Raw genomic sequence first — 56,694 nt, 5'->3', positions numbered from 1 at the left:
AGTTGCAAGGGCGATGAGATGTGATGGCGAACCGGTCATACCGGGAGCTGGGATAACCCGTGCGAATGTCGTGGGCATCATTGCCCGCAAAGCAGAGTGGGACCTGACTCGCGGATACCATCAAGGCCAGCGGTCAACATGAACGACTGCATCAACAGGCCGGACAGAAGACCGCACCTGACCCAATCGTCAGAAACGTCAAATCACCCCTTGCATCGCGGGAGCCATCCACAGAGGACATTCCCCCATGCCGCGCCCACCGACGGTTCCGGCCCATTGCCGACCGTCGGCGGCCGTGGCAAGCCGCATTGTGGCTTTTCCGTACCAGCCATTCTCGCCGGCCGCAGCATTTTCAGTTGGACAATGCCGCCGATGCTGACGTGTCGCTCAACCGTGCAAGCCGTCAGGCTCCAAGCGGGCGCGATCACACCTACCGGAGCATCAAACAGGACCGAAGGTCCTTTGCCGACTACTGGCCCGAAACATCGAAAAAAGACCGGTGCCAAGACCTCGGCCGTTGCCAGCTTTGGCTTCGTCCAGATATCACATGCTATGGTTCATTGTCGGATCGCCAGATGGACTGGCGGTCCGACGGATTTCTTCTATCTCAACCAACTTCACACGCTTTCAGCCGACCTTGATCAGGTTCTGGAAAATCAGGGCATTTCTGGCTTGGATCAGGCGCCCGCCTTCCGCGATCTTGCCCAATTCGATCGGTGCATAGCCAAGGTCGGAGACCAGTTTGGCGACCAAAGCGCTGGAGGCCTCGTCGTCGCTCGACACGAACACGACGCGGCGGCCATCCGGAATGACCGGGGCTACAAGTCCCTTCATCGGCAACTGGTTGAACGCCTTGACGAGATTCGCGCCGGGGACCCGATCTGCATTGACCTCGGACGACAAGCGGCCCTGAAGTTCGCGCTCCTGCACGTCGAGCGGCAGAAAGGCAGCGTTGGTGACGTCGATAACGATCTTGCCGGTCCAGTCCGACCGCGTGGCGGCAACATCCTTGAAGTTGAGGAAAGGGACGGCAAAGAAGATCACGTGGGCCTCGAGAGCCGCGTCCAGCGTGGCTGCCGTCACACTCTGGCCAAGCGATGCGATCAGGGGCTCGATCGTGGCTGGGCCGCGGGTGTTGGCAATAGCGACGTCGATGCCGGCGCGCGAGAATATCCCGGCGAGGGTCAGGCCGACGTTGCCGGTGCCGATGATGCTGTAGGTCATGGTCATTTTCCTTTTGGTTGCGCCACTGCTGTGGCTTGGCTGTTGGAGGCGAAGGTCCCGCGCGCAAAGTCCCGGCGGGCCTGACGTATTTCTTCGGCGGTGTTCATCACGAAAGGGCCGCCGAAGACGACAGGCTCGTGCATGGGTTTTCCCGCAAAGACGAGAAGGCTCACGGACGTATCGTCCGTGCGCAGTGTCAATTCTGTCGGCTCCGGCTGGTTCGGGCGCGTAAGCCAAGCGATTTGCCCGGCACTGACGCGGCTTTCACCCGGTCCGACAAGGACGCTGCCTTCCAGGAGGAAAAGGAAGGCGTTGTCTTCTCCGGCAAGGTCGATCGACGTAGCGTCGCGCGGACCCAGATCGACCTTGAGCATGGTCACCGGGACATGGTTCAGCGTAGTGGCCGAAATCCCATGACTTTGCCCCGAGAAGACGGAGATACGGGTGCCGCCCCGCTCCCACCGAGGCCGGTCCACCGCCCGCAGATGCTGATACCGTGGTTCGGTCATCTTGGCGGCGGCGGGCAGGTTGATCCAGAGTTGCAGCGTGTGGGCAATCGTGCCCGGAGGCGCGCTTTCCTCGTGCAGAACGCCGCGCCCCGCTGTCATCCACTGTGCATCACCGGACCCTAACCAGCCGAGATGACCGGCCGAGTCGTGATGATCGACCACCCCCTCGATGACGTAGGTCAGGGTTTCGATGCCGCGGTGCGGATGAACGGAATAGGCACCATGCGGCATCCAGTCCTCGCCCATCAGCAGAAAGGGATCGCTGAAGGCGGGATTGTCGCTGCCGATCAACCGCCGAACCCGATGGCCGGAAACGAAGCCCGCTGTGGTCACTGGATCGTCAATCCGGGCAACGCCGCGTTGGGCGACTTGCGGTTGAAAGATCATGGCGGCGATCCCCGGTGTCACATCGCTGCGGCACTGGCCGTCGCTCGGACGGCGGCGGCTTCGACCGTGGCGCCAAGGGCCTCGATCGCGGTTTCGCCGACGCCGCCCGCGACGCTCCGGCCGGCCAGCGTGATGTTGACGTCCGTGATCCCGATCCACCCCAGCACCTGGGTCAGATACCCGCTGGCAAGGTTGTAGCCCGCGACGCGCGAGCCTGGCGTGAAATCACCGCCGGTGGCCAGGATGATGTCGGCGCGCTTGCCGGTCAGAAGGCCCTTGTTGTCGGGGCCCACCGTCACCCCGACCCGCACGATCTGGTCGATCCAGGCCTTGAGCGCTGCCGGGATCGAGAAGTTGAACATCGGCGTCGCGATCAGCAGGTGGTCGGCGGACTTCAGTTCCGCGACCAGATCATCGGACACCCTGATGGCCGCCGTCATTTCGGCTGTGTGCGTGTCGGCCGGCATGAAGGCCCCGCCGATCCAGGCGAAATCCACCAGCGGAACCGGCGCCTTGGCCAGGTCACGGGTGATGACCCTGCCTTGCGGATTGGCAGCCATCCAGGCCGCAACGAAGCGTTCGGTCAGCTTGCGCGAGGTTGAAAAATCAAAACGCGGGCTGACTTCGATGACGAGAAGGGTGGGCATGAGGGGAGTCCTTTTTGAAAGGGGGAGGGGAGTCTGGGAAACGGGGCCGCCTGCGGTCGGGCGGAGCCGGTTGGCAATCCGCGCAATCCAGCTTCCCGACCCGGTTTTCGGTCTGTGAGGCATGGTCAATTCTTTCCTGATGACCGGCACCGACACGAGTGCACGGCCTGACGAGAGGCTTGATCGAAGGTTTGTTCTGTCCGGCTCAGGGCGGCTGCAATCTTGGGAAGGTCGCCATCGCCAACTGATGACCGATATTTAGTGCTCTTGATTGCATCAGTAAATTGACGTAATTTCGCTTCTATACATCTAATGATTGGATGGGAATTTGCTGGACAGCGTCACCATCAACCAGTTGCGCACCTTCGTGGCCGTTTGCGAAGAAGGCAGCTTTTCGGGTGCCGCCAAGAAACTTATGCGGGCGCAGTCCGCCGTCAGTCATGCCATCTCTGCGCTGGAGCAGGCGCTTGATGTCGCGCTTTTCGAGCGGGATGCGCGCCGCGCCGAACTCAGCGCTGCTGGGCGCAACCTTCTGCCCGACGCGCGATCGGTCATCGCCCGCACTGAAGAGATGAAGACCCGCGCCAGTGCCATCGCGCGGTTCGGCGCACCGCAGCTGTCGATTGCGGCGGACGTCTATTTTCCCCGGCCGCATCTGATTGCCTGCCTTCAGTCTTTGCAGACCCTCTCGCCCATGGTGGCAGTCAGCCTGCGGATGACGACGATGCAGGGCGGCGAGGCGCTGGTCCTCGACGGCGTCTGCTCCATGGCCATTTCCATCGCCGACGTGCCAGAGTTGAACCCTGACGCCATCGAACGGCACTGGCTGGGAGAGACGTCGATGGTCACAGTCTGCGCCCCGACCCACCCCCTGGCCGCAGCACGCTCACCAGTTCCAACCGACGAATTCAGCCGGCATGTGCAGCTTGTCGTCACCGACAACCGCCCGAACGCCGACAAGACCGAAGTGGCCGTGGTCGGAGAGCGCAAGTGGCATGTCAACGACCTGAGCGCCAAGCATGACTTTTTGACCGCGGGCCTCGGCTGGGGCCACATGCCGCGCGATCTGGTCACGGGCGATCTGGCGGCCGGCACCCTTGTCGCCATTCAGCGCCATGCCTGGCACATCCGTCCGTTGACCTTCATGCTCTCACAACGCCGGGGGCAACGGCTGCAGGACGCGGAGGCGACCTTGCGCGATCTACTTGCAGATTGGGAAATGGAGCAAAGACCCGGAAAACCCGATCACTTAGGCCCCGACGCCAGAAACTCCAGCACCTGATTCGCCCTTCTGCCGATGATTGCGTCATTCCTGACGGAATCCGTCGGCATGCTTTAACGCGGTGCAGCAAACCTAGCTCAAGCTTCAGGACCGTCCGGAACGGAGCTCACGTGAATGGATGAAAGTCCCGTGGCAGGTCACGCTCTATGTGTGAACGTCCGCTTTTTCAACCATGCTGCATCCGCTATACTGCACTATCGTGAGGCGGCTTTCCGCCCTCTTGACCGATTCTGCTCGCCGTGTTGAACGGCAGCTTCTGGGTGACTCAGCAAGCCGCCTGAACGACCGACTTGAGGCGCAAAGCTGCCGTCCACACTCGACGCATTCCCGCTTATCCATAAGCACCCGAAACTTGGGCCGAGGCACGACTCAGAAAGGTTGAAAGGATTCAAAGGAGCCCAGGGATATTGTCATCGCGCCCATTTGCGCTGTAGTCAGCCTTATGATGTGTCGAACCCGGTTGATGAACTCATGAAGCCGCTGGTCCTGATCTCCTCGAAGGACCCGGATTTTTTCCTGGTTTTCGGGCACATACTTTCGGTAGCTGGCTTCGAGATTCGACTGATCACGGGAGACCGGGAAATCGCACGCGCCATCGAGGCGGCAGCCCCGCTTGCCGTGATCATGGACTGCCATCCAGGCGACCGTGCAGTGGTCAAACAGTGCGCCTGGTTGAAGTCTGGCGCCGCAACCAAGGGGACGCCGGTCGTGAGCCTGGTTGCCCCGCGTTCCGGCAAGCTGCATCTGGACCTGATCAAGGCTGGCGTCGACGAGATATTTTCCCGGCCGTTCGCCCCCGAACAGCTTCTGGCCTGGCTGCATGGCAGAGCGGGCCTTGCGAAGCTTTCACGCGAAACGGACTCGGGCGAGTTGGTGCATGGCGATTTCCGGCTGGAGCGGCAGACCCACCGGACATTCTTCAGGCAAAAAGAAATCGTCATGCCGCCGATCGAGTTCAAGCTTTTGCGCAGCCTTTTGGCGCAGCCTGGCAAGGTCTTCAGCCGCGAGGAACTGGTCGCGACTGCGTGGCCTGAACATGCCGCCGCAACCGACGTGCGGGGCGTCGACGTTCATATAGCCAGGCTGCGCAAAAGGCTTCGGGCGTCCGTAGGAAGCGATGTGATCCGGACGGTCCGCTCGGCTGGCTACGCGTTCGCACCGGAGTGGTGACCTGCTCGGCGCTTCCGGCATGTGGCGCGCTTGCACACCGATCGCCGGCACGCCGGTTCACACGCGTCGGCTCTCAATGGCTCAGGATGGTATCCAGGAACAGCCGGGCGCGTGGGTGAGCGCCTGCTGAGAAAAAGTCTTTGGACGAGGCATGCTCGACGATGCGGCCTTCGTCCATGAAAACGATCTCATCGGCGACTTCGCGTGCGAAACCCATTTCATGGGTCACGCAGACCATGGTCATGCCGCTGCTCGCGAGCGCGATCATGACGTCGAGTACTTCCTTGATCATTTCCGGGTCGAGCGCCGAGGTGGGTTCGTCGAACAGCATGATGCGGGGATTGAGGCAAAGCGCGCGCGCGATCGCCACCCTTTGTTGTTGGCCGCCCGAGAGCTGGGCCGGGTAGGCCTGCGCCTTTTCGGGGATGCGCACTGCTGTCAGATGCTGCATGGCGATCTCTTCGGCCTCCCGTGCTGGTTTCAGGAGAACCCGGCGCAGCGCCAGCGTGCAGTTGGCGAGCACGGTGAGGTGTGGGAACAGGTTGAAGCTCTGAAACACCATGCCTGTCTGCCGGCGCGCCTTCGTGGTATCGTGGCCATCTTTTCTCAGAGTTGCCGCTTCGAACTCGATCGTTCCATTCTGGAAAGGCTCGAGACCGTTGATGCAGCGGATCAAGGTCGACTTGCCGGAGCCGGACGGTCCGCAAACCACGATGCGTGCGCCCGGCCGTACGGATAGATCGATGTTTTTCAAAACGTGCAGGACACCGAACCATTTGTTGAGGCCGTCGATCCGGACGTGAGGAATGGATTGAACGGCCGGGACGGGATGTGGGGCCTGAGCGATCATCAGTGGCGTCCAGCTGCAAGCAGGCGCTGCTCGACGCGCTTCACGCCATAAGAGATGAGCAAGGCCAGAGCGAGAAACAGTATGCCGGCAACGGTCAACGGCTCTGCGTATCGATAGGTTTCAGAAGCAATATCGAAGGCGCGTCCGAGCATTTCGGGCACGGCCAGGATCGCGAGATAGGGCGTCGCCTTGAGGATCGACACAAGATAGTTGCCCAACGGTGCGGCGACGTTGCGCAACATCTGCGGCGCGATGACGAAAACGACCGTGTCGCGGCGGGTGAGCGACAAGGCTCTGGCCGCTTCCTGCTGGCCTTTCGGGATCGCGTCGATGCCCGCTTTGAACACCTCCGCCAGATAGCCGCTGTAGTACAGGCTCAGCCCCAGTATGCCGACCGTCATGGCGCCAAGCCGGATCCCGTAGAAGGGCAGGACGAAATACAGGAAATAGAGCCAGGCCAGAACCGGCGTCGAGCGGATGAAGTCGATCAGGAAGCGGACGGCGAGGCCAGTCGCACCGCCCCCGCGGCGGATCATTTCGAAAGTGAAACCAAGCACTGAGGCGCCGAGGCAACTCAAGACGGTTGCGAGCAGGGTCGTTCCGATCGCTCCGATGATCGTTGGGACGGTCGATAGTGCGAAATCGAGGTTAAATCCCACGCGGCGTTCCTCTTTCAGGATTGACCCGCGCCTCGAGCCAGCGGCCGGCAAGTGCGATCGGATAACAGACGACGAAGAAGGCCAGCAGCAGCGCCGAATAGATCGCGACGGGGTCGTAGTCGGTCTGCGCGATTTCCTTGGCGCGGAAGGTCATGTCCGTCAGCGTGACCAGCGAGACGAGGGACGTCGCCTTGACGAGCTGGATAAGGTTGTTGACGAAGGTCGGGCTCATCGCGACCAGCGCCTGCGGCAGCTCGATCAGAAGCAGGATCGCCGGGCGCGAGAGGCCGAGCGCCATGCCCGCCTCGCGTTGGCCGGCGGGCAGGGACTGCAGCCCGGCGCGAACCGCCTGGCTGGCATAGCCGCCGGTGTTGAGACCGAGCACCAATGCACTGACGGTCAGCGCCGACAGAGTGACCCCCATCACCGGCAGCACGTAGTAAAAGAAGAAGAGCAGGACGACGACCGCTGAGCTGCGCCAGAATTCGATCACGGAGGTAACCAGAAAGCGCGTCATGCCGGTGGTCAGAAACTGCGCGACGCCGAAGACGAGCGCGAAGGGGACTGCAAAGACCAGGCCATAGGCCGTGACCTGTGCGGTGATACCCAGCCCTTGCAGAATGCCCAGCCAGATGTGGAGCATGTTCATGGGGTCCCACCACTCTTCGTCGAGGCGGGCGGCGACGATGTCAGTATCGTGTCGGCGTGCTTGAGGAGGGCGGTTTTGCGCCGAGACATCGCGCCCTCCGGACCGGACCTCATGACATCCTCCGCGCCGTGGAAAGAACGATGCCTGTAGGAGCAGGCCATCGGCGGCTCTCTCATAAACCCGGCCGGAGTCGACTGTCAATAAACATGTACAAATTATTGCGAAAGTTTACATTATGGCGCAACGGCCGTCGCCGCCGCCGTTGGCCGGTAATTGCACGCTACGCTACGATGACGGCTGAAACCCGTTGAATCGGATCGCTTCAGGGCTCTTTTGATCGTCCCCGACCGGGCGTTGTTTGACGCGTTCCCGGCTCAGACGGGGACAGGATGGCTATCTCGCACAACGATACCGAGGGACGCGCGCGCAGCTCGCGCATGCTGCGCACCGCGCTCGGACCGGCCATCGCCCGGTTTCTCGACGATCCCGCGATCGTTGAAATAATGCTGAACCCGGATGGCCGCATCTGGGTAGATCGGCTTTCGGAAGGTTTGGCCGATACAGGGGAAATGCTGGCGCCTGCCGCTGGCGAGCGGATTGTGCGCCTGGTCGCCCATCATGTCGGCGCCGAGGTCCATTCCCGTTCCCCGCGTGTCTCGGCCGAGTTGCCGCAGACCGGCGAGCGTTTCGAGGGCTTGTTGCCGCCCGTCGTCGCAGCACCGGCTTTCGCGATCCGCAAGCCCGCCGTAGCCGTGTTCACGCTCGATGACTACGTCGCGGCAGGCATAATGTCCGCCGGTCAGGCCGCGATATTGCGCGCCGCGGTTGCCGGTCGCGCGAACATCCTTGTCGCCGGCGGCACATCGACTGGCAAGACCACCCTCACCAACGCGCTGCTCGCCGAAGTGGCGAAAGGGATGGATCGGGTTGTCATCATCGAGGACACCCGCGAACTGCAGTGCGCCGCGCCCAACCTTGTCGCAATGCGCACCAAGGATGGCGTCGCCACGCTCGCCGACCTGGTTCGCTCTTCGCTGCGCCTGCGGCCCGATCGCATTCCCATCGGCGAGGTGCGTGGCTCCGAGGCCCTCGACCTGCTGAAGGCATGGGGAACCGGGCACCCCGGCGGCATCGGCACCCTTCATGCGGGCTCCGGCATCGGCGCCCTGCGCCGCCTTGAGCAGCTTATCCAGGAAGCCGTCGTCACTGTCCCGCGTGCGTTGATCGCCGACACGATCGGCCTCGTCGCCGTCCTGTCGGGACGTGGCACCGCGCGACGGCTTAGCGAACTCGTCCGGGTCGAGGGGCTCGGCCCTGACGGCGATTATCGCATTGCTCAAGCCACACCGATCAACCCAGGAGAAACCTCATGATCCGCCTCCTTGCACACTGCCACCGCCACCTGGCCGCGGGGGCCGCCGCCCTTGCCGTCAATCTCCTGGTCGCGTCGAGCGCCCATGCGTCAGGCTCCTCGATGCCGTGGGAACAGCCACTCGAAAAGATCCTGCAGTCGGTCGAGGGACCGGTTTCCAAGATCATGGCCGTCATCATCATCATCGTCACCGGCCTGACGCTGGCCTTCGGCGACAGTTCGGGCGGCTTCAGGCGGCTCATCCAAATCGTCTTTGGCCTTTCGATCGCCTTTGCGGCGTCGAGTTTCTTCCTGTCGTTCTTCTCGTTCGGCGGCGGAGCGTTGATCTGATGACAACCGCTCTCGAACAACTCGACGCCATACCGGGGTGGACGGTGCCCGTCCACCGGGCGCTGACCGAGCAGATCCTGCTCGGCGGCGCGCCGCGCGGGATCGCGATCCTGAATGGCACGCTGGCGGGCGCGGTCGGTCTTGGGCTGCGGCTGTGGCTGGTCGGTCTGCTCATCTGGGCAATCGGACATTTCACGGCGGTATGGGCCGCCAGGCGCGATCCGTTGTTTTTCGAGGTTGGGCGCCGGCACCTGCGGCTCCCCGGACATTTTTCGGTTTGAGGGCGCCGCTATGATGAGCCTTGCCGAATACCGCCGAACCGCTGCTCGCCTTGCCGACTATCTGCCTTGGGCAGCTCTCGTCGCGCCGGGCGTCGTGCTCAGCAAGGATGGAAGCTTTCAGCGCACCGCGAGGTTTCGCGGCCCCGATCTCGACTCCGCCGTCGCGGCAGAGCTGGTTGCGGTGGCGTCGCGCATCAACAATGCCTTTCGTCGCCTCGGCTCGGGCTGGAGTATCTTCGTTGAAGCGCAGCGGCACGAAGCGGCTCCTTATCCCGAGAGCCAGTTTCCCAATGCGGCCTCCAGCTTGCTCGATGCCGAGCGCAAAGCCGATTTCGACGAGGAGGGGGTTCATTTCGTATCGAGCTACTTTCTCACATTCCTGTTTTTGCCACCGCCCGAAGACGCCACGCGCGCCGAGGGGTGGCTTTATGAGGGGCGCGACCAGTCGGACGCGGATCCGGGCGAGATCGTGCGCGCCTTTGTCGATCGGACAGAGCGCGTGCTGTCCCTGCTCGACGGGTTCATGCCGGAATGCCATTGGCTCGATGACGGCGAAACGCTCACCTACCTGCATTCGACGATCTCGACCAAACGCCATAAGGTGCGCGTCCCCGAGACGCCGATCTATCTCGATGCGCTGCTGGCCGATGAACCGCTCGCCGGCGGGCTCGAGCCGCGACTTGGCGACAAGCACCTTCGCGTGCTCTCGGTTGTCGGCTTCCCGACCGCCACGACACCCGGCCTGCTCGATGACCTCAATCGGCTGGCCTTCCCTTACCGCTGGTCGACCCGCGCGATCCTGCTCGACAAGGTCGACGCTGTCCGCCTGTTGACCAGGATAAGGCGGCAATGGTTTGCGAAGCGCAAGAGCATCGCCTCGATCCTCAAGGAGGTGATGACCAACGAAGCGTCAGCCCTCCTCGACACCGACGCCGCCAACAAGGCGGCCGACGCCGACACTGCGTTGCAGGAGCTCGGCGCCGACATGGCGGGCATGGCCTATGTCACCGCGACCGTCGCTATATGGGATAGCGACCCGCGCGTGGCCGACGAGAAATTACGGCTTGTCGAGAAGGTCATCCAGGGCCGCGACTTCACGGCGATTGCCGAGACCGTCAACGCCGTCGACGCCTGGCTCGGTTCCTTGCCCGGGCACGCCTACGCCAATGTCCGTCAGCCGCCCATCTCAACGCTCAATCTCGCCCACATGATGCCGCTGTCTGCCGTGTGGGCGGGGCCGGAACGGGACGAGCATCTGGTCAGTCCTCCCTTGCTTTACGGCAAGACCGAAGGCTCGACCCCGTTCCGGTTGGTCCTTCATGTCGGCGATGTCGGTCATACGCTGGTCGTCGGCCCCACTGGCGCTGGGAAGTCGGTGCTGCTCGCGCTGATGGCGCTGCAGTTCTGCCGCTACCGCAACGCTCAGATATTCGCCTTCGATTTCGGCGGCTCTATCCGCGCCGCGGCACTCGCCATGGGTGGCGACTGGCACGATCTCGGCGGGCACCTCACCGAAGGCGTGGACGCGTCCGTTTCGCTGCAGCCGCTCGCCCGGGTTCATGACACATACGAGCGCGCCTGGGCGGCTGACTGGATCGTCGCGATCCTGATGCGCGAGGGCATCCAGATCACCCCGGACGCAAAGGAGCATATCTGGGCGGCGCTGACGTCGCTTGCCTCGGCTCCCGTCGAGGAGCGCACCATCACCGGGCTCAGTGTGCTCTTGCAAGCCAATGAGCTGAAACAGGCATTGCGCCCGTACTGTGTCGGAGGCGCTCACGGCCGATTGCTCGACGCCGAGGCTGAACACCTCGGCCAGGCATCCGTGCAGGCCTTCGAGATCGAAGGACTGGTGGGCACGCAAGCCGCGCCGGCTGTCCTGTCCTATCTGTTCCACCGCATCGGCGATCGGCTCGACGGGCGTCCAACGCTGCTCATCATCGACGAAGGCTGGCTTGCCCTCGATGACGAGGGGTTTGCCGGGCAGGTGCGCGAGTGGCTGAAGACGCTGCGCAAGAAGAACGCCAGCGTCGTCTTCGCCACCCAGTCACTTGCCGATATCGACAATTCGACCATTGCGCCGGCGATCATCGAAAGCTGTCCAACCCGGCTGCTGTTGCCCAATGAGCGCGCGGTTGAGCCGCAGATTACCGCCATCTATCGGCGCTTCGGCCTGAACGACCGCCAGATCGAAATCCTGGCACGAGCGACACCCAAGCGCGATTACTACTGCCAGTCCCGTCGCGGCAACCGTCTCTTCGAGCTCGGCCTGTCCGAGGTCGGGCTGGCACTTTGCGCCGCGTCCTCGAAGAGCGATCAGGCCCTGATCGGCAGCATCATCGCCGAGCATGGCCGCCACGGCTTCCTGGCGGCCTGGCTGCGTGCCCGCGACGTCGGCTGGGCCGCCGACCTCATTCCCAACCTGACCCTTCCCCAACCTGAAAAGGATCCCCAACCATGACTGTTCGTCAAAGCCGCCCGCGCGCCATCTTTCTGGTCGCGGCGATGCTCGCCGCGCCGCTCGCGATCTCGCCGATGGTGACTGCGCCAGCCTATGCCTTCATCGTGTTTGATCCATCGAACTATTCCCAGAATGTTCTGACGGCCGCGCGTTCGCTGCAGCAGATCACAAACCAGATCACCTCGCTGCAGAACCAGGCCCAGATGCTGATCAACCAGGCGCGCAACCTGGCGAGCCTGCCTTTGTCCTCGCTGCAGCAATTGCAACAGTCGGTGCAGCGCACCCAACAGCTTCTCGGGCAAGCACAAAACATCGCCTTCGACGTCCAGCAGGTCGACAAGGCCTTTCAGCAGCAATACGGCAGCGTCTCGCTCTCTGCATCCGACCAGGAGCTCGTCACGGACGCGCGCTCGCGCTGGCAAAACACGGTGGGCGGCCTTCAGGACGCCATGCGCGTCCAGGCGGGCGTCGTTGGAAACATCGAGACCGGCCGCGCGCAGATGTCGGCGCTGGTCGGCGCCAGCCAATCGGCGACCGGAGCGCTGCAGGCGACGCAGGCTGGCAATCAGCTTCTTGCGCTCCAGGGCCAGCAGCTCGCGGACCTGACCGCTGTGGTCGCCGCCAACGGCCGCGCCCAGGCTCTGACTGAGGCTGAGCGTGCCGCCGCGGTCGATCAGGGCCGCGAGCAACGCCGCCGCTTCCTGACGCCAGGCTCCGGCTACGAGGCCGGCTCGGTCCAGATGTTCAACCGCTGAGATCGAAGGCCATGGACGGAAAAACCCTCGCTCGCWTGGTGGCAGTCATCTTTGTCGCGGCCGCCGTCACGGCGGCCGCGCTCGGTATGAGCCGGAAGGAGAACAAGCCGGCGGGCGAGGGCGCGCACATAACCGCGGGCTTGATGCCGAATCCGCTGCGCGATGGTCTTCGCCGCTGCCAGGTCCTCGGCGTGGCTGCCCTGCGTGACGATGGATGCGCGCGGCTGTGGGCCGAACAGCGTGATCGCTTCCTCGGTCTCAAAAAGCCATCGGGGCATCCGATGGGCGAGCCGGAGGCGCCGGATGCTGCCCTGCACGAGGCCCGATAGATATGGGCAATACCGGTGTCATCGACCAATTCCTGGCCACCTTCACCCGCTACATCGACAGCGGTTTCGGCCTGCTCGGCGGCGAGGTCGCCTTCGTCGCCACCACGCTGATCATCATCGACGTGACGCTCGCCGCGCTCTTCTGGAGCTGGGGCGCTGATGACGACATTCTTGCGCGGCTCGTCAAGAAGACGCTCTTCGTCGGTGTCTTCGCCTATCTGATATCCAACTGGAACGGTCTCGCTCAAATCGTATTCGAGAGTTTCTCCGGTCTTGGTCTGAAGGCGAGTGGAACCGGTTTCTCGGCACAGGACCTGCTGCACCCCGGCAAGGTGGCGCAAACCGGTCTCGATGCGGGACGACCATTGCTTGAGGCGATCTCCGGTTTGATGGGCTACGTCTCCTTCTTTGAAAACTTCATCCAGATTGCTTGCCTGCTCTTTGCCTGGGCGCTTGTCCTGCTCGCCTTCTTCATTTTGGCGGTACAGCTCTTTGTGACGCTGATCGAGTTCAAGCTGGCGACGCTGGCCGGCTTCGTGCTGATCCCCTTCGGCCTCTTCGGCAAGACTGCCTTCATGGCCGAGCGCGTGCTCGGCAACGTCATCTCGTCCGGCATCAAGGTTCTGGTGCTTGCCGTCGTCATCGGCATCGGATCGACGCTCTTCGGCGAATTCACCCAAGGCTTCGGCGGTGAGAGCCCCACCATCGACCAGGCCATGGCGATCGTATTGGCGGCGCTGTCGCTGCTTGGCCTGGGCATCTTCGGTCCCGGCATCGCCAACGGCCTCGTCGCGGGTGGACCGCAGCTTGGCGCCGGTGCGGCCGTCGGCACTGGCCTTGCCGCGGGCGGCATGGCGGTTGCGGGCTATGGCGCAGCCGGCCTGGCGGCACGAGGTGGGACAGCCGCATTCTCGGGCGCAATGTCAGCCGCGCGTGGCGGGACGTCACTCGCTGGCGGCGCCTCGGCCGCTTATACGCTTGGCGCTGCCGGCCAGACTGGCGCGGCAGGCATCGCCTCCGGCTTGGGCGGCATTGCGCGTGCTGGCGCTGCGGCAGCCTCCTCCCCCCTCAAGCGCGCTGCCGCAAACACCGGTCAGTCGATTAAGTCCAGCTTCGCCTTCGGCGCCAGTTCGGCGGCTGAAATCACCGGCGGTTCGTCGACCACCATGGGAACGATCGGCGGCGCCGCGTTGTCAGCCGCAGCTCCTGCGTCCGGCGCGGGCAAGCCATCCGGCTCTCACGGACAGCCGGAATGGGCCAGACGCTTGCAGCGCTCTCAACGCCTCTCTCATGGCGCCCAGACCGCCGCCCACGCGGTACGCGGCGGCGACAGCCATGGCGGCGGAGCTTCGATTTCTCTTTCTGAAGGCAAATGACAAGATGAATATCTTTAGGCGCCCCGACGTCCACTACGGCAAGACCCCTCGACCGGAAACCCCCTATCAAAAGGCGGAGCAGATCTGGGATGAACGCATCGGCTCTGCTCGCGTGCAGGCACGCAACTGGCGCGCCATGGCGTTCGGGTCGCTCATCTTGTCGGCAGGCCTTTCCACGTCACTGGTCTGGCAATTGGGCCGCGGTACTGTCGTGCCCTGGGTCGTGCAGGTCGACAAGATGGGCCAGGTTCAAGCGACCGCGCCCGCCATCGCGGATTATAAGCCGACTGATCCTCAGATAGCGTGGCATCTCGCCCGCTTTGTCGAACAGGTGCGCTCCATCCCCGCCGATCCGATCATCCTGCGCCAGGACTGGCTGCGCGCCTATGATTGGACCACCGACCAGGGCGCCGCAGCGCTCAACGACTACGCCCGCGCCAACGACCCTTTCTCCAGGGTCGGCAAGCAGCAGGTCGCGGTGGATATTTCGTCGGTCATCAGGGCTTCACCGGGCTCCTTTCGTGTCGCCTGGATCGAGCACCACTACGAAAACGGCCAGCTTTCCGGCACCGAGCGCTGGACGGCGATCCTGACGATCGTGACACAGATGCCAAACGACGCCGAACGTCTTCGCGCCAATCCGCTCGGCATCTACGTCAACGCCATCAACTGGTCCCGGGAGATGAGCCAATGAACCTGCCATTGTCTGTCATCGCCACTCCGGCTTTGAAAAGGTCGGCGTTTGCCGTGGTGTTGCTGTCGGGCTCCATGCTTGCCGGTTGCGCCACACCGCAGAAACCACCTCAGGTCTCCTATGATGCCTACGTGCCGCCTTTGCCCGCCGCTCCGGCAGCCGCGCTCGATGAAAGGCCAAAACCGCTGCACGTTCCACCAGGGTGGGTCCCGGCCCGCGGCGGTGTCGCCGGCAGCACGCCGGTGGCGCGCGTCGAGAACGCCAACGCGGCGGCGCGAGTCCAGCCGCGTCGTGAGGGCTATTACAACGCCATCCAGATTTATCCTTGGAGTGAAGGAGCCCTTTATCAGGTCTATGCCGCTCCAGGACAGATAACGGACATCGCGCTTGAGCCTGGCGAAAGCCTGACCGGCGAAGGTCCGATCGCGGCGGGCGATACCGCGCGCTGGATCATCGGTGACACCGAAAGCGGAGCGGGCGTCACCAGGCGCGTCCATGTGCTGGTCAAGCCTTCGCGCTCGGACATCAACACCAATCTTGTCATCACCACCGACCGGCGCAGCTACATGATCGAGCTGCAATCGGGCGAGAAGCCGTACATGCCCGCCGTGTCATGGGCCTATCCCGCGCCGCCGGCCGGACAAGCGCGGGCGATCCCCGTGACACCGGTGATTCCCGCCATCACCGCACGCAACTACCGCTATGGTCTCACCGGCGACGCGCCCTCCTGGACGCCCGTCAGCGTCTATGACGACGGCAGGCGGGTCTATGTCGAGTTTCCACGCGGGATCGTGCAAGGCGAGATGCCGCCCATCTTCGTCATCGGCCCGGACGGAGAGGCCGAGATTGCCAACAGCCGCGTCTATCAGAACACCCTGATCGTCGACCGTCTCTTTGGCGCGGCGGAATTGCGGCTTGGCAGTGGCAAGCGACAGCAGACCGTCAGGATCGTCCGCACCGATGCCACGAGGAGAGGTCTGTGGATGTCAGGCACCAACGCGGCGCCGAATGCAAAGAACGCATTTCGTCAAAGGGGAGGGGAGCACTCGTGAACGAGAACGAAATCCCGGCTGCCCCCATGCAGCTTCGCGCCGATCCGCCGCGCGTCACGCGCCTGTCGCGCAAGGTGCTCGCCGGCATCGGCTTATGTGCATCGCTTGGCGTCGGCGGCGCGCTGATCTACGCGCTTCAGACGAGTGAAACCGGCAGGCATGGCGACGAGTTGTACTCGACGTCCAACAGGCAGCCCGCCGACGGACTGGCCAGCCTGCCGCGCGACTATACCGGCCCTGTTCTTGGGCCGCCGCTGCCTGGCGATCTTGGCCGGCCGATCCTTGATGCGCAGAACAAGGGACAGCCCGTCGTGCCGCCAACGATCGCGACACCCATGGTCGATGAGGCGGAACAGCGCCGGCGGGCGGAAGAGGAGGCGGCCCGAACCTCGCGTGTCTTCTTCCAGACAGGGCAGTCAACGGCGGCGATGGCCGAAACCCCGCCCGCAGGAACTTCCCCGCCGAACCTTGGCGGCCCTGACCTTGCCGGTCAGATCGGCCAGTCGACCACGCAAGACCGCCAGCTTGGCTTTTTGAATGCGGCCGCTGATCGGCGCACCGTGGCGCCGGATCGCGTCACGCCGCCGGTATCGCACTATGTGCTTCAGGCTGGGGCCTTCATCCCGGCGGCCCTCATCACCGGTATCCGTTCCGATCTGCCCGGTCAGATCACCGCCCAGGTGACCGAAAATGTCTATGACAGTCCCACGGGTCGCTCGCTGCTGATCCCGCAAGGTACGCGTGTCATTGGCCAGTACGACAATGGGGTCGGCTTCGGCCAGCGTCGCGTGCTGCTCGTCTGGAGCAGTCTGGTCTTTCCCAACGGACGCTCCATTGTTCTTGAACGCCAGCCTGGCACTGACGCCCAAGGCTATGCTGGCCTTGAGGACGGCGTCGACTACCATTGGGCCGAGCTGTTCAAGGCGGCCGCACTCACCACCATCCTTAGCGTTGGCGCTGAGGCCGGCTCGTCCGGCCAGGAAAGTGACATCGTGCGCGCCTTGCGCGGCGGCGCCTCCGACAGCCTCAGCCAGGTGGGCCAGCAGATCGTCCAGCGCCAACTCAACATCGCACCGACGCTGACGATACGGCCGGGCGTCAGTGTGCGTGTCGTCGTGACGCGCGATCTCGTGCTCGAACCCTACGGAGGCTGAAAATGGCCAAGCTGAAACTCGGTCCGATTGCAGACGACAAGCCGGTTAAGGTCACAGTGGAACTGCCGGCGCCGCTGCACCGCGATCTGTCCAGATATGCTGAGATCCTTGGCCGCGACGCGGGTCAGCCGCCCACTGATCCTGTTCGCCTGATTGTGCCCATGCTTGAGCGATTTATCGCGACGGATCGGGGCTTTGCCAGAGCCAAGCAGGAGCGGAAAGGTTGAGGGTCACCTCGCCGCAAGGCAAAACGAGCAATGCCAAAAGGCAGCACGGTCACTGCTCTGACCGGCAGTGATGAGTTTCTTGAGATCCATCAGTTCCTCCCATCAGCCCTCCAAAGTTCAAGCCACGCTTGGCGAGAACAACCCGCATTCTCATTTGATAGACGCAATGCGGGTTTCGACCTGTGCCGAGGCTGAGAAGTATCTGGGCACTCCTACCGGCTGAGTTTCCCGTTCGCCACCAGCCACTCGACGGACTCATACACTGCCTGAAGCGACGAATACCGCGGGTCGTAGCCCAGGAGGTTCCGCGCCTTGGCGATCGAATGGCTCGGGCTGCGTGCAATGTGCTCCCAGGTGGCGCGCCAGTTTTCTTCGGTCTGCTTGCCCTTCCACGTATCGAACGGCTCGTAGCTCAGCCGCGGGGCGTGGCCGAACCAGTTGTACAGGGCCTCGGCGTAGCCGCGCAGATTGATCGCCTGAGGCGAGACGGTGTTGAAGGCCTCGCCCACCGCGTTGCTCCAGCTCACAATGGCGCGCATCACCATCTGTGCTACGTCGTCGGCATGCACGTGGTGCACTGTCTCGTTGCCAAGATTGGGCAGCACCAGCGGCTCGCCACGGGCGATCTGGGAGAACACACCTACGTCGAAGTGCCCCGCCGGATTGAGCGGCTCCCAGCCAGGCCCCACGATATGGCCGGGACGAAACACCGTGGCTGGAAAACCGTTCCGCCTGGCTTCGTTGAGCAGCCAGCTCTCGATCTCGGCCTTTTGCGTGCCATAGCTGCCGAACGGATTTTTCGGCTGGTCCTCTGTCGCGGGGATTGCGGTATTGTGCCCATAGACCCAGATGGTGCCGCAATGGAGGAAGTGCTGCACCTCGCCTCGCAGCGCACCAACGATCTGCCTGGTGCTGTCGAGGGTGAAGGAAATCATGTCCACCACGATATCGGGCTTCAGCGCGCGGACCTTCTCGCCGAATGTGCCAGCCTTCTCCTCCGTGTCGCGATCGATCACTACGGGCTCGACCGATTTCCACGCCGCATTCAGCGTATAGGCTGCGCGCTGGCCGCGGCTGACATTGACCACTTCATATCCGGCCTCGACCAGCCGCGGCACTAGGTACGTGCCGACATGCCCGCTGCCGCCGATGATCACTACGCGTGTCATTTTCGCCTCGCCGATTGCTGGCGGATTGTGCCACTGGGAGTTGGCGAACGCCACTCGATTCCGCCGCGGGTCAACGCCCAGACCTGCCGATGGAGACAGAAGTGATCGACGCCATCGTTCTGAAACCGGGCGCGCGGTCGCCATCGGCACCAGGTAGCGAGAGACTCGGGGTGCGGTGACACGGCCGCATCTGTCTCTCCAATACGGCTTGCGGATTTGTGGTCCGCATTAGTCGGGCTCCTTCTTCGGTTCGCCAGACCATACGAGAGAATACGAAGGAAACGGCTTGGCGAACCATCCGCTAACGTATTGATTTTGTGCAGAAAACGCTGACCCTCGGCGACTAACTTAATCGTTATTTGTCAATGGGTTACGAAGCGGTTCGCCTAGATTGATTCAAGAAGCTGATCCAGCCATTCGCTGATGGCATTTATCTTCTACCGAATGGCAGCAATGCGCCTCATGTCGGTCCCAGAGCCAGCCGTTGCCTCTGCTCGAAAGCAGACACCACATTGCTTTCTGCGTGAGGTATCTCTGCGCCAAAAGCGGTCATTGATGTTGGGCGGGCGAGCTCATAACCGATTGAAGCAACCGGAGTCAGTTGTTTGCACGAGTAAGGGCAGTGACTCCGGAGGGCTTGGGCGCCCGCCACGGATCGCCGTAATCATCGAACGGGCTACCTCGGCAGCTTTCCCTCCGGAGCGACAACTGACGTTCGGCGTCATCAGAAAAAGGCGGACTCTGGCACGGTTCTGGTCTATGCCGACGCTCGTTGCCGGTCCGCCGGCCTTTTGCAACTGGTCCATGAATGAAGCGCCAGCCCACGACGTCGAGCCTGTTACGCCGACTCAATCGTTCGGCCGTTGTGGATTTGATCCGCACCGAAGGAGTGATTTCGCCCTCGAGCCTCGCCGAGCGGCTGAACATCAGCCTGCCGACGGTAATGCGGGTGATCGAGGATCTGATTGCCGAGGATTTGGTGGCGTATGACGGGTTTGACGAGGCCAATGTCCGGGGCCGGCCGCGGGCGCGCATCAAGTTCCGCGGTGCGGCGCATGCGATCATTGGCATCGAGGCCGGCAAGGGCGAGTTCTACGGCGCCGTGGCCAATCTCGAAGGCCTCGTGCAGACAGAAATGCACGAGACGGCCGACGATGATGGCGAGCGCAATTTCGAGAAGCTGGTCGGCCTGATCCGCCGGCTGATGGCGGCCCCCCGCCCGCGCGGCCAGACCATTCGCGGCATCGGCATTGGCCTGCCCTCGATCGTCAGGCAGCCGGAGGGCGAAGTGGTGCTGACGCTCGGGCTCGGCTGGCGCGACATGCCGTTGCGGGCGCGGCTCAGCGAGCATTTTCAGATGCCCATCGTCGTCGAGAACGGGCGCAACCTCGCCGCCGTGGGCGAATGGGGATTCGGGGCCGGGCGTGGCGCCGACAGCGTCGTGAGCCTCTCGATCGGGCCCGGCGCCGGCGCGGGCGTCGTGATCGACGGCAAGCTTTATGGCGGGCACTCGCATGCGGCGGGCGAGCTCGGCTGGTATCTCGACGACCCCCTCCTGACCGGGCGGCCGTTCGAACATCTGGGCGACAAGCAATCGCTGCGCTTTTTCGGCATCCCCGAACAGGCGACCAATATGCTCGAAGAGGCCAACACCCAGTATGCGGCGGGAAAGCTCACCCTGGCCGCCGTCACCGACCGGCAGGCGGACAAAATCGCGCCGGTTGTCACCGAGTTGCTGGACTATGCGACGATGGCGGTGGGCAGTGTTGCTGCCTTCATGAACCCGGAAATCATCGTACTGGCGGGCCGTATCGTCGGCGGCGGTGATCTGGTGCTCGACGTGCTGCGGCACCGCCTCAAGGGCAATGTGTACGACCCGCCGCGCCTCGTGACAGGCGCGCTGGGGCACCGCGACATCGTGCTTGGAGCGGTGCGCCTGGTGCTCGATGCAACGACCCTCAACCCTGCCGACAGCCTCGTGATGGCCGACTGGCGATCAATCGATCGCAATTGACAGCGACTGTCTGTCGGCATTAAGTTTCTAACTGAAAGAAAAACTGCGCCCTGCGTCGTGTGGGAGCGGATCTTTCGTGGGAGGACTTCAATGACGAAGATTTTCAATCCGCTTGGGCGGATGATGCAGCGTCGTGACTTCTTGAAAGTTGCCGGTGCGAGCGTCGCGGTAGCGGGTCTGCCTGCGGCAGTTCGCGGTGCCGAGCCCGTCAAGGTGCTTGTGTGGTCGTGGGTGCCGAATCTCCAGCTTGAGGTAGACATGTTCAACGCCGCGCATCCGGGCATCCAGATCGAACTCGTGAATCCCGGCCAGGGGGACCCGTTGTATAACGCGCTCCGCGCGGGCCTGCAGGCGGGCAGCGGCCTGCCGGACGTCGCCCAGATCGAATACCAGCACCTCGAGAGCTTCCGCCAGGTCGACGCCCTCGCAGACATCGGCCAGTACGCCAATGCCCATAAGGGCGAGTTCCCCGAAGGCCTATGGGCGCAGGTCGCCATGGGCGATGTGGTCAACGCCACGCCGCAGGATTACGGTCCGATGGCGATGCTCTATCGCAAGGACATCTTCGACAAGCAGGGGATCACGCCGCCCACCACCTGGGCCGAGTTTGCCGATGCGGGCAAGAAGATCCATGCGGCCGATCCGAATGTGTTCATGACCGACGCGCCGTTCGGAGCCAACGCCGACTGGGTCTTGGGTCTGTTGTGGCCGATGGGCTGGAAGCCGGTTAGCCGCGATGGCGACAAGCTCGTGATCAGGATCAACGACAAGATTGCTAAGGACTTCGCCGCCTATTGGCAGGACCTTATCACCGCGGGTGTTATCGAGACCAAGCCGGGCTTCAACAATGAGTGGTATACCGGCCTCGACTCGGGTCGCTATGCCACCTGGCTCGCTGCGGGCTGGGGTCCGCTGTTCCTGACCTCGGTCGCCAAGACCAGCGTGGGCAAATGGCGTGCCGCCGATCTGCCGCAGTGGGACGCGAGCAAGTTCGTGACTGGCGCTTGGGGTGGCTCATCGCTGGCCGTGATGAAAGCGACCCAGCATCTGCCCGAGGCCGCCGAAGTCGCGATCTGGTTGAACACGAATCCCGAAGCCACAAAGCTCTACACCACCAAGCAAAACTTCTTCCCCTGCACTAACGCGCTGCTGTCAAGCCCGGAATGGGCGAGCGCCAAGCCGGAATTCTTCGGCGGCCAGGAGGTGAACAAAGTGTTTGCCAAATCGGCGAGTGCCGTGGCGCCGTTTGAGTGGAGCCCGTTCCAGGGCTTCCTCTACCAGTCGATGTCCGATGAATTCGGCGCCTCGATCAGCGGCAAGGGCACGCTGTCGGATGCGTTCGACCGCGTCCAGGACGCCGTGGTCACCTACGCGAAGGACCAAGGCTTCACCGTGGCCTAACTCCTCCCGGGCACCGGCCGGGCGCGCCTTGATCGGCGCGCCCGATCTCTTCATCTTGCCGGACGGGGGACCCATGGCAATGTCGAATTCGCCAGCCGCAGCGACGCGCCCAGCGCGATTGGGCGGTTTTACGTCACGAAAGCTCGCGCCCTATCTGTTCCTGGCGCCCTTCTTGCTGCTGTTTATCGCCTTCATCGTCGCGCCGCTGGTCTATGCGTTCTATATGAGCCTCTACCGCGACACGCTGGTGGGCGGACGGCAGTTCGCGGGTGCAGCCAGCTACATCAAGGTCGCGGACGACGCCAAATTCTGGGGCGGCGTGTTGAACCTCGTTCTGTTCGGCATCGTGCAGGTGCCGATCATGCTGGCCCTGGCGTTGTTGTTCGCCATCGTGCTCGATCGTGGCGAGGTCTATGCCAAGGGCCTATTCCGGCTCGGCTTCTTCCTCCCCTACGCTGTGCCGAGCGTGATCGCGACGATCATCTGGGGCTATCTCTATGGCCCCACCTTCGGCCCGTTCACGCAGATGGCCAAGGCGTTCAACCTGCCGCCGCCGGACTTCCTGTCGCCGGGCGCGATGATCTTCTCATTGGCCAATATCGTGACGTGGGAATATGTCGGCTACAATATGGTGATCTACTACGCCGCGCTGAAGGCGATCCCGTCGGACCTCGCTGAGGCCGCGCGGATGGACGGCGCCTCGCCCTGGCAATTTGCCCGGCTGATCCAGCTGCCGCTGCTGTGGCCGGCGATCCTGCTCACCATTATCTTTTCGATCAACGGCACACTGCAGCTGTTCAATGAGCCGTATTTGATGCGCGCGCTCGCCAGTAATACAATCAATTCGAGCTACACGCCGAACCTCTATGCCTATTCTCTTGCGACTAAGAACCAGCAGTATGGCTATGCGGCCGCCGTTTCGTTCGTGCTTGGCATCGTGATCGCCGGGGCCTCCTACATCTTCACCCTGATCGCCAACCGCCGTCGGCCGGAGCAATGATGACTGCGACCACCGACATCGCCACTTTCGAGGCTGCCAGGCGCCGGCCCGGCGAAAGGCGGCGCTCGCGGATCATGCTCACGCTGCTGCTGTCACTGTTCCTCCTCTACAGCTTCATGCCGCTGGTCTATCTGGTCCTGTCGGCAACGAAGACGAATGGCGACCTATTCACCACGTTCGGCTTCGCCTTCGGCACCGAGTTCAACCTCTGGCAGAATCTGAGCGATCTTCTGGCGCGCGACAACGGCGTGTTCATGCGCTGGATGTTCAACAGCCTGCTCTATTCGACCGTCGCCGGGCTCGGTGCCGCGATCTTGGCTACCGCGGCAGGCTATGCGCTAGCCAAATTCAAATTCGTCGGCCGCAATCTGCTGTTTGCGCTGGTCTTGGGCGCTGTGATGATCCCGCAGACGGCCCTCGTCGTGCCGACCTTCCTGCTGCTGGCGCTTTCGGGACTCAGCGACAATCCGCTGGGCGTGATCCTGCCCTCGATGATCTCGCCGATCGGCGTCTATCTGATGCGCGTCTATATCGAGCAGGGCGTCGACGACGAACTGCTCGACGCAGCGCGTCTCGATGGCGCCGGCGAGTTCGTGATCTTCCGCGCCATCGTGCTGCGGCTGGTGGCGCCGGGTATGGTGACCGTGGCGCTGCTCTCGTTCGTCGGGACCTGGAACAATTACTTCCTGCCGCTCATCGTACTGCGCACGCCGGAATATCAGCCGATCACGGTGGGCCTTGCGACCTGGTATCAGCTCGCGCAGCAGGGCGGTGGCGGCGGACAGGTGCTGTTCTCGATCATCATCACCGGTGCGCTGGTCAGCATCATCCCGGTCATCGTGGTATTCCTGCTGCTGCAGCGGTTCTGGCAGGGCGGCCTCACCGCCGGCGCCATCAAATAGACTACCGCCTGGAGTTTTCCGATTATGACGACCGCCTCGAAATCCGCGCCGCTCTCTGTCTGGCGGCCGATCGCGACCGACACTTTCCTCGTCGGTACCCCGCATTACCCTGAGCAAGTCGATGAGAGCTATTGGCAGCGCGACGCCGACCGCATGGCAGAAGCGGGCTTCAACGCGGTGCGACTTGCGGAATTCGCCTGGCATATTATCGAGCCGCATGAGGGGACGTTCGACTTCGATTTGTTCGACCGCTCCATAGATGTGCTGGGCAAGGCCGGCATCAAGACCATCATGTGCACGCCGACCGCGACGCCGCCGCGCTGGCTGACGGCGCGTTATCCCGAAGTGTTGCGCGTCGATGCCAATGGCCGCGCCATGAGCCATGGCTCGCGCCAGCACGCCAATCTTGCGAGCGGAGTGTTCCGAGAGCATTCGAAGCGCATCACTAAAGCGATGGCCCAGCATTATCGCGGCAATTCGCACATCATCGGTTGGCAGACAGACAATGAGTTCAATACCTCTGGATCGCTGTCGTACGGTCCGGCGACTCTGGCCGAGTTCCAGGCCTTCCTCAAGGACAAGTACAAGACCATCGCCGCGCTGAACGATGCGTGGGGCGGGAATTTCTGGGCCACCGCCTACGACGATTTCGATCAAGTGGTGCTGCCGCTCGACTACGCCCCAGCCCCGGTCGGACCGACCCATGTGGTCGACTATCACCGCTTCCTCGCCTTCGTCACGGCGCGGTTCCAGCACGATCAGGTGCTGATCCTGCGCGCCACCAATCCAGACTGGTTCGTCTTCCACAATCTGGGGCGGATCGACGACATCGACTTCCGCGGCGAGTTCTCGACCGATCTCGATTTTCTCGGCTTCGACGTCTACCCGCATCTCCATGACGAGATGCAGCGGGTCGGGGGCGTCGGCGAGGTGCAGGCGCTGCATCTCGACATCTGCCGCGGCTTCACCGGCAACTTCATCGTGCCCGAGCAGCAATCGGGCTTCGGTGCGCAGCCGAACATCTCGACGCTGACGCCCGAACCCGGCGAGATGCGCCGGATGGCCTATGCGTCAGTGGCGCGCGGCGCCGATGGCGTGATGTTCTTCCGCTGGCGGCCGGCGCATTTCGGCGCCGAGATCTATTGGATGGGCATTATCGATCACGATGACATCCCGCGGCGGCGCTATGACGAGGCCAGGCAGTTTGCGGGTGAGGTCACGGCGCTCAAGGACAAGATCCTCGGCACCCATGTGCGCATGGATTTGGGCATCGCCGGATCAGATTTCGACAATCAGGAGATGCACCGCTCCTACCCCATCGGCATGCCGAGCCCGCAGGACGATGCGACGCTGCTGCACCGCTATTGCTACCGCCACAACATCGCCTGCGGCTTCATCCATCCGGAGGATGATCTCAGCAAGCTCAAGGCGCTTTACGTGCCGCATTGGGTGAAATGGACCGATGCGTGGACGGCGCGGATCGAGGCCTTTGCCAAGGCGGGTGGAACGGTAATCCTGGGAGGCCGCACCGGATCACGCGACGTTAACAACCACGTCATCCGCCACACCTCGCCGGGCAAGACGCTCTCGGCGCTGGCCGGGATCACGGTCGAGGAGTTCGGGTTGCTGACGCCGATCGGCGCCGAGGGCCTGTTCGAGCATGGCGGCCGCTTCGGCGCCAACACGGTGCGCAAGAAGCTGCCGGCGACGTCGGCGAGCCGCCAATACGAGCTCAAGATTGGGAATGCGCAGGTGACGGCGGCGCATCTTTACGAGCTGCTTAACGTCGCGCCCGGCACGGAGGTTATCGGCAGCTGGGCCAGCCGCTTCGCCGAGGGCCAAGCCGCGATGACTTCGCGCAAAGTCGGCAAGGGCAATGTGATCTACCTCGGCACATACCTCAGCGATGCTCTGGTAGAGGTGCTGGCCGATCAGGTGCTGGCGCCCGCCGGTATCGTGCCGCTCATCGCCGATATGCCGGCCGGCGTCGAAGCGACCATCCGCGAGAGCAAGGACCGCCGCCTGCTGTTCATCCTCAATACGATGGGCGAGCCGGCAAGCATCGGCAATGTCCCCGCGGGCAAGGATTTGCTCGGCGATGGCAAAGTACGCGGCGGTAAGGTGTCGCTCCCGGCCTATGGCTGTAGCATCATCGAACTCGTCTAGGAACGTTGTCGAGAGGCTTTGGGAACGCTCACTATTATCGTCAATATTCGGGGTCGCGTATAAACTGATATATACGCGATCGCGTATAATGCCAGCGCGTCAGCTGGCACGGGTTGGTCTTGGTGCCCCAGGTGTGATTTGGATCGAGCGAGCCCCTGCGGAAACTCACGGTCGTCTCGACGCCCGTACTAAAGCCGATGGCGAAGCTGATTGTGCGCTCCTGGCGTGGCACTGGGAACAGGTGCTGACAAAGCCCGACGAAGCCGCGCGGCAAGAATCTGCCTTACGTGATAAAGGCTCACGCGAGGGAGGCGGATGATGCCCAGATCGCCCGCGCACGAACCAGTGCGGAAATCACCGACTTTCTCAAAGGGAACTGACTGCACGCTCTATCTGGCGAAAAGTTCCGAGTGTGTCGCATTGTTGAAGGCCCGGTCGACAGATGTCAGCCGGGCCATTTTGTTTACTTGGTCAGATCGGTCCAGATGCGGGTGTAGATCTGCTGGACGTCCGCCGGGCAGGTCACCAGAAAGTGGGCCGCCGTCTTGAAATCTGCCGGAATCTTCATCTCGGGCGCATTCGGCAGGTCCTTGTCCATGAATTTTTCCGAGCCGGTGATGGCATTGCCGTAGCGCGTGTAGTTGGAAATCAGCGCGGCATTTTCCGGCTCCATGATGAAGTTCAGGAACAGCTTGGCATTTTCGACATTCTTGGCATCGGCCAGGATGGCGACATTGTCCTGCCAGAGCGAAAATCCTTCCTTCGGCAGGCCATATGCAAAGCCTGGATTTTCTGCGCGGATGCGCATGGCGGCGCCATTCCAGAATATCGATGCGTTCAGGTCCTCCTTGATGAACTTCTCGAAGCTCGGATAGTCGATCGAGGCCCAGTACGGTTTTGCAGCCATCAACTTGTCGCGCGCCGCTTTGAGGATCGCCTTGTCGGTGGTGCAGGGCTGGCCGCCGACATAGCCGATCGCCATGTCGATGACTTCATTCATCGACGGCACGACGTTAACCTTGCCCTTGAGCTCTTTCGGCGGGTCGAAAATGACGGCCGAGGTATTGATGTCGCCCTTGTAGACCTTGGTGTTGACCATCACGCCGGTGGTGCCCCACACCCAAGGAACCGTGTAGTGACGACCGGCGTCCCAGGACACATCCACCCATTCAGGGTTGACGTTCTTAAAGTTCGACATCTGGGATGGCTCGCTTTTCAACAGCAAGCCCTTCTCGATATAGATCGGCACCACATAGGCCGAAGGAACCACGATGTCGAAGCCGTGGCCGCCGGCCTCGATCTTGGCCATGGCGGTCTCGTTGGAATCATATTCGGTGACCGTGACCTTCACGTCATAGGCCGCTTCGAATTTCTTTATCATGTCCGGCGGTGTGTAGAGGCCGAAATTGAAGATGTTGAGCTGGCCGGCGGCAAGTGCCGGCAACGCAGTGGCCATAAGCATGGCCGTGGTGAATGTCAGGCGGAATGCGTGTTTCATTGCTTTCTCCTCTGAAAGTTCAGTTTTTCTTTTGTGTTGCCACCCACGACCCCGCCACGATCAGCACGCTGATCAGTAGAAGAAGCGAGGAAATGGCGTAGATTTCTGAAGTGAGGTTGCGCCTGAGCTCACCCATCAGGTAGGTCGGCAGTGTTTCCTGACCGGGCGATTTGAGGAAGTCGCTCATGACGAGGTCGTCGAGCGAAATCACGAACGCCAGCATGAAGCCGGCCATGACGCCTGGCGCCAGCAGCGGCAGCGTTACCCGCCGAAATGTGTAGAAGCGGGTTGCGTAGAGATCGGCGGCCGCCGTTTCGAGGCTGAGGTCCATGCCCTCGAGGCGAGCACGGATCGGCAGGTAGGCAAATGGAATGCAGAAGGTGGTGTGGGCCGCGATCAGGAAGCCAAGTCCGGTATAGCCCGTCACCTGCTTGATCTGGCCGATGATGATCAGCAACGCGATCGCAAGAACGATTTCCGGTACCATAAGCGGCTGGTTCAGGATGACATGAATTGTGCTTTCGCCGCGAAAGCCTGCCGTGCGGGTCGTGGCGATCGCTGCCATCGTGGCCATCAGGGTGGCGAGGACAGAGGCCGAGGTTGCAAGGATCAGCGAATTGATCGCGGCGTCCATGAAGGCCGCGTTGTGAAAGGCAGCCCCATACCACTTGAAGGACAGGCCTTCCCAATTGCCGATTACCCTGCCGGCATTGAACGAATAGGCGACCAGGATCACCATCGGGATGTAAAGGATGACAAAGCAGGTGACAGCAAGCAGAGCCGCGCCCGGCAGTCGTTTGACGTCGAAGCTGCGCTCAACCATGGTTGCGCTCCTTGCTGCCCGACGTGATCCGCGTGTACCAGACTAGCGCCACCAGGACCAAAATCGTCAGCGTGATCGACAGAGCCGCGCCGAGCGGCCAGTTGCGGCCCTGGCCGAACTGCATCTCGATGAGATTGCCGAGCATCATCGACTTGCCGCCGCCCATGATGCGGGGCGTGACATAGGCCCCGAGCGAGGGAACGAAAACCAGGATCGAACCGGCGATGATACCGGGGCGCACCAGCGGCAGGATAACCCGTCGCAAACAGTAGAAGCGCGAGGCGTAGAGGTCGTAGCTGGCCTCGGCGAGGCTGAAATCGAATTTCTCGATCGCCGCATAGACCGGCAGCACCATCAGCGGCAGGAAGACATAGGCCATGCCCAGCAGCACCGCAAAATTGGTGAACATCATCTGCAGCGGCTCATGGATGATGCCGAACGCCATCAGCACCTTGTTGAACACCCCTTCCGAGCGGATCATTTCCTGAACAGCGATCGTGCGGACAAGCAGGTTGGTCCAAAAGGGAATCGTGATCAGGAACAGCCAGAAACCGCGCTGCGCCGGAGCCCGGGTGGCGATGAACCAGGCAGTCGGCAGGCCGAAGATCAGGGTGATCAGCGTGGTTGCGAGCGACAGGCCGATCGAGCGGCCGAGAATGGTCAGGTTGGCGTCGGAGATTGTCAGCGTATCGTCAAAGATGTCGCGTTCGAACAGAACCGAAAACCAGCCGTCGGTCGAGAAAATCCATTTCACATTGCCGAAATCGCCGGGGGTGAGGAATGAGTAGAGCAGCACCACGCCGAGCGGCAGGATCGAAAACACCAGGATGGTGATGACAGCCGGCAGCGCGAGCGCCCAGCGGCGCGAGGTTTCCGACTGGGTCATGCATGCGCCTCCACCTCGGTGGTGATCCGCAGCGCCTCGGCCGGTAGCGCCACCGCAATGGTCTCGCCCTCGGCAAAGCTGCGTCCGCCATGCAGCGCGTTCTGCACGCGGGCAACAAGCGCCGTGCGATCGGGCAGGGCGAGATGCACATGAGTGTCGGTGCCGAAAAATACCAGTTGCGTGACGGTGGCCGGCAGGTTGAGCGCATCCGGCAGGCTGGTCGCGAGTGCCACATGCTCGGGTCGGATCATCAGCGTAAGCGGCCCGTCCGTCGCGCCGGGCAGGGACACCGTAGCCGGTCCGACACTGACTGCGCCGCCTTTGGCCTGCGCCGGCAGGAAGTTCGATTCGCCGATGAAGCCGGCCACGAAGCGATTGGCGGGATGGTCGTAAAGTTCGCGCGGGGTGGCGATCTGCTGGACGCGTCCGCCGCTCATCACCGCGATCCGGTCCGACATGGTCAGCGCCTCTTCCTGGTCGTGCGTTACGAAGATGAAGGTGAGACCGGTCTCGCGCTGCAGGCGCTTGAGTTCGATCTGCATTTCCTTGCGCAGCTTCATGTCGAGCGCCGACAGCGGCTCGTCGAGAAGCAGGATCCGCGGCTTGGCCACCAGCGCCCGGGCGAGCGCGACGCGCTGCTGCTGGCCACCGGAAAGTTCCGAGCTCTTGCGATCCTTGAGGTGCACGAGTTGCACGAGCTTCAGCATCTCGTCCACAGCCGGCGCCACTTCATGACGAGGCCTGCCCTGGGCCTCCAGCGCGAACGCGACGTTCTGGGCTACCGTCATGTGCGGGAAGAGGGCGTAGTTCTGGAACACGGTGTTGACCGGACGCCGGTTGGGCGGCATCCCGGCGATATCCTTGCCGTCGAGCACGAGCGCGCCGCCGCTCGGGCTGCTGAAGCCGGCGATCAGGCGCAGCAACGTGGTCTTGCCGCAGCCGGAGGGGCCAAGCAGCGTGAAGAACTCGCCTTCCGCGATCGAGAAGCTCACCTCGTGCAGCGCGGTCACAGCCCCGTTGCCGTAGCCGAACCGCTTGGATATTTCACGAATATCGAGCATCGGCCCTCTTGCCCTCAAAGGTCTGCACCATGACTAATGACAAAATAACTTTAGTCAATCAAATTTTTTATCGACACAAATATTTGATTGTGAAAAGCTGATGCCTGGTCTATCAAGGGACATGACACAGGCAGAGTCGGGGCTGCGCAGCCGCAAGAAAGCCAAGAGGCGCGACGAGATCATCGCCGCGGCCAGGACGCTGTTCGCCCAACAGGGAATCGATGCGACGACGATTGCCGACATCGCTGCCGCCGCAGGCATCTCTTCGCCCACAGTCTTCAATTACTTTGGCTCTAAAGACGGCGTCTTGATCGCCCTGATCAGCGAAGGCACCCACGAGGCGCGGGAGCGCGACCGGCACCTGCATTGGCGGGATGGAACGGATCTAGGAACGCTCATCGTAGACCTGTTTCTCAGGGTATCGAGCCGCACCCTTGAGATCGCGGACAAGAGGGTGTGGCGCTACGCGGAATCCGCACCCATCCGCCATCCCGAGACGGAGCTGGCGGTGCAGTACTGGGGCATTTCGGAAGCTCTGATCGATGTCGTGGCCGAATTTTTCGCAAGCCTCGAATTAAATCTGCGCGCGGGAACCGCATTTTCACCAGATTTTGTGGCGCGGCTGTTTCACGACGTCTGGATGCCCTCCTTTATCCACCTCATCACCGACGAGGCGCAGAGCCTTGTGCAGCACGAATCCATCCTGAGGGCGCGCATCCTGCCGCTCGTCCACCTGCTGTTTGACGACAGCAGCATAAAGACTCCCATCCGCAAGAGGACCGCCTGAATGAACGCCTCGCTGATCTTCATCAACGCGCGTGTCCTGACGATGGATGCGGACAGGCCGCACGCGCAGGCGCTGGCCGTAGCCGGCAACTGCATCCTGGCCATTGGTGATGAAGACAGCGTCCGTGTCCACGCCAGCCCGGATACCCGCGTCATCGATGCGGGCGGCACCACGCTGATGCCGGGTTTCGTCGAAAGCCACGTGCACATCTTCTCGGGGGCCTATGGCCAGACCCTGCTGCAGTTAGGCGAGATCAAGGGTTTTGATGCCATGAAGTCGACTGTCGAAAGGTTTGCCGCTGCCCGTCCGGCCGAGGGGCTTCTGTTCGCACAAGGGGCGGATTACGAAATCCTCGGTCGCGGCACGCGGCTCAACCGTCATCAACTCGATGCGATGTGTCCTGACCGGCCGCTGGCGGTCATGGCTTACGATTTCCATACGCTTTTCGCCAACACCCCGGCCTTGGAGGCTGCAGGCCTTCTCGGGGGACGTGATCTGCCGGTTGGCAATGAGGTGGTGATGGGCTCAGACGGCCTTGCCACGGGCGAACTACGCGAAAAGTTCGCCCTGCTTCCGGTCCTGGATCTGCGCACTTCAGGTGGGCGCGAGATGCTGGGCATGTCAGGCATCGAGCCGCCGGAAACCCCAACTCCGGCCGAATGGCGCGAGGACATGGACGTGCTCAAGGCTGGCATGCGCTTCGTCGCCTCCAAGGGCATCACCTCAATCCACAATATGGACGGCAATCGCCATCTGATGGAACTGCTCCGCGATATCGAGAACGATGGCGATCTGCTGGCCCGCACATCCGTGCCGTTCCACCTGACGCGCGAAATGGCGCTCTCCGAGCTCGATCGCGCCTCGGCGATGACCGCCGATTTCACCGGCGATACGCTTTGCGCTGGCCGGGTGAAGATCTTTGTCGACGGCGTCATCGAAAGCGGCACGGCAGCTATGTTGGCGGATTATGCCGACCGTCCGGGCCTCAAGGGTGAACCGATTTTCGATGCCGCGAGCTTTGCCGAGGCCGCCGTTGAAATCGACCGGCGCGGCATGCAGATCACCGCCCATGCGATCGGGGATGCGGCCGTGCGGATTGCCCTTGACGGTTATGAGGCGGCGCGTGCTGCCAACGGTTCGCGCGACAGCCGCCATCGCATCGAGCATATCGAGATGATTAATCCCACGGATATCCCGCGCTTTGCCGAATTGGGGGTGATTGCCTCGTTTCAGCCGCTGCACGCGCCGGTGGGCGAGACCCCTGCGAGCCGCAGCATCGGCGCTGATCGCGCGCGCCATGCCTATGCCTGGCGGATGCTCGCCGAGGCCGGCGCGACGATTGCATTCTCCTCCGACTGGCCGATCGTGCCGATCGATCCTCTGCTTGGCATCCAGACGGCACTGACGCGCAAGCCGCATATCGAGGGCCWGCCGGATCAACGGCTCGCATTGCGGCAGGTGCTGGCAGCCTTCACCTGCAACGGGGCCTATGCCGGCCATATGGAAGACAGGACGGGTACGCTGCGCCCCGGAATGCTGGCGGACCTCGTGCTGCTGTCGGGCGATATCGAGGCGACGCCACCCGACGAGATCGCAGCACTCGGCATCAGGATTACAGTTTGCGACGGACGGATCACCCATGAAGCCTGAGATTGATCTGTTTGACATGACGACCCTGGGCGCGGCCGAAACGCTCGGCCCGCCGAAGTTGCGCAAGGCTTGTGTGATCCGTGCCGACATTGGGCCGGCCCTTGAATTTGCCACCACCCAGGGCACCACGCGCGCCATGTTTCCCATTGTCGGCGGCGAGGCGCGGGGCGACGGCTGGACGGCCCACATCCTGCCAGGCGGCGCGGATTTCGCGCTTGGCCTTCCCGACGGCTCCTATCTGATCGAAGCGCGCTATTGTCTTGAACTTGATGACGGCACGCCAGTGTTCGTTACGAATGCCGGCAAGATGGTGCTGCAGCCCGGATGGCAGTTACAAGGGCCTTACCCGCGCAACACTCGAAGTGCCCGCTGGAGCGCACCGCGCGCTGGGAGACGCGGTCTATTTCGGAACCGCCCTTGCCTTGGCCGGTAATGCCGACCATGTCTTCATCGAACTCTGGGAAGCACAGATCTAACGGACAGGCAAAGGTCCGTCGGCGGCGTAGCTGAAGCGCGTCAGCCGTGCCATTTTCGACAGGCTTCAAAGCGCTAGCCGCTTGCTTGCATCCTCCTTGGAGATCAGCGGGAGCACCTCCTCGCGCATGTCGATCGCCTCGAAATCCTCTCGAAATCCTTGAGCCAACGATCGGCGTGATTGCCGGGCAGCGAACTCACCGCGCAAAGTGCGGCGCGTTTTTCAGTCTTCGACGTGGATTTGCGCATACGACCACGCACAGTCTTGTGGTCTGCGGCGCGGACGACAACCCGACGTTCACGTCGCGCGGCCCGGCTGGCACGCTGATGCCTTCCACGACAGCCCCATGACCTCTCGCCGATTTGCCTTGACTGCGCGAGAAATCTCTTCTGTATTCGTGGATACAAAAATCCAATTTTGGGTTGATCGGAAATTTCGGCGAAAAAAGATCCCCTCGATGAGCCATTCGGCAGTTCCCCACCCCCAGACTCCGGCCACCGCGGAGCAGGAAGCTTTCCTGCATCTGCAATCTGCGATACGCCTCGGGCGTTACCGTGCAGGCGACCGGCTCATCCCCGAAGAGATCGCGGCCGAGATCGGTATGAGCCGGATGCCTGTGCGGGAGGCATTCCAGCGTCTGGCAGTCGAAGGGCTGGTGGTGATCCGCCCAAACCGTGGCTGTATCGTCGCTGGTCTGACGCTGGACGAAATCTACGAGACGTTTGAGATTCGCTCGGTACTGGAAGGGCTTGCCGTTCGCCTGGCAATGCCTCGGATGAATGCCGAAACCATTGCCGAACTCGAGCGCTTGTTGGCCCGTATGGAGCGCAGTGGGGCTGCCGGCGGAGCCGATTGGGTGACAAGGCACCAGGAATTTCACGGCTACATCTGCAATCTCAGCGGCCGCCCGAAGCTTATTCGGCAAATCGCGTCACTGCATGTGACCATCGAACCCTATCTTCGCATCTGGTTCGACTATGTCGAAAAGCCGCTCAGCGCCGCGGAGGAGCATTTGGCCGTGATCGATTCGCTACGTGGCGGCGATGCCGAAGCCGCCGAAGCCGTGATGCGCAGCCACATTCTCTCCACGGCGCCGCTGCTGGCTGAGTTCGCGAGCCCGAGCCGACGTTGAGGCAGTCGGGCTAGATATTCGAGTTCTACAAAGTGCCCTCGCAGGGCCGAAAAAAGGGGAACAGAACCATGAAATTATTACCCATTGCATGTCTTGCGGCCGCATTGAGCTTAGCTGCCGCTTTGTCGGCTTCGGCCGAGGATGCGCCAAAGAAAATCACCATAGCGACGGAGGGCGCCTATGCGCCCTGGAACTTTACCACTGCTGATGGAAAGCCCGATGGCATGGAGGTCGAGCTCGCGCGCAATCTCTGTGAGCGTATGAAAGTCGAATGCACCATCATTACGCAGGACTGGGACGGGCTCATCCCGGCGCTGACGGTCGGCAAGTTCGACGTCATCATGGCAAGCATGTTCATCACCGACAAACGACTTGAAGTCATCGACTTCACTCAACCCTATGCCATCGATCCTTCCGGATTCGCCGTGGCGAAGAACAGTCCGCTCGCTGCGTTGGCCGGTTCGACCGAGAAGATAAAACTGGAAGACGCGGCACCCGCCAAGGCGGCGATCGACAAGATCAAACCGATGATCTCCGGCAAGATCGTCGGCGTCCAGGCCGCGACGGCGAACCTGGAATTCCTGAAAAAGTACTTCGACGGCACCGTCGATATCCGCGAGTACAAAACCACGGAACAGCACGACCTCGATCTCGCGGCCGGCCGTGTGGATGCCCTGTTTGCACAGCAGACCGCTTTGGCGGCAACGTTGGCCAAGCCGGAATTCTCAGGCTACACGGTCGCCGGTCCCGGCTTTCTCGGCGGGGTTTTCGGACGGGGCACCGGGGCAGGGCTGCGCAAGCAGGATACGGTGCTCAAGGCCATGCTCAACAAGGCGATCGACGAAGCCATTGCCGACGGCACCATCAAGAAGCTTTCGCTGAAATGGCTGAAAACCGACGTCACGCCGCCCAAATGAGCATCCCTTCCCGCAGAGCGAACTAGCCGATGCTGGATGGCGTTCGTCTGCTAGGGTTTGGCGACGGCGGCTGGGCGGGCGCCCTGCTCAGCGCTGCTCTCATAACGCTGCTGCTTTCGGTCGCCGGATTTATGGTCGGCTCTGTGATCGGCGCCGTGGCAGCCGCGGCCCGGGTCAGCGGGTCGCGCTCCCTCGGCCTGCTCGCCGATGCCTATTCCACGGTATTCAGGGGCGTTCCCGACCTCTTGACCATCTATCTCCTGTATTTCGGCGGTAGCATGGCGCTGACTGCGGTCGGCCATTGGTTTGGCGCCCAGGGCTTCCTCGGATTACCCGCTTTCGCCACCGGCACGACGGCAATCGGCATAATTTCGGGTGCCTATCAGGCGGAGGTATTTCGCGGTGCCTATATCGCCATCGACCGCGGCCAGATCGAAGCAGCGCGCGCCTATGGCATGCCGCCTGCGCTCATGTTGCGCCGGGTGATCGTGCCCCAGCTTATGCGCCACGCCATACCGGGGCTGGGGAATGTGTGGCAACTGGTGCTCAAGGATTCAGCGCTGATTTCGGTAATCGGGCTTGTCGAACTGATGCGTCAGGCACAGATCGGGGCCGGTTCGACTCGCGAGCCGTTTCTCTTCTACACGGCTGCCGCCGCGCTCTACCTGGCCATCGCCTCAGCGACCGGGTTGCTGTTCAAGCGCGCTGAACGTCGCGCGCTGCGCGGCATTCGGAGGGTGTGATGGATTTCGCCTTTTTCGCTGAAATATTGCCAAAGCTGCTTGCCGGCCTGCCGCTGACGCTTGAGCTTGCCGGCACGTCTATCCTGCTTGGCGCCATCCTCGCCTTGGCCTTGGCGCTGGCCCAGCGCCTCCGTCAGCCTTTGATTGACTGGCCGATCAAGGGTTTCGTCGCTGTGTTTCGCGGCACGCCCCTGTTGGTCCAGATATTCCTGATTTACTACGGCCTTGGCCAGTTTCGGCCGACATTGCAGGAACTCGGTCTGTGGGGCCTTTTCCGCGAACCTTACTGGTGCGCCATCCTGGCGCTGACCCTCAACACCGCGGCCTATGGCAGTGAAATCCTCCGCGGCGCCATGCAGTCGGTGCCGTCCGGCCAGATTGAGGCGGCGCAGGCCTTTGGCATGACGCGCCTCATGACGCTGCGCCGCATCGTCCTGCCGATCGCACTGCGCCAGGCTTTGCCAAGCTATGGCAACGAAATCATTTTGATGGTCAAGGGAACGTCACTTGCGTCCATCGTTACGCTGATGGAAATCACCGGCATCGCCCAGGGCATCATCTCGCAAACCTACCGGGCCATGGAAGTTTTCGTCTGCGCCGGCGCTATCTACCTGATCCTCAATTTCATCATCACCCGGACGCTGGGCCGGCTCGAATACAATCTGTCACGGCATCTGCGCCCTGCATCGGGCCTTGCGACCAGTCCGGCGTGATTGGCTAGCCGTCACAGAGTTCGTTTTAGGGAGTTTTTTCGCATATGAGGGATTTCGAGAAACCAAACCGTTCGGTCGTGGTCGCACGGCATGGCATGGCTGCGACGTCCCATCCGTCGGCCACGCTTGCAGCCGTTCGGATTCTGGAGGCGGGCGGCAACGCACTCGATGCGGCCATCGCCGCCAGCGCCGTACAGTGCGTGGTCGAACCGGGGTCGACCGGTATTGGCGGGGATTGTTTCGTCCTGATGTCGAAAGCAGGGTCCAGCGAGATCATCGCCTACAACGGTTCCGGCCGTGCCCCTGCGGCCGCAACAGCCGATTGGTATGCATCTCAGGGCATCACGGAAATCGAGCGTCACTCACCGCACGCGGTAACGGTTCCCGGTGCGGTTGACGCCTGGACACAGCTCAACGCCGATCATGGAAAATTTCCGCTGGGCCAGCTTTTCGCTCCTGCGATCGAGTTCGCCGAAAGCGGCTACGCCATCTCCCCACGCGTGCATTTCGACTGGGGACAGGAGGCGGTGCTGCTTTCGGCCGATTCTGCCGCAAAAAGCATCTTTCTGCCTGGGGGGCGGGCGCCGAGGATCGGCGAAGTGCACCGGCAACCCGCATTGGCCGCAACACTACGCAAGATCGCGAGCGGCGGACGCGACGCTTTCTACATGGGTGAGGTCGCCGATGACATGGTTTCTCGACTGCAAAGCTTGGGCGGTTTGCACACACTCGATGATTTTATGGGCGCCAGGGGCGAATATGTGACGCCAATAAAGACAGGTTTCCGCGGCCACGACGTCTACGAATGTCCGCCAAATGGCCAGGGCGTCATAGCGCTCATGATCCTCAATATCCTGTCGCGCTTCGAGGCCAAGGGTGACCCTCAATCCGCGGATCGGCTGCACATCGAGATCGAGGCGACGCGACTAGCTTATGCGGCGCGCGACGCTTTGCTCGCCGATCCGGCGAAGGTGGCGGTGCCGGTCGAGCAACTGCTTTCCGACGCGACGGCGGATCGTCTTGCGGGAATGATTGATCTTCGCCGCGCGCGCGCGGATCTTCCGTCATTCGACATGCCGGTGCATCGCGACACTGTCTATATTTCCGTCGTCGACAAGGATCGCAACGCTGTCAGTTTCATCAACTCGATCTATTATGGTTTTGGCTCGGGCATCGTCGCGGCGCGCTCGGGCGTGATGCTCAACAATCGTGGTATAAGTTTTTCGCTGGATCCCAAGCACCCCAACGTTGTCGAACCAGGCAAGCGCCCGCTGCACACTATCATTCCAGGCATGCTGGTGAAGGATGGGCGCGTTGTCATGCCTTTCGGCGTGATGGGTGGCGCTTATCAGGCCATGGGTCACGCGCACTTCCTGTCGAAAGTTCTGGATTTTGGCCTCGACCTTCAGCAAGCTATCGATCTGCCCCGCGTCTTTCCAATTCCTGGCACGATGGACGTGGAGGTCGAGAGCACGCTTCCAGTCGCGGTTCAGGAGGAACTGGCCTGTCGCGGATTCCGCATCGTCCCGGCGGAAGAGCCGATCGGGGGCGCCCAAGCGATCATGATCGACTGGATGAACGGAACGCTGCAGGGCGGTTCAGACCCACGCAAGGACGGCTGCGCAATCGGCATCTAGAACGCTACACAGGCGTTGGACGAGGAACAAAGGTCGGGATCTCATCCTGGTCGGATGAAGTCTGAGGCGAAAGTTTCCGGCAGCAGAGTGGACAGCCCTGAGCGGCCGGCTTCGGCATTTCGAGAACGCAAAGCGGCACGGGATGTTGCAGAGCGAAATCTTCGCACCACCGTCGCCCAATCTCCGTGGTAAGACCGCGACGGCGCAACCAGCGGAGTCTGATTTGACCATACCTTCTTCTACAACAAAGCGTGCGCTGATCACCGGGGCGGGTGCGGCCGACGGCATCGGCTTTGCCATTGCGTGGCAACTCGGCCATGCCGGTCATGCCGTTTTCCTGACCGGTGCCAGCGCGCGTGTGCGCGATCGCGCCGCCGCGCTTTGCGCCGAAGGCATCGATGCGGCTGCTGCGGTCGCCGATCTCACCATCGCTGCCGAAGTCGCGCGGCTGCGGGCTGATGTCGGCGCGGTCGATATCCTGGTCAACAATGCCGGCATGGGCTCACTGGCATCGCCGTCGGCCGACAAGGCGTTTCTCGCCATGACCGAGGCCGACTGGGACCAAGGGATCGACGTCAGCCTTAAGTCCGCGTTCCTGGCCACCCGCGCGTTTCTGCCGGCGATGGTGGAGGCAGGCTATGGGCGCATCGTCAATGTGGCGTCGGTTACCGGGCCGCTGGTGTCTTTCGAAGGAACATCAGCCTATTCCGCCGCCAAGGCCGGCATGGTTGGCCTGACGCGCACGCTGGCGCTCGAAGTGGCAAAAAGCGGCGTGACAGTCAATGCCGTAGCCCCCGGCTGGATCGAAACCGGTTCGTCGAGCGCAATGGAGCGGCAAGCTGCCCTGCACACGCCACCGGCGCGGGCCGGGCGACCGGACGAGGTTGCCGCAGCGGTGGTGTTCCTGGCATCGGAAGGTGCGAGCTACGTCAACGGCGCCCTGCTGGTGGTCGACGGCGGCAACAGCCTTCAGGAGCGCAAGGGCTGATCCGAAACCGACGGCCGTTCAGGATCGGGTCGCGCGTATGGAAAGCATTGGAAAGCGCTCGAGCGCAGGGGCGACCGGCCTTACGCCTTCCTCGGCGAATGGCGTTGAGCCAGTGCAGGTGATCTCGACCGGCTTCCGCCCCGTGCGCCCGGCAGTAGAGCCGGATGTCCGGGCCGACGAGATCTGGTGCTATCAGCGACATCATATGGCTTCAAGGTAGAGTTGATAGTCGAGTGGGGAGACGTAAGCCGCGAAGCGGGCGGCCTCAGAGCGCTTAACGGCCAGAAACACGTGATGCATCGTCTCTCCAAGCGCGTCCTTCAGGAAATCGGAGCGGTACGCGGCATCGATTGCGTCTGTCCAATTGCGGGGCAGGGAAGGTGCGTCTCCGACGGCGGAACCGTTGCCTTCGGCCGGCGGCCCAGGATCTCTTTCATTCTCCAGGCCGCGCTTCATCGCGGCAAGGGTTACGGCGGCAACCAGGAAAGGATTGGCATCGACTCCGGCCAGGCGCTGCTCCAGATGTCGACCGGCTGGTGAGCCGGCGGGCACGCGGATTGCAACCCCGCGATTGTTGATCCCCCAGTTGGGACTCGTGGGTGCGTAGCTCTGGGCGGAGAAGCGACGCCAGGAATTGTGATGCGGCGCCATGACCAGCATGCTGTCGGAGATCGAGTCGAGCAGGCCGCCAACCGCCGAAAGCAATGCCGATGACAGTTCGCCGTCGCGATCGGCGAAAAGATTGCGGCCATCGCAGTCGCAAAAGCTCGCATGCATGTGCATGCCCGATCCAGCGCGGTCGGCGAAGGGCTTCGCCATAAAGCAGGCCTGCATGTCGTGTCGGCGCGCCACGCCGCGCAGAAGATGCTTCAGCGCGACGAGGTTTTCCGCTGCCTGCATGACGTCGGCATGGTGCAGTGTCAGTTCGAACTGGCCCGGTGCATATTCCGAGATCAATGTCTCGACGGGGAGGCCTTGTTTGGCTGCTGCCCGGTAGAGATCGCGGCTAAATGGCTCCAGCCGATCGAGTTCCTCTACGCAGTACACGTTGGTCCCGAAGGGGCGGGTGCCGGTCAGCGGAAGGCGAGCCGGCCGCGGCCTGACCGACTCCCTGTTCGCGTCAATCAAGTAGAATTCCAGCTCGAAAGCGGCAATGGATCTCAAGCCGAGCGCCGCAAGTGCATCGATCTGGCGTTGAAGCACATGGCGGGGATCGGCCCAGACGGGTCGTCCATCCATCTCGTGAAGCGCGACCCGGAACTGCCCCCTTGGTGGATCGGTCCAGGGGGATGGCGCAAGCGAGAGCGGGAGCGGCCAGCCACACCGGTCGGCGTCGCCGTCCGACCAGACAAGACCGGTTTCATCGACGTCCTCGCCTGTCACGTCCAGTCCCAGGATAGATCCTGGCAGGTTGCGTCCGTTCTCCCAAATTGCTTGGACTTCGTGGCGCCGGACCGACTTGCCGCGCGCGATCCCGTTGGGATCGATCAGCATGAGATCGAAAGCCTCTATCTCGGGATGAGCCTTCAGGAAGTCTCGCAATTCTTCCGCCGAAGCACGCGCTCCCGGCGCGGTCGGCGTTGCGGGAGCCGCAATCTTTCTCATCATTCTGCCTCCAAGGGCAACAGGTCCAAAACGTTCCCAAAAGCGGCGAGGAAGGCAGTCGTGTCCGCTTCGGTCGTGTCGGGACCGACCAGCATCATGTTGTGGAAGGGCGTGAGCAGGAATCCGCGATTAAGGAGCGCGACATGCAGGAAGCGTTCCAGGGTCGGATCCGATGCAGCGCGCGCCTCGGCGGCATTGATGACGGGGGAAGGGCTGAAAACAATCTCAAGCCGTGCGCCGACCCGCGCCGTGTGCCAGGCAAGGCCGTGCTTTGCTATGAAATCCTTTATGCCCGCTTCCAGACGCTTCGCGCCTGAAAGCATCTTTTCGTAGTTTTCTGGCGTCATCAGGTCTTCGAGCGTGGCGCGCACGCAGGCAAGCTGCATGGCGCTTCCCGCCAGCGTTGTCCCTATGCCGGAATGGCCGTGATCGGATTCGGAGCGTGCAGCGAACAGACGGTTGTTCACCGCCTGCGTCATGCCCCAAACAGCCGCGGGAACCCCGCCGGCCACCGGCTTTCCAACCACGAGGAGATCCGGCTCGAGATGGTAGGCGCGGCCGTAGCCCCCTGGGCCGGTGGAGATGGTATGGGTCTCGTCGAGCAGCAGCAGAGTCTCGACCTTGCGGGTGGCCTGGCGCAGGAAGTCCCAGAATCCGGGCTCGGGAAGGATCATGCCGCAATTCGTCATGACCGGCTCTGCGATGATACAGGCAATGTCGTTCTTGGACAGTTCAGCTTCCAAAGCCGCTCGGTCGTTAAAGGCAATCATCACCGTGGTCTGGCTGGGGTCCTGCACCTGTCCGACCAGACTTCGCCGGGCTACAGTCCTGCCATCGACGAGGTCGACCAACGTGTCCTCGGCAGTTCCATGGTAGCATCCGTCAAAGACGAGAATGCGCTTACGTCCGGTTGCCGCACGAGCGGCGCGCAGAGCGAAGCGGTTGGCGTCGCTCGCTGTCACGGCCATCTGCCAACAAGGCAGGCCGAAGCGTTCGATGAGAAGCTCGCCGACCCGTTCGACATCCGCTGACGGCAGCATGTAGGTTAGCCCACGGTCCTCCTGTCGGCGCAGAGCCTGCATGACGGGAGCCGGGGCGTGGCCGAACATTGCACCGGTGTCGCCGAGGCAGAAATCCACGAGTTCGTTGCCATCTACGTCCCGTAAGCGGTTGCCCCGGGCAGTATCGATGACCATCGGGAAGGGCTGGGGCCAGTCCCGCATCCAGTGGAGCGGTACTCCACCCGTGAAACCACCAGTCGAATTGCGCGAGGCTCTGGCTGAGGAGAGAGGACGTCGATCGCTATATCTTTTGTTCTCGGCGGTCAGGAGCTCATCGAGCGCGGCCCGCACCGACCTGTTGTTCGAGGATGCTTCGACGGAAATTGAGGATGCCATGGGGGTTCTCCTTTGATGTGGTCAAGCGTAGACGCCGGCGGCGGCAGCCCGGCGCCGCGACCTGCCTATGGACGGCGGGCCATCTGCCGCCTGTGTGAAGATAGATTTCCCAAGCAGATCCATGCCGTCGAGGATGTCAGCCTCGATCGCTAGCTTCAGTCTGGTGACGTCGCGCCGTTCTATGGCGTCGATCGCGATCTTGTGCTTGTCCGTCAGGCGCGCTGTCATTTTGTCCCATCTTACGTTGACGGCCCCCGCCAATTCAAAATTGACCGCAACGCGCAATTCAATGTCTTGAGGATGCACCTATGCTGCCCGGACACACGGCGGTTTGCGTCAATTCGTGATCACATTTATAGTGCCGCTTATCGCATTGCAAGCTGTGCGAATTCGAAGGTGGCCCAGGGGTCAGCATTCCAGGAAATTCCGTAAAATCCAGCAATAACATGGTGTTGAATCCCTTGCATGGGCAGAATGATGGCCTAAGTGTGGCGTGGCTTTATATCGATTCGAACGCGTTCAGCCCGGGATTCATCAGAATCTGATGGCATTTGTGATCACAATAAAGGCGGTTCGCGTGAACTCCAGCAGGAATTTCCGACCGAATGTTTCCATGCCCTGCGAGCGCGGCGCGCCGCCGCATGCCCAAAACTTTTTTCCGACCACTGACTTTCAATTGCGTTGGGAGACGACTGCCAGCACGGACAGTTGAATCAGGTGAAACAACATCAACGGCAGCACGACGAGCGGTATCTGGTCGGCGTGGACGAGAATGCCGGCCATCGGCAAGCCGATGGCGAGGCTCTTGGTCGAACCGCAAGACAAGAGCGCCAGACGGTCGGCCTTTGGTATGCCGGCAATCCCGCCGGCGGTGGCGACGATTGCCAGCCCAACGCCGAGCAACAGCATGCAAAGAGAGATCAGGAGGCTGATGTCCGACCAGGAAAGACGGTGTCAGATTCCGGTGATAACACCCGCCGAGAAGGCGGAATAGACAGTCAGCAGGATTGAGGCACGATCGACGATCGTGTCACTTGCTTGTTTCGGGCCAGGAAATCCGCCGGTAGCAGCCGGGACAAGCGCCGGCGTGCTTGCTTGTCGGGCAGAATGTGAGGAAGGCGCCCAAATGCTAGTCCTCTGCGGCAACCCTCTCGGGAGGCAAAGCCTATACCGGTGTGGTTAACGCCAAGGAGCTTGTCCCACACTGTTGGGCGTGGCGTCTATCCCGGCGGTCCGACGACAGCCAACGATTCATCGAAACGCAGCCTGCCTATGGCCCGCCCTGAAGCTAGGAGGGAAACGCGCCTAGTTGCATCAGGAGGCCGAGGAGATCGGGCTGCCCGTATTCCTTGACGATCCTGCCGTTCTCAAGGTGATAAATGTTCAGTGCCTGGATGTGGATCGTCTTGCGAGTTGGCGGCACGCCCATGAATGGTCCGGTATGGGTACCGTTCATCGTGAAGCGGGCCGCGATCCTGTTCTCCTCGGTGATCGCTTCCTCCAACGTCCATTGGATGTCGGAAAAGCCTCCTCGCATCATTGCGATTGTCGCCATGTAGCCGGCAGGTCCGGTCACCGGCTCTGGCCTACCGGGGACATAGAAGATGGCATTCTGCGAGACGAGCTGGTTCGCCAGCTTTTCATCCGCCGAGTTGATGAATTCAACGAACCTGGCCATGAAAGAGGCGGCGGTGCTGCTCATAACAAACGTCCCAATCTGGCTGCAGCCGCGGCAGCGGCGATACAGACAGATGTACGGTTGAGACAGGGCGGGATAAACCGCGCCAATGATTGCTGACCTACAACAAAATCGCTCGAATTCGCGTCGCTGCCTTGTGCAGGTCTAGCAATCGCGGCGCTACCGTCCAAATTTGGCTACGGCGAAATCCAAAAAACTCCGAAGCTTGGCGGTTATGCGGCGATCGGGAGCGTAGATCACATTGAGCGGCCGGGTCGGCGGGCGATAGTCCGGCAAAATCCCGACGAGATCGCCACTTGCCAGGGCCTCACTCACGATTTCGCTCGGTTGTAGCAAGACACCTATCCCCGCCACAGCCGCGCATAGCAGGGGTTCGCCGTGATCGGCCATCACACGGCCAGATACGGGAACCACAACCCTTCCGTCCGGGCCGTCGAACGTCCAGTGCGTCCTCAACTCGGTGAAGGAAAACCCTAGACACTCATGCTGTTGGAGATCGAGAGGGTGCCCGATGGCTGGATGTGTCTCAAGGTACGCGGGAGAGGCGCACAGAACCAGTCGGTAGGGAGCCAAAGGTCTGGCGATGAGCCCGCTATCGCCAAGTTCGCCGGTGCGAAAGACCGCATCGTATCCCTCGTCGATAACATCGACCGCTCGATTGGAAAGCGTCAATTCCACGGAAACAAGCGGATGGGCCTTCAGGTATTCCGGCAGACGAGGACTTAGGCTGCGGATGCCGAAGCTGACCGGTGCGTTTATCCTCAGCCTGCCGGTTGGAACCGACTTTGTTTCCTCGGCTAACCCCTCTGCCATCTCAACTTCAGCGAGGATGTGCTTGGCTCGCTCATAATAGCCACGGCCGAAGTCCGTTAGGCTTTGCCGGCGTGTGGTTCGGTTTAGAAGGCGGACACCAAGATGGTCCTCCAACGCGCGAACGTATTTTCCGACGAGCTGCGGCGAGGTCGACATGGCTTCCGCCGCCGCTGAAAAGGAGCCGAGGTCCACAGCCTTAACGAAGACGGTCATGCCGGCGAAACGGTCCATTTCAATACATTTCGTTTCAAGTGTTGCTCTCTTGCGCCCACTTATCGCGAATACGTTTCATATGGAAGTGTGGCGGCCGGTTCGGTCTGAAAATCCCGCATGACCGTTCGCGCGCGGAACTGTCGCTCTAAGGAAGCAAAATGCCAATGTTTACAAGCAATTCCGACAAGGTTCCTGAACACGTCTACGCCTCGGCGGCATCCTGTCGGAATGGCCAGCTGGATCGTCGCGAATTCCTGGCACTGGCTAGTGCGTTCGGCGCATCGGCGCCGATGGCTTACGGGCTTATCGGTGCGTCGTTGATGCCGGCAATGGCGGCGGAGCCCAAGCGCGGTGGGACCCTGAAGGTAGCGATGTTCGTCAAGGACCCGAAGGACCCGCGGACAGCGGACTGGTCGGAGATTGCCAATGCTGAACGCCAGAYGCTCGAGCCGCTCGTCAAGTATACCGCCGACTACACTTTCGAAGGCCGCCTGCTCGAATCCTGGGAGGTCAACGACAATGCGACGCAGTTTGTCCTCCATTGCAGGCACGGCGCCACCTGGAACAATGGCGACCCGTTTACGGTCGATGATGTTGTCTTCAATCTGCGACGTTGGTGTGAGCGGGATGCTGCCGGCAACTCCATGGCCGGGCGGATGGGCACGCTCATCGATCAATCAACCGGCAAGTTGCGCGAGACGGCCATCGAACGCATCGATGACATGACCCTGCGGATCACACTTCAACAGCCGGACATTACGTTCATTCCTACTCTGGCCGACTATCCGGCCCTGCTGGTTCACAAAAGCTTCGACGAAAAAGGCGCGACTTTTAGCGCATGCCCAATCGGAACCGGACCGTTCGAGTTGGTTTCCTACGATGTTGGCGTCCGCGTCGTTTTGAAACGTCGTACAAATGGAAAGTGGTGGGGCGGGGAACCGCACCTCGATGGCATCGAGTTCATTGACTACGGGTCCGACCCGAACGCAACCTTGGGAGCGTTCGAAGCCAACGAGATCCACACGAATTACGAATCGCCGGTAGACCAGGTGGCAGCCTTGGATGGACTTGGGCTGGTAAAAGGTGAGGCGGCGACCGCGGGCACATTGTTGGCCCGGATGAATGTCGCCAACAAACCCTTTGACGATCAGCGGGTGCGCACCGCACTGCAGTTGGCCGTGGATAACAAGGTTGTGCTTGATCTTGGCTATAGCGGCGCCGGCGATGTGGCGCACAACCACCATGTCTCTCCAATTCATCCCGAGTACGTAGAGCTACCCGTGGTCGGGCGTGACATCGACAAGGCCGGCCGGTTGCTTCAGGAGGCCGGCCGCGCGGACTTCGAGTTCGAGCTCATCACGGCCGACGAGGACTTTCACCGGAATTCGGGCGACGCTATCGCCGCTCAGTTGCGTGAAGCGAAGATCAAGATCAAGCGCACCGTCCTGCCGGGATCAACCTTTTGGAATGATTGGACGAAGTACCCGTTTTCGATGACGACCTGGAACATGCGGCCACTCGGCGTCCAGGTCCTTGCCGTCGCATATCGGACGGGCGAGGCCTGGAACGAAACTGCTTGGTCAAATCCCGAATTCGACACCAAGCTCAATGCCGCACTTGCCATTCCCGATGCCGAGAAGCGCAAGGCTCTGATGAAGGACATCGAAGCTATGCTGCAGGATGCCGGGATTCTGATCCAGCCTTACTGGCGAAAGCTGTACAAGCACTGGGTCCCAGCCCTCAAGGGTGTCCGGGTCCATCCAACGCAGGAACACGAATACTTCGATGCTTGGCTGGATGAAGGCTGAACCTGAGAACCGCCTGTCATGCAAAGCGAAATGCGATCGATCGTCATAAGCCGCTACGGCGGTCCGGAGGTCCTTGAGTGGAAGACCGTTCCGGTCCTTTCGCTGCGCGCCTCGGAGATCAGGATCAGGACCATCGCCGCCGCGGTCAATCACACCGACCTCAAGATAAGGGCGGGCAACTGGCCTATCCGCAAGCCAGAGCCTTTTCCATACGTGCCGGGCGTGGAAGTCGTCGGCGAGGTGGTTGAGGCGGGGTCTTCCGCGGGTCGTGCACTTGTTGGCCAGCAGGTCATCACGATGATGCAGGGCCTCGGCGGGGTCCGGGCCGATCGGCCAGGGGGTTATGCCGAGTTCGTGACGGTCGATGCCAGTGCGGCAGCTCAACTACCCGCCGGCACCGATCCGCTGGCTATTGCGGCGATTGGGCTAGCCGGCGTCACCGCCCACGAGGGCTTGCAACGCCTCGGGCCGCTCGATGGACGGCACGTCATGGTCACCGGCGCGGCAGGCGGCGTGGGCTCGGCGGCGGTTTCGCTTGCCAGTGCGCTCGGCTCACATGTGCTGGGCCTCGTCTCGCGGCCGGAGCAGGCCGATTACGTTCGCGCGCTGGGAGCCGAACGGGTCTTGGCTTCGAAGGCCGGTGAACTGTCTCTGGTCGAACCGCAAAGCCTCGACGGTGTTTTCGATACGGTGGGCGCAGCCGTGTTTGAAACATCGGTCTCCGCCCTGAAACCTGGCGGGACGATGTCCCTTGTTGGCGCGGTAGGGGGTAGTGATGTCCGGTTCGATCTCTGGAACCTGATCCGGCCGGTATCGCTGACTGGCTATTCATCAGAGAGCCTTGACGGGACGGCACTTGAAGCCGCCATCGCAACGCTGGCACGCCTCGCTGCCCAACACGCTATGCAGACGCCCAAATGGACAACGATGCCACTCTCCGATGCTTCCCGTGCCCATACCGCGCTCGAACAGGGGGGGATCAAGGGGCGTATCCTGCTGGTTCCTTAAAGGCTGCCGATACCGGCGCGGCGATCCCGCAGGTTAACTTTAGCGCGAGAGATGGTTCATCTTGACGCCTAAGCGTTTTGCTACCTACGCCTTGCGGTGAAGGGTTCGTGTCCGGTTGGGCGGGTTCCGCTCTCGCGCTCAAACCCGGCGATGCTTTCGAAGTCGAAGAACTGCTGGATCGCGAGCGCCGAGGCACCGCGCGACCAGACGTTATTGTCCCAGTCAATCTCGATCGGCGGCGGTGTTGCGAATGAGGATTCCTTGACGGTGGCAACGAGGGGGTCGATGAGCGCTGGGCCAAAGCGGACTGCTTCTCCGCCGACGATAACGACTTCCGGGTCGATGAGATCGATCAGACCGCTGAGCCGACGACCGATCTCACGGCCGACTTCGCCCAGATAGTCGAGCGCAAGTCCTTCGCCGGCTTCGGAGGCCTGCTGCAGCTCCGCCGGCGCCCTGCGAGAGCGCTTGCGGATCTCCATCCACGCGCTCACCATGGCCGGTTCGGTGAGACGCCGATCCCAGTCCAACCGGTCCTGAGTCGCGGTCGAACCACCGCCGTCCTCGACAGGGAAACCGATCTCGCCGGCAGCGAAACGCGCCCCACGATGGATCTGACCATTGAAGATCAGTGCCGCACCGACACCCGTGCCCACGATCAACACCAGAACAGAATTTCGTCGCCGGCCGTGTCCGAAGAGCTGCTGGGCTATGGCGAACGCGTTGACATCATTGTCGACCCAGACGGGTACGCTGATCTGCGACGCGATCATCTCCGCGATCGGCACATCCCTCCAGCCCAGGCGCTGAGAGACCAGACAGATCCCACGGTCGACGTCGACCAGTCCCGGCATCGCCATGCCGATGCCGACAAGTTTCTGCCGACCTTCGCGCCGATCACGCAAAAGCATGGCCACGCCATCCTTGACTGCATGGGCGACGGCCACGGGGCCGTGGTCGGAAAGGGGCAGCTCGCAGGTGCCTATCGTCCGGGTGGAAAGATCGGTGAGCGTGCCCTCCAGCCGGCCCTCCGTCAGCTTGAATCCAATGGACCAATGTCTGGCATAGTCGATGCTGAGTGGTGTCGGCCGTCGCCCGCCGCTGCTTTGGGTGCTCTTGCCTTCCACGACGATGCCTTCGTCGATCAATCCGGCCGTGACCCCGGTCACGGCAGCCGGGCTCAGCCCGGTCATCGCGGCTATCTCGACACGGCTTAGATCACCCTCCCGGCGCAGACAGTTGAGGATCAGGCGCCGATTCATCGCCCGTGTCGTATTTTGATCCGCCTTGAGTTTCATGACTTACTTCATTCTATGAATTAAGTATTGCGTTGGCGCGCATGATGCCCTATGAAGGCTGACGAGATCAAGCCGCGTAACGATGTGGCTGATCGCTCCCGGGGAGGGGTTCCGGACGGATTTTACTCGACTGTTGGCGCCGAGGGGCGGCAACAGCAGCCAATTATTGCAACGCACGCCTCTTTCCCGCGAGGGCACGGAGCATCGCCTCCAGTTTGCCCCGACGGCGGAGCTGTGCGCGGAGGACAGGCAGGTATGGCACCACAACTGAGGTCGTCTTCGCCAAGCGCCCAATGGGCTACGGTCCGCGTTGACGCGCACCAGGCGTCGGACAGTCCGTCCGTTTGGGCGGATGGCGTCGTCACCCCCGACTTCAAGGGGTTTGGCGGTTGCTTCAACGAGCTTGGGTGGAAGGCTCTTTCGCATCTCGATGAAAACGAGCGCGGCGAGGTACTGGGCGCCCTGTTCTCCGCCGATGGCTGCGCCTTCAACTATTGCCGGCTGCCGATCGGTGCCAACGACTACGCCGAGAGCTGGTACAGCCACAACGAAACCGAGGGGGACTTCGCCATGGCGTCCTTTTCGATAGCGCGCGACCAGCAATATTTGATCCCCTACATCAGGGCCGCGCGCGCGGTGCGGGGCGACGACTTCTACCTCTTCGCCTCGCCGTGGAGCCCGCCGACCTGGATGAAGTTCCCGCGGGCGCACAACCACGGAACGCTGGTATGGGAATCGCGCCATCGCCACGCCTATGCGAATTACTTCGTCCGCTTCGTCAAGGCATACGAGGACGAGGGGATCCCGATCAATGCGGTGCACGTCCAGAACGAGCCAGACTCGGATCAGAAATTTCCGTCCTGCGTTTGGACCGGCGCGAAGATGCGCGACTTCATCCGCGACGATCTGGGACCCGCTTTCAGATCTGCCGGCCTTGATGCCGAGATTTGGGCGGGCACGATCGAACGCGGCGACTTCAATGCCTGGGCGGGCACCATTCTGTCGGATCCGGTTGCCGCCGCCATCGTCAAGGGGATGGGATTCCAGTGGGCCGGCAAGGACGGCGTGCAGCGAACGCGACAGGCCTTTCCCGATCTGCCGATCATCCAGACCGAGAACGAATGTGGTGACGGCACTAACAGTTGGGAACACGCCCACTATGTCTTCGACCTGGTTCAGCATTACCTGAGCAATGGGGCCGAGGCCTACCTGTACTGGAATATGGTGCTGGAGCCCGGAGGCGTCAGCACCTGGGGCTGGCGTCAGAACGCTATGGTGACGGTCGATCCCGTCACGCGCAGCGCCACTTTCAACCCCGAGTTCTATGTAATGAAGCATTTCGCCGGCTTCGTGCGACCGGGCGCGGCCGTATTGAGGACTGGTGGCCCGATGGCCGCAAACACCCTGGCTTTTCGGAACCTCGACGGCGGCGAAATCTTCGTCGTGCAGAACGCGCAGGATACCGAGAGGACGATCACGGTCCGGGGCAGCCGTGAGTCGGCAACTTTGAACCTCGCCCCCTTTTCCATAAGTACGCTCACTCTTTGAAACCAAGGGCGGGCGGAGCGTCCGCCCTCTAGGGAGGAAACCGAAATGAAAAGATTTTCAGGCTTGCCCATGCTGGGCGCAGCATCGCTTTTGGCCACGCTTTTTGCCTCTACGGCGTTCGCGGACGTGACGGTCCACGTTCTTCGGCCGGAGGTACCGAACACCGAAAAGGCCTACCACGAAAAAATGGTCGCAGACTTCGAGAAGTCGCATCCAGGTGTTGATATTGCTTTCGAATATATTGCCAACGAGGCCTACAAGCAGAAGCTCACAACGCTGCTGCAGTCGGATCAAAAGCCGGACCTTATCTTCAGTTGGGCGGGGGGCGTCCTCGCGCAACAGGCCAAAGCCGGCGTTCTCCAGGACATCTCCGCATCCGTAACCAGCGATTGGTCGGCGTCGATCGCGAGCGCCGGCTTGTCGGCGTTCACTGTCGACGGAAAAGTCTATGGCATGCCGGTCAATGCGAGCGATGTGGTGTTGTGGACCAATCTCGATCTCGCAAAGAAGGCAGGTGTCGATCCCGAAAGCATCAAGACCTGGGACGATTTTCTTGCAGCGGTCAAGAAGGCACAGGCTGCCGACATCACGCCGATCATGGTTGGCGGCAAGGACAAATGGCCACTGCACTTCTACTACGGCTATCTGTGGGTGCGCGAGGCCGGCAAGGACGGAATGGCCGCGGCCATGGATGGCGAAGGCGAGGGTTTCGCTTCGGCGCCCTTCGTAAAAGCTGGCGAGGACTTCAAGCAACTCGTCGATCTGAAACCCTTCGAGCCGGGTTTCATGGATACCACCTTCGAGCAGGCGACGGGCCAGTTCGGGGACGGCAAGGCCCTGTTTCATCTCATGGGGGATTGGGAGTACGGAACCGAGAAGCAAAATTCGGTCAGCGGCAAGGGCATCCCGGACGACAAGCTCGGCACGATCCGCTTCCCCGCGGTTCAAGGTGGAGCCGGCCAGCCGACCGACACCTTCGGGGGCATCAACGGTTATGCGGTCATTACCGGAGCACCACCGGAAGCGGTCGAATTCCTGAAATACATGACCGACACCGAAAATCAGAAGCTGGCGGGCGCGCAGGGCCTCTTCATACCCATCGCCAAGGGCGTGGAGGAGAGCATTGCGAATCCCTTCTTCCGCAAAATGTCCGAGGCGCTCGCCGCCTCCAAATTCCATCAGATCTTTCTCGATCAAGCGCTCGGATCCGATGTCGGAGCCACTGTCACCGACGTAGCCGCGGATCTGGCCCAAGGCGTCGTCACGCCAGAGGCGGCGGCAAAGACCGTGCAGGACGCCTGGTCCATGCGCTGATGGTTTCGGCCGGGCGCGAACCAGGCGCCCGGTCTTTCAATCCATCCAGGGAGGATGAAAATGACCGAGCTTGCTGCGCCCGGACTAGCTCCGAGCATGCGTAGTGGAAGGCGCTTCACCAGCCAAACCAGCGCCCTCCTTCTCATGTTGCCGCCCGCGCTGGTGCTTTTCACATTGTTTGTGGCGTTACCTCTGTTCGACGCCGCGTACTACAGCCTGTTCAAGTGGGACGGCTACGGCACACCGACCGATTTCATAGGTCTGAACAATTTCAAGCAGGCCCTGGGCCATGCCGTCTTCTGGCAAGCGGTGCGCAATACGCTGATCGTGCTTGCGGTCTCCGTTTTCGTTCAGCTACCCATCGCGCTGGGCCTCGCCTTGCTGATCTACGAGAAGACCCCTGCCAATACGCTGTTTCGCCTCATCTTCTTTCTGCCCTTCATCCTGGCCGAGGTGGCTTCGGGCCTGATCTGGAGTTTCGTCTTCGACGGCAACACCGGGGTGGCTGCCGCTCTCTTCCATGCGCTGGGAATGGAGCCCGTTTTCATTCTCGCGGATCGCCACTGGGCATTCGCGGCCATTACGCTGGTCGTCGTCTGGAAATACTTCGGGTTTCACATGATGATCTATATCGCCGCGCTGCAAGGCGTACCGAAGGAAATGCTGGAGGCGGCACGGCTGGAAGGTGCCGGGCGCTGGGCTATCGTGCGCCATGTCCAGGTGCCAATGATCGCCTCGGCCATCGGTGTGTCGGTGTTTTTCTCGATCGTCGGCTCCTTGCAACTCTTCGACGTTGTGATCCCGCTCACCAACGGTGGCCCGTCGAACTCCACGCATACGATTGTCACCTATCTCTATACTTTTGGTCTCACCCGGACGCGTATCGGCTTCGGAAGTGCAGTCGGTGTCATGCTGTTCGTCGCCGCTGTCGCTTTCGCCGTTCTCTACCAACGCCAGATAAGCAAAGGGAGCCGGTCATGAATGCGTTCAAATTTCTTCCAGCGCTTGGAAAAGCCGCCGTCCTGCTGGTCTTCACCGGTTTTGTGCTGGGGCCGTTGACGGTCGCCGTCTTTGGCGGTTTCAAGACAAATGGCGAACTCCGCGTCAATCCTTTCGGCATCCCGCAACAATGGGACTTCGAGTTCTACGCGGCCATGCTGGGCGATCCGGCGTTCTGGCGCTACATGGGAAACTCGCTGATCATCTCGCTGTTGACCGTGTTTTTGACCCTGATCGTCTCAGCGGCGGCGGCTTATGTCTTCGCCCAGATCCGCTTTCTTGGGTCGAGAATGATGCAAGCCTATCTGCTGGCGGGCCTTGTCTTTCCGTTCGCCACCGCGATCCTGCCGCTGTTCATCAAGGTGCGCGACCTCGGGCTGCTCGACAGCTACTGGGCCGTTATCCTGCCCCAGACCGCTTTTGGCCTTTCGCTTTCGATCATGCTGTTCAAGACGTTCTTCGAACAGTTGCCGAAGGATCTCTTCGAGGCGGCACATGTCGAAGGCTGCGGATATGTCAGGTTCTTCTGGCAATTCACGCTGCCCCTCTCGACGCCGATTCTGGCGACCGTCGGGGTGTTCGTCTTCGTCCAGAGCTGGAACAATTTCCTGCTGCCGCTCGTCGTCATCAACTCGCGGGAACTGTTCACCTGGCCACTCGGAATGATGCAGTTTCGAGGCGAATATCTCTCGGAGTGGAACCGCACCCTGGCTTTCATATCCCTGACCATTCTGCCTGCGGTCGCCTTCTTCATCGCGGCCCAGAAATACATCGTTGCCGGACTGACGGGAGGGGCGGTCAAAGGCTGACCGTTTCTGTCGGACACCAAGAAACCTAGGGAGGAATTCATGGCCAACGTCGAACTATCGAGCATCAACAAGACCTTTGGAGCTGTCGAGACCATACCCAATCTGACGCTCTCCATTCCTCACGGCTCTTTCACCGTGCTGGTCGGTCCGTCCGGTTGTGGCAAGTCCACACTTCTTCGGATGGTCGCCGGGTTGGAAAGCCCGACGAAGGGATCGATCGCCATCGGCAACCGGGACGTCACCCATGAGGAGCCGTCAAAGCGTGGTATCTCGATGGTCTTCCAATCCTATGCGCTGTTTCCACACATGACGGTGGAGCAGAACATCGACTTCGGTTTGCGGCTCGCCAAGGTTCCTCAGGCGGAACGTGAAGCGCGCGTCGCGGCGGCTGCTGAAGTGCTGCACCTCAAGCCTCTGCTGCAACGCAAGCCGGCGGCACTCTCCGGCGGCCAGCGCCAGCGCGTCGCCATCGGGCGCTCGATCGTCCGAAACCCGGAGGTTTTCCTGTTCGATGAACCGCTTTCCAATCTCGACGCGGCACTGCGTACCCAAATGCGCGTCGAACTAGCCGACCTCCACAAAAGACTTAATGCGACGATGATCTATGTCACCCACGACCAGGTTGAGGCTATGACACTGGCCGACCAGATCGTCGTGATGAACGCCGGGCGTATCGAGCAGGTCGGGTCGCCAATGGAACTCTACGACGCGCCGAACACCTTGTTTGTCGCCACCTTCATCGGGTCCCCGCGCATGAACCTGATATCGGGAGAGAGCGCAAAAGCCGAAGGCGCCGCCACGATCGGCGTGCGTCCAGAGCATATCGCCATAGACAATGCGAATGGCATCTGGACGGGCAGGCTGCGTTTCGCAGAGCATCTCGGTAACGAGACGATCGCCTATGTGGAATCCGATGCCGGTGAAATCATCATACGCCTCGCCGGGCACCATGGCCTCAAGGAAGAGACGCTGCGCATGACACCTGACCGGCTGCACCTGCATCGCTTCGATGAGAACGGCCGGAGAATTTCAGCTGTAAACTGACCCACTGCTGGATCAAGGATTGCTGGTCGAACAATATTCAAGTTTTGTCCCGCAATGCAGAAACTGCAACTGGCGCTAGGATGATCCGCCCTTTCCGAAGGGCGCTACCGTTCGCTATCTCGCGCCATTAGAGGAGTTTCCCAATGACCACCGATTTCTTCGGCGACATCAAAACAATCAAGTACGAGGGGCCGGATTCGACCAATCCGCTGGCCTACCGGTTCTACAATCCCGACGAGGTGGTGGCCGGCAAGCGGCTGGAAGACCATCTGCGCTTCGCCGTCGCCTACTGGCATTCCTTTGCCTGGCCGGGCGGCGACCCCTTTGGCGGCCAGACCTTCGACCGTCCCTGGTTTCCCAAGGCTGGCGGCGTCGACACGATGGAACTGGCCAAGCTCAAGGCCGACGTTGCCTTCGAGATGTTCTCGCTGCTCGGCGCGCCCTATTTCTGCTTCCACGATGCCGATGTGCGGCCGGAGGGTCGCGACTTCTCCGAAAGTGCTGCGCGCCTCGACGAGATCGCCGACTATTTCGCGGACAAGATGAAAAAGACCGGCGTCAAGCTGCTCTGGGGCACGGCGAACCTGTTCTCCAACCGCCGCTTCATGTCGGGCGCCGCCACCAATCCCGATCCGGATGTCTTCGCCTATGCGGCGGCGACGGTGAAAAGCTGCATCGACGTCACCAAGCGGCTGAAGGGCGAGAACTATGTGCTGTGGGGCGGGCGCGAAGGCTATGAGACGCTGCTCAACACCGACCTTGGCCGCGAGCAGGAGCAGGCCGGACGCTTCCTCAGCCTGGTCGTCGACTACAAGCACAAGATCGGTTTCAAGGGCACCATCCTGATCGAGCCGAAGCCGCAGGAGCCGACCAAGCACCAGTACGACTACGATGTCGCGACCGTCTACGGCTTCCTCAAGCGCTTCGGGCTGGAGAAGGAAGTAAAACTCAACATCGAGCAGGGACACGCGATCCTGGCCGGCCATTCCTTCGAGCACGAGCTGGCGCTGGCCAATGCGCTCGGCGTGTTCGGTTCCATCGACATGAACCGCAACGACTACCAGTCGGGCTGGGACACCGACCAGTTCCCCAACAATGTGCCGGAGATGGCGCTGGCCTACTATCAGGTCCTGCAGGCCGGCGGCTTCAAGACCGGCGGCACCAATTTCGACGCCAAGCTGCGCCGTCAGTCGCTCGATCCGCAGGATCTGCTGATCGGCCATATCGGTGGCATGGATGCTTGCGCACGCGGGCTGAAGGCGGCTGCACGCATGGTCGAGGACAAGGCGCTGTCGGGTCCGCTGGCCGAGCGCTACGCCGGCTGGAACTCCGCCGAGGCCAAGGCAATGCTCGCCGGCAAGCGGACGCTGGAAGAGATCGCCGAACGCGTGGTCAAGAAGAAGATCGAGCCGCAGCCAAAGTCCGGCCGCCAGGAATTGCTGGAAAACATCGTCAACAGATATGTCTGAGGAACCTGTGACCTCCAGATTAGGAATCAGAGGTTGGGTGTCATTTGGGGCTCTTACCCGGTTCGCCAGACCAAACGAGAACATACGAAGGATATGGTTTGGCGAACCACCCGCTAACTGATTGATTTTGTTGAATAGACAGCCTCCCTCGGCGACTAACATAATCGTTATTTGTCAATGGGTTACGAAGCGGTTCGCCCAAATTCAAGAAGCCGATCCAGCTACTCGCTGACCGCATTTATCCTTCTGCCGTCTGGCAGCAATGCGCCTCATATCGGTCGTCAAAGCCCAATTCGACGT

General features: G+C 61.8%; 52 protein-coding genes and 1 pseudogene. 35 read left to right on the top strand and 18 right to left on the bottom strand.

Features of this window, described 5'->3' with window-relative positions; all coding sequences use genetic code 11:
* Positions 1-627 precede the first annotated feature (627 nt).
* The 3 genes from AC1D2G_RS15800 to AC1D2G_RS15790 are packed head-to-tail and all read right to left on the bottom strand — an operon-like array spanning position 628 to position 2,767.
* Entirely contained in the window at positions 628-1,224 is a 597-nt protein-coding gene (locus AC1D2G_RS15800) for an NADPH-dependent F420 reductase (protein WP_477415119.1), read from the bottom strand.
* Between the two features lie 2 nt (positions 1,225-1,226).
* A complete protein-coding gene (locus tag AC1D2G_RS15795) occupies positions 1,227-2,120 on the bottom strand; it encodes a pirin family protein (protein ID WP_477415117.1) in 894 nt (297 codons plus the stop codon).
* 17 nt (positions 2,121-2,137) lie between these two features.
* A complete protein-coding gene (locus tag AC1D2G_RS15790; RefSeq protein WP_477415115.1) occupies positions 2,138-2,767 on the bottom strand; it encodes an FMN-dependent NADH-azoreductase in 630 nt (209 codons plus the stop codon).
* 328 nt (positions 2,768-3,095) lie between these two features.
* Here AC1D2G_RS15790 and AC1D2G_RS15785 point away from each other — a divergent pair, with 328 nt between their 5' ends.
* Together AC1D2G_RS15785 and AC1D2G_RS15780 are read left to right on the top strand one after the other, a co-directional pair.
* The gene (locus AC1D2G_RS15785; protein WP_477415113.1) at positions 3,096-4,049 is read left to right on the top strand and encodes a LysR family transcriptional regulator; all 954 of its coding nucleotides are present in this window, start codon (positions 3,096-3,098) and stop codon (positions 4,047-4,049) included.
* 471 nt (positions 4,050-4,520) lie between these two features.
* A complete protein-coding gene (locus AC1D2G_RS15780; RefSeq protein ID WP_477415112.1) occupies positions 4,521-5,219 on the top strand; it encodes a winged helix-turn-helix domain-containing protein in 699 nt (232 codons plus the stop codon).
* Positions 5,220-5,292: 73 nt separating this feature from the next.
* Here AC1D2G_RS15780 and AC1D2G_RS15775 read toward each other — a convergent pair whose 3' ends face one another.
* From AC1D2G_RS15775 to AC1D2G_RS15765, 3 genes are read right to left on the bottom strand one after another with little or no spacing between them, the layout of a single operon-like run.
* On the bottom strand, positions 5,293-6,069 hold the full coding sequence (locus AC1D2G_RS15775) for an amino acid ABC transporter ATP-binding protein (RefSeq protein WP_477415110.1): 777 nt from the start codon (positions 6,067-6,069) through the stop codon (positions 5,293-5,295).
* Entirely contained in the window at positions 6,069-6,728 is a 660-nt protein-coding gene (ehuD, locus tag AC1D2G_RS15770; RefSeq protein WP_477415108.1) for an ectoine/hydroxyectoine ABC transporter permease subunit EhuD, read from the bottom strand. The genes AC1D2G_RS15775 and ehuD overlap by 1 nt, the downstream gene beginning before the upstream one ends.
* Complete coding sequence (locus AC1D2G_RS15765; protein WP_477415106.1) at positions 6,718-7,377, bottom strand: amino acid ABC transporter permease; 660 nt, start codon at positions 7,375-7,377, stop codon at positions 6,718-6,720. Before AC1D2G_RS15765 ends, ehuD begins: the two co-directional genes overlap by 11 nt.
* 389 nt (positions 7,378-7,766) lie before the next feature.
* Between AC1D2G_RS15765 and trbB the strand changes: the two genes are divergently transcribed.
* The 11 genes from trbB to AC1D2G_RS15710 are packed head-to-tail and all read left to right on the top strand — an operon-like array spanning position 7,767 to position 17,408.
* Positions 7,767-8,750: a P-type conjugative transfer ATPase TrbB gene (gene trbB, locus AC1D2G_RS15760; protein WP_477415104.1), complete on the top strand. Its 984-nt coding sequence runs from the start codon at positions 7,767-7,769 to the stop codon at positions 8,748-8,750.
* Positions 8,747-9,079: a TrbC/VirB2 family type IV secretion system protein gene (locus AC1D2G_RS15755; protein WP_477415102.1), complete on the top strand. Its 333-nt coding sequence runs from the start codon at positions 8,747-8,749 to the stop codon at positions 9,077-9,079. The genes trbB and AC1D2G_RS15755 overlap by 4 nt, the downstream gene beginning before the upstream one ends.
* The gene (locus AC1D2G_RS15750; RefSeq protein ID WP_477415100.1) at positions 9,079-9,360 is read left to right on the top strand and encodes a VirB3 family type IV secretion system protein; all 282 of its coding nucleotides are present in this window, start codon (positions 9,079-9,081) and stop codon (positions 9,358-9,360) included. The genes AC1D2G_RS15755 and AC1D2G_RS15750 overlap by 1 nt, the downstream gene beginning before the upstream one ends.
* Positions 9,361-9,370: 10 nt before the next feature.
* On the top strand, positions 9,371-11,821 hold the full coding sequence (gene trbE / locus AC1D2G_RS15745) for a conjugal transfer protein TrbE (protein WP_477415098.1): 2,451 nt from the start codon (positions 9,371-9,373) through the stop codon (positions 11,819-11,821).
* Entirely contained in the window at positions 11,818-12,576 is a 759-nt protein-coding gene (trbJ, locus tag AC1D2G_RS15740) for a P-type conjugative transfer protein TrbJ (protein ID WP_477415096.1), read from the top strand. The genes trbE and trbJ overlap by 4 nt, the downstream gene beginning before the upstream one ends.
* Positions 12,577-12,587: 11 nt before the next feature.
* Entirely contained in the window at positions 12,588-12,905 is a 318-nt protein-coding gene (gene trbK-alt, locus AC1D2G_RS15735) for a putative entry exclusion protein TrbK-alt (protein WP_477415094.1), read from the top strand.
* 2 nt (positions 12,906-12,907) lie between these two features.
* On the top strand, positions 12,908-14,281 hold the full coding sequence (trbL, locus tag AC1D2G_RS15730) for a P-type conjugative transfer protein TrbL (RefSeq protein ID WP_477415092.1): 1,374 nt from the start codon (positions 12,908-12,910) through the stop codon (positions 14,279-14,281).
* A 4-nt stretch (positions 14,282-14,285) separates the two neighbouring features.
* Complete coding sequence (gene trbF, locus AC1D2G_RS15725) at positions 14,286-14,975, top strand: conjugal transfer protein TrbF (protein ID WP_135881149.1); 690 nt, start codon at positions 14,286-14,288, stop codon at positions 14,973-14,975.
* A complete protein-coding gene (gene trbG, locus AC1D2G_RS15720) occupies positions 14,972-16,027 on the top strand; it encodes a P-type conjugative transfer protein TrbG (protein ID WP_477415090.1) in 1,056 nt (351 codons plus the stop codon). The genes trbF and trbG overlap by 4 nt, the downstream gene beginning before the upstream one ends.
* A complete protein-coding gene (locus AC1D2G_RS15715) occupies positions 16,024-17,181 on the top strand; it encodes a TraB/TrbI/VirB10 family type IV secretion system protein (protein ID WP_477415088.1) in 1,158 nt (385 codons plus the stop codon). The genes trbG and AC1D2G_RS15715 overlap by 4 nt, the downstream gene beginning before the upstream one ends.
* Before the next feature lie 2 nt (positions 17,182-17,183).
* Complete coding sequence (locus tag AC1D2G_RS15710; protein ID WP_477415086.1) at positions 17,184-17,408, top strand: DUF2274 domain-containing protein; 225 nt, start codon at positions 17,184-17,186, stop codon at positions 17,406-17,408.
* Between the two features lie 212 nt (positions 17,409-17,620).
* Here AC1D2G_RS15710 and AC1D2G_RS15705 read toward each other — a convergent pair whose 3' ends face one another.
* Positions 17,621-18,577 carry an NAD-dependent epimerase/dehydratase family protein gene (locus AC1D2G_RS15705; RefSeq protein WP_477415160.1) on the bottom strand — a complete coding sequence of 319 codons (957 nt, stop codon included), beginning with the start codon at positions 18,575-18,577 and terminating at the stop codon, positions 17,621-17,623.
* An 808-nt stretch (positions 18,578-19,385) separates the two neighbouring features.
* Here AC1D2G_RS15705 and AC1D2G_RS15700 point away from each other — a divergent pair.
* From AC1D2G_RS15700 to AC1D2G_RS15680, 5 genes are all read left to right on the top strand, one after another.
* Positions 19,386-20,591, top strand: a complete 1,206-nt coding sequence (locus tag AC1D2G_RS15700; protein ID WP_477415084.1) for an ROK family protein — start codon at positions 19,386-19,388, stop codon at positions 20,589-20,591.
* Positions 20,592-20,681: 90 nt separating this feature from the next.
* Positions 20,682-21,992 carry an ABC transporter substrate-binding protein gene (locus tag AC1D2G_RS15695; RefSeq protein ID WP_477415082.1) on the top strand — a complete coding sequence of 437 codons (1,311 nt, stop codon included), beginning with the start codon at positions 20,682-20,684 and terminating at the stop codon, positions 21,990-21,992.
* A gap of 79 nt (positions 21,993-22,071) precedes the next feature.
* Complete coding sequence (locus tag AC1D2G_RS15690; protein ID WP_477415080.1) at positions 22,072-22,992, top strand: carbohydrate ABC transporter permease; 921 nt, start codon at positions 22,072-22,074, stop codon at positions 22,990-22,992.
* Positions 22,992-23,894: a carbohydrate ABC transporter permease gene (locus tag AC1D2G_RS15685; RefSeq protein WP_477415078.1), complete on the top strand. Its 903-nt coding sequence runs from the start codon at positions 22,992-22,994 to the stop codon at positions 23,892-23,894. Before AC1D2G_RS15690 ends, AC1D2G_RS15685 begins: the two co-directional genes overlap by 1 nt.
* Positions 23,895-23,918: 24 nt before the next feature.
* The gene (locus AC1D2G_RS15680; protein WP_477415076.1) at positions 23,919-26,060 is read left to right on the top strand and encodes a beta-galactosidase; all 2,142 of its coding nucleotides are present in this window, start codon (positions 23,919-23,921) and stop codon (positions 26,058-26,060) included.
* Positions 26,061-26,523: 463 nt separating this feature from the next.
* Here AC1D2G_RS15680 and AC1D2G_RS15675 read toward each other — a convergent pair whose 3' ends face one another.
* Genes AC1D2G_RS15675 through AC1D2G_RS15660 form a run of 4 tightly spaced genes read right to left on the bottom strand, consistent with a single transcriptional unit; the run spans position 26,524 to position 30,328 of the window.
* Entirely contained in the window at positions 26,524-27,558 is a 1,035-nt protein-coding gene (locus AC1D2G_RS15675; RefSeq protein WP_477415074.1) for an extracellular solute-binding protein, read from the bottom strand.
* Between the two features lie 19 nt (positions 27,559-27,577).
* A complete protein-coding gene (locus tag AC1D2G_RS15670) occupies positions 27,578-28,381 on the bottom strand; it encodes an ABC transporter permease (RefSeq protein ID WP_477415072.1) in 804 nt (267 codons plus the stop codon).
* Positions 28,374-29,267 carry an ABC transporter permease gene (locus tag AC1D2G_RS15665; protein ID WP_477415070.1) on the bottom strand — a complete coding sequence of 298 codons (894 nt, stop codon included), beginning with the start codon at positions 29,265-29,267 and terminating at the stop codon, positions 28,374-28,376. Before AC1D2G_RS15665 ends, AC1D2G_RS15670 begins: the two co-directional genes overlap by 8 nt.
* Positions 29,264-30,328 (bottom strand): ABC transporter ATP-binding protein, encoded by a 1,065-nt coding sequence (locus AC1D2G_RS15660; protein WP_477415068.1) that lies wholly within the window; start codon positions 30,326-30,328, stop codon positions 29,264-29,266. Before AC1D2G_RS15660 ends, AC1D2G_RS15665 begins: the two co-directional genes overlap by 4 nt.
* 121 nt (positions 30,329-30,449) lie before the next feature.
* Between AC1D2G_RS15660 and AC1D2G_RS15655 the strand changes: the two genes are divergently transcribed.
* From AC1D2G_RS15655 to AC1D2G_RS15615, 9 genes are all read left to right on the top strand, one after another.
* Positions 30,450-31,115 (top strand): TetR/AcrR family transcriptional regulator, encoded by a 666-nt coding sequence (locus AC1D2G_RS15655; RefSeq protein ID WP_477415067.1) that lies wholly within the window; start codon positions 30,450-30,452, stop codon positions 31,113-31,115.
* A complete protein-coding gene (locus AC1D2G_RS15650; RefSeq protein WP_477415065.1) occupies positions 31,116-32,765 on the top strand; it encodes an amidohydrolase in 1,650 nt (549 codons plus the stop codon). It begins immediately after the preceding gene.
* The gene (locus AC1D2G_RS15645; protein WP_477415063.1) at positions 32,755-33,198 is read left to right on the top strand and encodes a DUF3237 family protein; all 444 of its coding nucleotides are present in this window, start codon (positions 32,755-32,757) and stop codon (positions 33,196-33,198) included. Before AC1D2G_RS15650 ends, AC1D2G_RS15645 begins: the two co-directional genes overlap by 11 nt.
* A gap of 388 nt (positions 33,199-33,586) precedes the next feature.
* Entirely contained in the window at positions 33,587-34,372 is a 786-nt protein-coding gene (locus AC1D2G_RS15640; RefSeq protein ID WP_477415061.1) for a GntR family transcriptional regulator, read from the top strand.
* A gap of 68 nt (positions 34,373-34,440) precedes the next feature.
* Entirely contained in the window at positions 34,441-35,289 is an 849-nt protein-coding gene (locus AC1D2G_RS15635; RefSeq protein WP_477415059.1) for a transporter substrate-binding domain-containing protein, read from the top strand.
* A gap of 29 nt (positions 35,290-35,318) precedes the next feature.
* On the top strand, positions 35,319-36,032 hold the full coding sequence (locus tag AC1D2G_RS15630) for an ABC transporter permease (RefSeq protein ID WP_477415057.1): 714 nt from the start codon (positions 35,319-35,321) through the stop codon (positions 36,030-36,032).
* Positions 36,032-36,745 (top strand): ABC transporter permease, encoded by a 714-nt coding sequence (locus tag AC1D2G_RS15625; protein WP_477272455.1) that lies wholly within the window; start codon positions 36,032-36,034, stop codon positions 36,743-36,745. The genes AC1D2G_RS15630 and AC1D2G_RS15625 overlap by 1 nt, the downstream gene beginning before the upstream one ends.
* A gap of 44 nt (positions 36,746-36,789) precedes the next feature.
* The gene (gene ggt / locus AC1D2G_RS15620; protein WP_477415055.1) at positions 36,790-38,382 is read left to right on the top strand and encodes a gamma-glutamyltransferase; all 1,593 of its coding nucleotides are present in this window, start codon (positions 36,790-36,792) and stop codon (positions 38,380-38,382) included.
* 223 nt (positions 38,383-38,605) lie between these two features.
* Positions 38,606-39,370: an SDR family oxidoreductase gene (locus AC1D2G_RS15615; RefSeq protein WP_477415053.1), complete on the top strand. Its 765-nt coding sequence runs from the start codon at positions 38,606-38,608 to the stop codon at positions 39,368-39,370.
* Positions 39,371-39,571: 201 nt separating this feature from the next.
* Here the strand turns inward: AC1D2G_RS15615 and AC1D2G_RS15610 are convergent, their stop codons facing one another.
* The 6 genes and pseudogenes from AC1D2G_RS15610 to AC1D2G_RS15585 form a co-directional block, all read right to left on the bottom strand.
* Positions 39,572-40,864, bottom strand: a complete 1,293-nt coding sequence (locus AC1D2G_RS15610) for a glutamine synthetase family protein (protein WP_477415051.1) — start codon at positions 40,862-40,864, stop codon at positions 39,572-39,574.
* A gap of 110 nt (positions 40,865-40,974) precedes the next feature.
* A complete protein-coding gene (locus AC1D2G_RS15605) occupies positions 40,975-42,372 on the bottom strand; it encodes a transaminase (protein ID WP_477415050.1) in 1,398 nt (465 codons plus the stop codon).
* Between the two features lie 21 nt (positions 42,373-42,393).
* Positions 42,394-42,600, bottom strand: a complete 207-nt coding sequence (locus AC1D2G_RS15600) for a hypothetical protein (protein WP_477415048.1) — start codon at positions 42,598-42,600, stop codon at positions 42,394-42,396.
* Between the two features lie 444 nt (positions 42,601-43,044).
* Positions 43,045-43,311 (bottom strand): annotated as a pseudogene (locus tag AC1D2G_RS15595) (bile acid:sodium symporter); the annotation flags it as partial.
* Positions 43,312-43,660: 349 nt separating this feature from the next.
* A complete protein-coding gene (locus tag AC1D2G_RS15590; RefSeq protein ID WP_477415046.1) occupies positions 43,661-44,074 on the bottom strand; it encodes an ester cyclase in 414 nt (137 codons plus the stop codon).
* 156 nt (positions 44,075-44,230) lie between these two features.
* Entirely contained in the window at positions 44,231-45,115 is an 885-nt protein-coding gene (locus tag AC1D2G_RS15585) for a LysR family transcriptional regulator (protein WP_477415044.1), read from the bottom strand.
* A gap of 140 nt (positions 45,116-45,255) precedes the next feature.
* On the opposite strand from AC1D2G_RS15585, the gene AC1D2G_RS15580 reads away from it, so the two are divergent.
* Both AC1D2G_RS15580 and AC1D2G_RS15575 read left to right on the top strand, forming a co-directional pair.
* Positions 45,256-46,905 (top strand): ABC transporter substrate-binding protein, encoded by a 1,650-nt coding sequence (locus AC1D2G_RS15580; RefSeq protein WP_477415042.1) that lies wholly within the window; start codon positions 45,256-45,258, stop codon positions 46,903-46,905.
* An 18-nt stretch (positions 46,906-46,923) separates the two neighbouring features.
* Positions 46,924-47,913 carry a quinone oxidoreductase family protein gene (locus AC1D2G_RS15575; protein WP_477415040.1) on the top strand — a complete coding sequence of 330 codons (990 nt, stop codon included), beginning with the start codon at positions 46,924-46,926 and terminating at the stop codon, positions 47,911-47,913.
* 80 nt (positions 47,914-47,993) lie between these two features.
* Here the strand turns inward: AC1D2G_RS15575 and AC1D2G_RS15570 are convergent, their stop codons facing one another.
* Entirely contained in the window at positions 47,994-49,211 is a 1,218-nt protein-coding gene (locus AC1D2G_RS15570) for an ROK family transcriptional regulator (RefSeq protein ID WP_477415038.1), read from the bottom strand.
* 51 nt (positions 49,212-49,262) lie between these two features.
* Between AC1D2G_RS15570 and AC1D2G_RS15565 the strand changes: the two genes are divergently transcribed.
* The 6 genes from AC1D2G_RS15565 (at position 49,263) to xylA (ending at position 56,394) form a co-directional block, all read left to right on the top strand.
* Complete coding sequence (locus tag AC1D2G_RS15565; protein WP_477415036.1) at positions 49,263-50,759, top strand: glycoside hydrolase family 30 protein; 1,497 nt, start codon at positions 49,263-49,265, stop codon at positions 50,757-50,759.
* 45 nt (positions 50,760-50,804) lie between these two features.
* Complete coding sequence (locus AC1D2G_RS15560) at positions 50,805-52,073, top strand: ABC transporter substrate-binding protein (protein ID WP_477415034.1); 1,269 nt, start codon at positions 50,805-50,807, stop codon at positions 52,071-52,073.
* 60 nt (positions 52,074-52,133) lie between these two features.
* A complete protein-coding gene (locus tag AC1D2G_RS15555; RefSeq protein WP_477415032.1) occupies positions 52,134-53,054 on the top strand; it encodes a carbohydrate ABC transporter permease in 921 nt (306 codons plus the stop codon).
* On the top strand, positions 53,051-53,881 hold the full coding sequence (locus AC1D2G_RS15550; RefSeq protein WP_477415030.1) for a carbohydrate ABC transporter permease: 831 nt from the start codon (positions 53,051-53,053) through the stop codon (positions 53,879-53,881). The genes AC1D2G_RS15555 and AC1D2G_RS15550 overlap by 4 nt, the downstream gene beginning before the upstream one ends.
* Positions 53,882-53,920: 39 nt before the next feature.
* Entirely contained in the window at positions 53,921-54,925 is a 1,005-nt protein-coding gene (locus AC1D2G_RS15545) for an ABC transporter ATP-binding protein (protein ID WP_477415028.1), read from the top strand.
* A 143-nt stretch (positions 54,926-55,068) separates the two neighbouring features.
* Entirely contained in the window at positions 55,069-56,394 is a 1,326-nt protein-coding gene (gene xylA / locus AC1D2G_RS15540; protein ID WP_477415026.1) for a xylose isomerase, read from the top strand.
* Positions 56,395-56,694 lie beyond the last annotated feature (300 nt).

This window comes from Mesorhizobium sp. P2_C7 (assembly GCF_056404515.1).
This window is presented reverse-complemented; position numbering and strand designations above follow the sequence as displayed.

Coding starts and splice junctions, on each gene's coding strand:
- AC1D2G_RS15800 (WP_477415119.1), bottom strand. CDS start 1,224: ATGACCTACAGCATCATCGGCACCGGCAACGTCGGCCTGACCCTCGCC.
- AC1D2G_RS15795 (WP_477415117.1), bottom strand. CDS start 2,120: ATGATCTTTCAACCGCAAGTCGCCCAACGCGGCGTTGCCCGGATTGAC.
- AC1D2G_RS15790 (WP_477415115.1), bottom strand. CDS start 2,767: ATGCCCACCCTTCTCGTCATCGAAGTCAGCCCGCGTTTTGATTTTTCA.
- AC1D2G_RS15780 (WP_477415112.1), top strand. CDS start 4,521: ATGAAGCCGCTGGTCCTGATCTCCTCGAAGGACCCGGATTTTTTCCTG.
- AC1D2G_RS15775 (WP_477415110.1), bottom strand. CDS start 6,069: ATGATCGCTCAGGCCCCACATCCCGTCCCGGCCGTTCAATCCATTCCT.
- AC1D2G_RS15765 (WP_477415106.1), bottom strand. CDS start 7,377: ATGAACATGCTCCACATCTGGCTGGGCATTCTGCAAGGGCTGGGTATC.
- trbB (WP_477415104.1), top strand. CDS start 7,767: ATGGCTATCTCGCACAACGATACCGAGGGACGCGCGCGCAGCTCGCGC.
- AC1D2G_RS15755 (WP_477415102.1), top strand. CDS start 8,747: ATGATCCGCCTCCTTGCACACTGCCACCGCCACCTGGCCGCGGGGGCC.
- AC1D2G_RS15750 (WP_477415100.1), top strand. CDS start 9,079: ATGACAACCGCTCTCGAACAACTCGACGCCATACCGGGGTGGACGGTG.
- trbE (WP_477415098.1), top strand. CDS start 9,371: ATGATGAGCCTTGCCGAATACCGCCGAACCGCTGCTCGCCTTGCCGAC.
- trbJ (WP_477415096.1), top strand. CDS start 11,818: ATGACTGTTCGTCAAAGCCGCCCGCGCGCCATCTTTCTGGTCGCGGCG.
- trbL (WP_477415092.1), top strand. CDS start 12,908: ATGGGCAATACCGGTGTCATCGACCAATTCCTGGCCACCTTCACCCGC.
- trbF (WP_135881149.1), top strand. CDS start 14,286: ATGAATATCTTTAGGCGCCCCGACGTCCACTACGGCAAGACCCCTCGA.
- trbG (WP_477415090.1), top strand. CDS start 14,972: ATGAACCTGCCATTGTCTGTCATCGCCACTCCGGCTTTGAAAAGGTCG.
- AC1D2G_RS15710 (WP_477415086.1), top strand. CDS start 17,184: ATGGCCAAGCTGAAACTCGGTCCGATTGCAGACGACAAGCCGGTTAAG.
- AC1D2G_RS15705 (WP_477415160.1), bottom strand. CDS start 18,577: ATGACACGCGTAGTGATCATCGGCGGCAGCGGGCATGTCGGCACGTAC.
- AC1D2G_RS15700 (WP_477415084.1), top strand. CDS start 19,386: ATGAAGCGCCAGCCCACGACGTCGAGCCTGTTACGCCGACTCAATCGT.
- AC1D2G_RS15695 (WP_477415082.1), top strand. CDS start 20,682: ATGACGAAGATTTTCAATCCGCTTGGGCGGATGATGCAGCGTCGTGAC.
- AC1D2G_RS15690 (WP_477415080.1), top strand. CDS start 22,072: ATGTCGAATTCGCCAGCCGCAGCGACGCGCCCAGCGCGATTGGGCGGT.
- AC1D2G_RS15685 (WP_477415078.1), top strand. CDS start 22,992: ATGACTGCGACCACCGACATCGCCACTTTCGAGGCTGCCAGGCGCCGG.
- AC1D2G_RS15680 (WP_477415076.1), top strand. CDS start 23,919: ATGACGACCGCCTCGAAATCCGCGCCGCTCTCTGTCTGGCGGCCGATC.
- AC1D2G_RS15675 (WP_477415074.1), bottom strand. CDS start 27,558: ATGAAACACGCATTCCGCCTGACATTCACCACGGCCATGCTTATGGCC.
- AC1D2G_RS15670 (WP_477415072.1), bottom strand. CDS start 28,381: ATGGTTGAGCGCAGCTTCGACGTCAAACGACTGCCGGGCGCGGCTCTG.
- AC1D2G_RS15665 (WP_477415070.1), bottom strand. CDS start 29,267: ATGACCCAGTCGGAAACCTCGCGCCGCTGGGCGCTCGCGCTGCCGGCT.
- AC1D2G_RS15660 (WP_477415068.1), bottom strand. CDS start 30,328: ATGCTCGATATTCGTGAAATATCCAAGCGGTTCGGCTACGGCAACGGG.
- AC1D2G_RS15655 (WP_477415067.1), top strand. CDS start 30,450: ATGACACAGGCAGAGTCGGGGCTGCGCAGCCGCAAGAAAGCCAAGAGG.
- AC1D2G_RS15645 (WP_477415063.1), top strand. CDS start 32,755: ATGAAGCCTGAGATTGATCTGTTTGACATGACGACCCTGGGCGCGGCC.
- AC1D2G_RS15640 (WP_477415061.1), top strand. CDS start 33,587: ATGACCTCTCGCCGATTTGCCTTGACTGCGCGAGAAATCTCTTCTGTA.
- AC1D2G_RS15635 (WP_477415059.1), top strand. CDS start 34,441: ATGAAATTATTACCCATTGCATGTCTTGCGGCCGCATTGAGCTTAGCT.
- AC1D2G_RS15630 (WP_477415057.1), top strand. CDS start 35,319: ATGCTGGATGGCGTTCGTCTGCTAGGGTTTGGCGACGGCGGCTGGGCG.
- AC1D2G_RS15625 (WP_477272455.1), top strand. CDS start 36,032: ATGGATTTCGCCTTTTTCGCTGAAATATTGCCAAAGCTGCTTGCCGGC.
- ggt (WP_477415055.1), top strand. CDS start 36,790: ATGAGGGATTTCGAGAAACCAAACCGTTCGGTCGTGGTCGCACGGCAT.
- AC1D2G_RS15610 (WP_477415051.1), bottom strand. CDS start 40,864: ATGCTGATCGATCCCAACGGGATCGCGCGCGGCAAGTCGGTCCGGCGC.
- AC1D2G_RS15605 (WP_477415050.1), bottom strand. CDS start 42,372: ATGGCATCCTCAATTTCCGTCGAAGCATCCTCGAACAACAGGTCGGTG.
- AC1D2G_RS15600 (WP_477415048.1), bottom strand. CDS start 42,600: ATGACAGCGCGCCTGACGGACAAGCACAAGATCGCGATCGACGCCATA.
- AC1D2G_RS15590 (WP_477415046.1), bottom strand. CDS start 44,074: ATGAGCAGCACCGCCGCCTCTTTCATGGCCAGGTTCGTTGAATTCATC.
- AC1D2G_RS15585 (WP_477415044.1), bottom strand. CDS start 45,115: ATGGACCGTTTCGCCGGCATGACCGTCTTCGTTAAGGCTGTGGACCTC.
- AC1D2G_RS15575 (WP_477415040.1), top strand. CDS start 46,924: ATGCAAAGCGAAATGCGATCGATCGTCATAAGCCGCTACGGCGGTCCG.
- AC1D2G_RS15570 (WP_477415038.1), bottom strand. CDS start 49,211: ATGAAACTCAAGGCGGATCAAAATACGACACGGGCGATGAATCGGCGC.
- AC1D2G_RS15565 (WP_477415036.1), top strand. CDS start 49,263: ATGAAGGCTGACGAGATCAAGCCGCGTAACGATGTGGCTGATCGCTCC.
- AC1D2G_RS15560 (WP_477415034.1), top strand. CDS start 50,805: ATGAAAAGATTTTCAGGCTTGCCCATGCTGGGCGCAGCATCGCTTTTG.
- AC1D2G_RS15555 (WP_477415032.1), top strand. CDS start 52,134: ATGACCGAGCTTGCTGCGCCCGGACTAGCTCCGAGCATGCGTAGTGGA.
- AC1D2G_RS15550 (WP_477415030.1), top strand. CDS start 53,051: ATGAATGCGTTCAAATTTCTTCCAGCGCTTGGAAAAGCCGCCGTCCTG.
- AC1D2G_RS15545 (WP_477415028.1), top strand. CDS start 53,921: ATGGCCAACGTCGAACTATCGAGCATCAACAAGACCTTTGGAGCTGTC.
- xylA (WP_477415026.1), top strand. CDS start 55,069: ATGACCACCGATTTCTTCGGCGACATCAAAACAATCAAGTACGAGGGG.